This window comes from Acidimicrobiia bacterium, assembly GCA_040878325.1.
Lineage (GTDB): Bacteria > Actinomycetota > Acidimicrobiia > Spongiisociales > UBA11373 > JAUYIV01.
The window spans coordinates 1-54,761 of record JBBDMM010000012.1; the positions used below are offsets into that span (position 1 = coordinate 1).

Here is a 54,761-nt window from a genome sequence, read left to right on the forward strand (position 1 = left end):
AGCAGGTCCCAAGGGTCGGGCTGTTCGCCCGTTAAAGCGGCACGCGAGCTGGGTTTAGAACGTAGATCACACTGCGTCCCCTGAGAGCAATCTCAGGGTGTTTATCGGCTCATATCGGGGAAATCCTGTCACTGGCACGAACTACGGTGTCAGGACAATCCCGAGGGAAGTTCAGAGCCATGGAGTCATTCCTTCCATACCTTGCAGGATTCTTCGACGGAGACGGAAGCTTATGCTTTCAGATCGTTCGTCAACGCGAGTACCGGTTCGGGTTCTACATCCGAGCCTCCTTCTCGCTCCATCAGGCCACCACGGCCGAGGATGGGCTCGCGCTCATCCGGAGGGAGCTGGGAGGACCGGGCTACATGCGCCGCCGGCAAGGCGGTATGTCAGACCTGGTCATCACGCAACGACCAACGATCTCCGAGATCCTTGACCAGGTCCGACCGTACGTCGTGTTCAAGCGACGTCAGGTCGAAGCTGGTCTGGCTCTTCTCGAGAGGCTGCCGCCTCCTCGAGACCCCGTCGGATTCCTGGAGCTATGTGAATCGGTTGATGACTTCGCATCCCTAAACGCTTCGAAGTCGAGAACGGTCACGTCCGTGATCGTCCGAGACGAATTCGAGCGCACGGGTGCTCTGAACCCCGTAACGACTGATCCTTGATGGAGAGACGGAGTACTCACCGGTGGTCATCCACCAAATATATGAGTTCCGTAATACGCCGACCCCCCGAAAGGGGGTGGAGGGATAGTCTGCACCCTCAGTAATGAGGGATCAATGTGCGTGAGACAGTTCGGTCCCTATCCGTCGCAGGCGCAGGAGGTTTGAGGGGAGCTATCCCTAGTACGAGAGGACCGGGATGGACGTACCTCTGGTGTGCCAGTTGTCTTGCCAAGGGCACGGCTGGTTAGCTACGTACGGCACGGATAAGCGCTGAAGGCATCTAAGTGCGAAGCCGGCCCCAAGATGAGACCTCCCACCGTTCGCGGTTAAGACCCCTGACAGAACATCAGGTTGATAGGCCGGAGGTGTAAGCGCAGCAATGCGTTCAGCCGACCGGTACTAATCGGTCGAGGGCTTGAGTCGAATACAAGATGTGCGTGCTCGCTATGGAGTGCTCAGGGTGCTGAGCATTCGAAGGTTTCCGGTGGCGATAGCGGCGGGGAACCACCCGTTCCCATTCCGAACACGGAAGTTAAGCCCGCCAGCGCTGATGGTACTTGGGGCGTAGGCCCCCGGGAGAGTAAGTCGCCGCCGGATTATTCAAAGAGAAGGCCGTCCCCTCGGGGGCGGCCTTCTCTCGTCTGGGGACCTCCGGGCAGGTCGTTACGATGAACCAATGAGTTCTTCGAGCGATCGCGGCGGCGGAGAGGGCGGCCGGCGTCACTCAGGAAAGCCGTCAGGATCGGATCCCCGCCGCAGCGGATCTGACCCCTCGCGGAGCAGCCGCACCGGTTCTGGTGCGGGTACGGGCCGATCGGGTACCGGCCGGGGCGGTTCCAGCGATCGTCGTACTGGCTCGGCCGCCGGTTCTGGGTCGGGCCGGTCGGGGAGCGGCCGAGGGGACGCCGCAGCAGGCGGGGCGAGGTCGAGTTCCGATCGCCGGACCGGGTCGGGGACCGGCCGGGACTCAGGAAACGGTCGCACCCGGTCGTCGAGCCGGGATGACTCGCCCAAGTCGACCCTTCCCAAGCGGCGACCATGGTCGCCCGAGGGCGAGTTGCCCAAGTGGATATCCGAGGAGCTGGCGCGGGTCACGCCGAAGAAGAACCTCCTGACGGCCACCGAACTTCTTCAATCGTCGGCGAGAGCCTTCGCGAGCAGCAAGTACGGGCGGGCGCTTTCTGCGGCCGAGGAGGCCAAGGAGCTGTCGCCGCGCGACCCGACGATTCGTGAGCTGATCGGGCTCTCGGCCTACCGCATGGGTCGATGGGAACAGGCGCTTCGCGAGCTGCGGACTTTCCGGCGACTCACCGGGGACCCGACCCATCTGCCGGTGGAGATGGACGTGCTGCGTGCCCTGGAGCGCCCTGAGGATGTCGAGAGCGCGTGGAAGATGATGCGCGAAATGCGATCGGATCGGGAGACCCAGGATGAGGCGCGGGTCGTCTACGGATCCTTCCTGCTCGATCGGGGCGAGGACCACAAGGCATGGCAGATCACGAGTCCCCGCAGCCTTTCGGCCGAGCCCCGTGAGAGCGAACTCCGGGTGTGGTACGTGGCCGCCCGCGCCTCGGCGCGCCTCGGCGACCTACCCACTGCACATCAGCTCCTCGACGCGATCCGGGGCACCGACCCGGGTTTCCCGGGACTCGACGAGTTGGAGCGCGCGGTCGAGGGCTGAACCCGGTCCGAATCAATCCCGGAGTTCGAGCCAGCGCCTGATCCCGGCGGCCTGCATCGGCCAGAAGGTGTTCTTGTCGTATCGGGCGATCGTCGCCTCGTCATGGCCCTCGCCGCGGTAGCCGTCGAGCACCCACTGGCGCATCCGCTGGCTGAGATCGTCGTCGTCGCCGGCCGACTCCACCCACCGAACCCAGTCCCAGAGTCGCTCGATCGCCTGGTCGAGGGACGCCTGGGGGTCGCGGTCCGGCCCGAAGTGGGCGAAGCCGAGGAATGAGGGGCCACGCGCGGCGAGGCGGCGGAGGTGGGTTTCGACCAGGTGCGGGTCGAAGTCGGGTGGGGGGGTGACCGGCTGCACCATGTGCCCATGGGGGAATGCCAACCCGACGGCATCACCGACGAACGCACCCCCGGTCTCGTCTTCGACGAACACCAACTCGTGTTTGGCATGCCCGGGGGTGTACATGACCTCGATCGCCCTCGGGCCACCGAGGGGGATACGGCTGCCCTCATCGAGAACCAGGAGGCGAGCCGGGTCGATCGGCTCCATCGGGCCCCATAGGGCATCCATCCCCTCCTCCCCGTATATCCGGGTGGCGGAGGCGATCAGGCGTTCTGGTGACTCGAGGTGCCTCGCTCCGGCGGTGTGCACGCCGATCGCCGCGTTGGGGAAACGGGTGGCGAAATGACCGGCGCCGCCGGCATGGTCGAGGTGGATGTGGGTGACGACCATCGCCGCCACATCGTCCACCCCGATCGACTCGAGCGCGTCGTAGAGGTGGTGGATCGACCGGGAGGGGCCACACTCGATCAGGACCCGATTGGGCGTGTCGAACAGGTAACACGCCAATCGCTCGGTGTCGTCGTGCATGAGCGCATCGATGAGGTAGAGATCGTGCCCCAGGGGCGTCACCGTCGGCGTCAGCATCGGCCGCAACCTAGTGCCTGTCACATGCGGTCGATACGTTGCCTGCCCGCACTTCCCCGGTAAGGAAGCCCCATGGACCTCAATCTCGTGGTCGTCTCCGGACGCCTGGCGGCGCCCCCCGAGGTGCGTCAGTTCGAGAGCGGTGCTCGACTCGCCCGCTACCTCGTCACCGTCCGTTCGGAGGAACCGACCCGCCGTGTCGACGTGCTGCCGGTGACGATGTGGGATCCCTCGGACGCGCTCTTGGACGCCCAGCCGGCGCCGGGGGTGCGGGTCTGGGTGGTCGGCTCGGTACAGCGCCGTTTCTGGAGCGGCGAGGAGGGCCGGCGCAGCCGGCTCGAGCTGATCGCAGACCAGGTCTGCATTCGCGACCCGAACGAGGAAGGCTGATCGTCGGGAGAAATGGGGGCGAAATCGGTGAGATCGATGCCCGCGGTACCCTTGTGATCGTGCTCGATACCCCTGATTTCCTGCGCCTGGTGGTCGATCGGGTCCGCCTGGCCATCCTCGGTCATGCGGCCATCGGCCCCATCGACGTCGCCGGGCTGGCCAAGGCGCTCGGGGTCGACCAGCGTCGGGTACTGAAAGAGCTGGCCAGCCTCGAGGCCGCCGGGTTGATGGTCGACGGTGTCTTGATCGAAGAGGCACTGTGGGAGATCGCCGCGGCCGCCCCCAGGCTCGCCGAGGCCTCGCCTGAGGTGGTGGAGGGCTCCTGGTCCGCCGACGAAGTCAAGACTCTGCAGACCTTCTTCTCGGGTAGTCGTCTGTCGCGAATTCCGGAGAAGCGAGCAAAGCGGCTGGTCGTACTGGAGCGGCTCTCCCAGGAGTTCGAACCCGGGGCCAAGTACCCCGAGCGCCAGGTCAGCTTCATGTTGCAGCTCTTCCATCCGACTTTGCGGCACTGCGGCGCTATCTAGTGGATGAGGGGTTCCTGACCAGAGAAGACGGGGTCTACTGGCGATCGGGTGGCCGAACATGATGGGGTCCAGGGCTTGGCAGGGGACCGAGATAGGGAGGGGACATGTGTAGGAGCATCGTGCAACTGCGAAAGCCGGAGGGAGTGACCGAGGACGAGCTCACGGCCGCGGCCCGGCAATTCGTGAGGAAGATCAGCGGCTTTCGCACGCCCTCGAAGGACAACGAAGAGGTCTTTGAGCGAGCGATCGGCGAGATCGCCGGCTCTAGCCGTCATCTCCTCGAGCATCTGATCGTCAGGGCTCCAGTTCGAGTCGAGGGCGGGGGTCAAGCCGAGATAGAGAGTTCGGAGGAGGCCTCGAGACTGGGTGAAGGGTGACCTTCGAGGGTGACTCGGCCCTCATCGTGCCGATCCCTGCAGCAGATCCAGTTATCCACAGGTGGCGGGTGCTCCACGACTCGGCAGCAGCCGCCGGCGTGCTGGCCCACGTCACGGTGCTGTTTCCATTCGTTCCCCGGGCGGAGATCGATGGGGAGGTGGAGGCGACCGTCACGAGGGTGCTGGCGCCGTTCCCCGCTTTCGTTTGCCGACTTGCCGAGGTCAGGTGGTTTGGGGACGAGGTGGCCTATCTGGCCCCCGAGCCCGATGTGACCTTTCGCCGCGTCCTCACGGCGATGTGGGCCGCCTTTCCGGATCATCCTCCCTACGAAGGAGTCCACGCGGCTCCCACGCCTCATGTCACCATCGGCCACCAGGGACCAGGGCTCGACGAGGCGGTTCGGGCGGTGGAGGAAACAACTGCCGATCGAATCGGTGGCCGATCGGGTGGAGTTGATCACCCTGACGGAGGGATGGTGGTCCACCACCGCAACCTTCCTGCTGCCGGGCGGGTCAGCCGGGTAGCGCTTCGAGCAGTCGCCTGGCTTCATCCGCCGAAGGGAAGGAGGTCTGAGTGCCGGGCCGGGTGACGCTGGCGGCGGCACTCCGGTTGGCGAGCAATGCGGCGGCATGGTCGTCCAGCCCAATACCGAGCCCGAAGGCGAACGTGCCGACAAAGGCGTCACCGGCTCCGGTCGTGTCGATTGCGACGACCTCTGGCGCCGCGATCCGATAGACCCGTCCGTCTTCGACCAGGGCGCATCCGGCTGCTCCCAGGGTCACGACGAGGCGACATCCGAGGGTGGTGGCCACCTCGAGGAGGCTCTGATCGCTCTCGGCACGATCGAACATCAGCGCGAACTCGACCTCGTTCGGCGCCACCCAGTCACACGCCTCGAGAAGTGCCGGGTCGATCGGCGCGGCCGGGGCCGGGTTGAGAATCGTGGTCGCCCCGCCGGCTCGTGCCGCGGCGAATGCGGCCGCAGTGACTTCCTGGGGAATCTCGAACTGGCCGATAACCACGTTCGGTCGGATCGCCTCGACCGCTTCCACCGCCTGCTCCGCGGTGAGGGCATGATTTGCTCCAGGCACGATGATGATGCGATTGGTGCCGTCCGGTTCCACCCAGATGGGGGCGACGCCACTCGAGCCCGGCACCTGATGGACAAACGTGGTGTCGACGCCGCGCTTCGCCAAGTTGTCGCGCGCCATGGTTCCGTAGGCGTCGTCGCCGACGCAGTTCACCATCCACACTTCGGCGCCGAAGTTGCGGGCCATCACGGCCTGATTTGCCCCTTTGCCCCCGAATCCCATCTGGAAGCGATCACCGACGATGGTTTCACCAGGGCCCGGTATGCGAGGCGCGTAGGCGACCAGGTCGATCATGGTCGACCCGACGACTGCGATGCGTATTGGGGAATCGGTCATCTCGCGGCTGGATAGTCTGGCATGCGCTCGCCGACGGAGGTTTGTCGATGATTCCCCGAACACTGCCTGCATGGGAGCGCCCGGTGCTCGCGTCGGTCGCCGAGGTAGTGGGAGAGACGGAACATGTCCGCACCTCTTCGGCTGCCATCGAGACGGTCGCCGACTGGATGGCTTTCGAAACAACATTCGAGCCGCCGAGCGGCGGACCCGCCGGCCCCTTCGATTGGGGCGACGACACCAACGACTTGATCGACGCCACGATGCTGAAGGCGTCGCTGGACTTCGCCTTCACTGACTTCGACACGAGCACCAAGTACGAGGTCGACTACCAGGGCCGCCACTGGTCGGACAGCGAGGCGATGTTCGCCAGCATCCATCAGGCCCTGGCCGCCGGGGTGCCGATGTTGGAGGGGGACTACCAGGCGAGCGTGCGCCGCGCTGACCTAGCCCAGATCTTCCGGGGAAACATCGAAATGCCGATGCTCGAAGAACGGGTCGAGATCCTCAACGAGGTGGGGGCGAGGCTCGTGGCCAATCACGGGGGCCGGTTCCACCGGTTCATCCAGTCGTGCCCGCAGGTCATGTATGCCGAAGGTGATGGGGTGCTGGAGCGCCTGATTGCGGAGTTCCCCCGCTTCGACGACGTAAGCGCCTACAAGGGCCGCGAAGTGGTGATATACAAACTGGCCCAACTCGCTCTCTGGTCCCTGCATCTCGCCGTCGGGCCCGGCAAAGGCTTCAGTCTGGGGGATCTCGACAACATGACGGCCTTCGCCGATTACATCGTTCCGGTGGGGCTGCGGGTGATGGGCATTCTCGAGTACTCCGAGGATCTCGAGCGCCGCATTCTGGAGGGCGACCTGATCCCGCGCGACTCCGACGAGGAGATCGAGATTCGCGCTCACACGGTCTACGCCACCGCCCTGCTCACCGAAGCGATCAACCAGCGTCGCGGGGAGGGCCGGCGCCTGGTGATCCCCCAGATCGACTACCGACTGTGGAGTGCCTATCACGCCACCACCTGGCCGCACCATCTGACGCGTACGGTGATGTACTGACGGGCCTCGCTTCGCTTCGGCGGCTCCGGCTCCGGCTCCGGCCACAGCCCCAGCCAGAGAAGACCGACGTCTGGCCGGGGCTGGGGCTGTAGCGGGGGCTCATTCCTGCGGCGGTCTGTCCCAGTCCTGAACGTCCGTGCCCGCCTCGCGCGCGAGGATGTCGAGGGCGGCGGCTGCCCCGGCGCCGGCGGAGATGATGGCCTGGCTGCGGGTGGGCCTCGTGGCGCGGCCCACCGCGTAGACCCGGTCGAGCGACGTTCGTTGGTCCCGGTCGATCACGATCGCGGCCCCGTCGAACTCGAGGCCCAGCGCCTTGGCGAGCTCAGGGTTCTTCCCTTCGCTGAGGATCAGGTACGAGGAGCGATGGGTCTCCCCGTCGTCGGTGGTGAGGGTGATCCCGTCGGGTGCCGCGGCTACGGACGCCACCCGGCGCGCATCCATGGTCGCCCCGTAGGCTTCTGCCTGCCCGCGGGCGATCCGCTGCAGGTCGGTGCCTGAGATTTCGGGAATACCGAGGTAGTTGTGGAGGTATGCGTATTGCATGGCGGAGGAATCGTCACCGAACACGGTCACCTGTTGACCGTTCTTGGCGAGGAAGAGGGCGGCACTGAGGCCGCCGGGTCCATCTCCGACTATCGAAACGGCAACCATTGGATCCCCTTCGCGTGACTACCGAGAGGAACACAGAAGCCATGAAAGACCTTCCCACCACCGACGACCAGTGGCGCATGCGCCTCGCGCCGGAGCAGTTCCACATCTTGCGAGAAGCCGGCACTGAGCCGCCCTTCAGTGGGGCGTATTGGGACAGCCATGACCCGGGCACCTACAAGTGCGCCGGGTGCGGATCGGTGCTGTTCCGCTCCGATGCCAAGTTCGATAGCGGGAGCGGGTGGCCGTCGTTCGTCGATCCGGCCGAATCTGATGCAGTCACGACCCACGAGGACCGCGCTCACGGAATGGTTCGCACGGAGGTGCGCTGTGCCCGGTGCGGCGGCCACCTCGGTCATGTGTTCCCCGACGGTCCTGGACCCGGTGGGCTGCGGTACTGCATCAACTCGGCCGCACTCGATCTCGAGGCCGATTGAGCGACGTCGTCGTGGCCGCCGACGGCCGCCCCAAATGTCGGTGGCCGCTCGGTGACGAGCTGTACGAGCAGTACCACGATATGGAGTGGGGGAGGGGATGGGAGGACGATGTCGTCCTCTACGAGAAGATCGTTCTCGAGGGATTCCAGGCCGGCCTCTCCTGGATCACCGTTCTGCGCAAGCGAGAGGCCTTCCGAGAGGCGTTCGACCGGTTCGATCCCGTCGTCGTGGCGGCGTTCGGTGCTGCCGAGGTCGAACGACTCGTGGGGAATGCGGCGATCATCCGGCATCGGGGGAAAATCGCGTCGGCCATCAACAATGCGGCACGTGCGATCGAGACGATCGAGGAGTATGGCTCCCTGGCGACCTACCTCTGGGGATTCACCCCTAAGGCGCCGCCGAAGTCACCGCGGAGCTTCGAAGATCTCGCCGCGGTGACACCGGCGTCGACGGCGCTTAGCAAGGACCTGAAGCGACGGGGTTGGTCATTCGTCGGGCCGACGACGATGCACGCGTTCATGCAGGCCGCCGGGATGGTCAACGATCACCTGGAGGGTTGCTGGGCCCGGAATGAATGTGAGGCACGGCGATCCGAGCTGGTGGCCCGGCTCGGCCGATGATCAACCGGTCTCGGACTGGTCCTCGTGGCCGGCGTGCTGCTCGGCGATCTGGCGATGGACGTCGACCATGTCGACCTCGCGCACATTGGTGATGAGATCCTCGAGGACATGCTCGGGCAGGGCGCCTGCCTGGCTGTGGAGGACGACGTTCTCGCGGAACACCATCAGCGTCGGGATCGAGCGGATGTTGAAGAACTCGGCGAGCTCGGCCTGGGCCTCGGTGTCGACCTTGCCGAAGACGATGTCGGAGTGCTCGGTCGACGCCTTCTCGAAGGTGGGGGCGAATTGCCGGCACGGGCCGCACCACGCGGCCCAGAAGTCGACGATCACGGTGTCGGTGCCGGCAATCGTCGACTCGAAGTTGTCCTTGGTCAGTTCAATCGTCGCCATCGAGCACGCCTTTCTCGGATCCCGAGAGCCAACCGTAGACGAAGGCCCGGCATTCCCTGACTCCGGGGGGACTGGGGGCGTATAATACGTCACTGTGACGAATATCACTCACTGTTCGTGGTGCGGGCGGGGGATGGCCCAGGGGGAGCAGGGGCGACCGCGCAAGTACTGCCGGCGCAGCCATCGTCAGCGGGCCTACGAAGCCCGCCTGCTCGCCGAGCGGATGGGGCTCGACCGGGGGGAGGCCCTGGTCTCCGCCGACGCCCTGCGGGCGCTCAACGATCGGATCTACATCCTCGAGTCGGCGCTGACCGACGTCGAGCGTGACCTCCGGGTGGAGGGCGATCACCGAGCGGCGTTCACCCACCTCTACGCCGCCGCGGCGACATTACGGGGGGCGACTCTCGAACCGTCTGCCCTGTTGGATCCATCCGCCCTCTTGGAGGGGTAGGTTTCCGGGTACGGGCATGCGCCTATTGCGTCACAGTGACGTAATTGGATTGTCGGAGACGCGCCGAGGGTATGGAGCCGTTGGATGACACGGAACCGCCACCACATCTACGAGGCGATCGTTCTCCGCCTGCGCAACGTCGACCCGAGGGTGTCGACTACCACCACCGAAGGTCTGCCCGGGCTCGCCGTTCAGGGGGCGTTCTTCGCCGGGTTCGATCCGGAGGATGGCTCGCTGGTCGTCAAGCTGCCAGAGCAGCGGGTGGCGTCACTGGTCGTCGCCGGCGTGGGGCACGAGGTCGCCCCTGGTGGCCGGATACACGGGGACTGGGTGGGTATCGACGATCCGGTTCGCTGGGACGGGTTCGCCGATGAGGCCCTGTCATTCGTGGCCAACACCGCCGCCTGATGCAGTCACCGGTCTCCAGTCACCAGCAGGACAATCAACCCACGCCCATAATCCACGTTATGTAAAGTTGGGCTGAATACTCGGATTGAGTCCCACAACGGGTCGGCCTGCCCCTATCCCCCGGGAGAGAGGAACTCGAGGCGGTTCCCGAAGGGGTCGTATGCATAGAAGCGGTCGAATCCCGGAAGCGGCTGGTCCTCCACCGTGTCGACGCCATTATCGGCGAGATGCCTGCGTACCCGGGCTAGGTCGCTTACCACGAAGGCAGGGTGGGCCTTCTTGGCTGGCCTGAAGTCCGGTTCCACTCCGAGGTGAATCCTCACCGTGGCCGTCTCGAACCAGCACCCGCCCCGCCCTGCCAGGTTCGCCGGCTTCGGCACCTGCGGGATCCCCAGAACCCCTTCATAGAACGCAACGGCCTCAGCCTCCCCACCGGCCGGCATCGCCAACTGAACATGGTGGAGACCCTCGATCATCTCCGAAGTATCACGGAGGCCAAGTCGTCGTGCGCCACGGCCGCCTCAGTTGCCCGGCTCGAAGAGCTCGATCACGTTCCCGGCCGGGTCCTCCACCAGGATCTGGCGACCACCGCCCCCCACCACGAGGTCCCCGCGAAATGTCACGCCCTGGTCGCGCAACATGGACACCAGGCCGTCGAGATCGGCCGTCTGGATCTGGAAGCGGTTCCAGCCGCCCGGAGCGGGTTTGCCGCCAGCTGTGCCGGCTCCGCCGGCTCCGGGGGCGTTGAGAAGCAGGACCAAGTCGTCACGACGGAGGGCTGCGAACCCGGGGGCGGGATGCATGGTCACTGCGAAGCCGAGTCGATCCCGGTAGAACTCGATCGCCTCGTCGACGTCATCGACGATGTAGCGGATGCTTGTACTCATCATGTCCCCCCTCATGGGTGCTGGGTAGTCCAGGATTCTGGCCCCAGACGCTGATGTTCGCACTCGGCCACGCCCGAAGCGGAGGGCGAGCGGTCGGGAGGTCGGGAGGTCGGGAGGCGGGAGGCCTTCCTGCTGGAGGCTGGTGACTGGGGACTGGTCCCGCCTACTCCCCCATCGCATCGGTAGGCGACCGCTCCTCCGGCGAGTCCTTGAGTAGCGATCCCCGGGTGACCGCCGGCCGGCCGAAGCGCTCCCGGGCGCGGTCGATCGCCGCGTCGAGGTCCCGGGCGCGGAGGTGGGCAGTGGATCCCGAGGTGGTGACTTGCTCCTCTCCCAGCGGAAGCACGAGCTGGAGGTGGGGCGCCTCCTCGAGGTGCGAGACGGAGAGTCCCACCAGGGTGATCCGACGTGACGGGGCCCGCTCGGCGATCAGCGTGTCGACCAGTTCCACCGCACAGTGGAATATGGCGGAGGTCTCGGCGATCGGACCGGGGAGGACCCTCGCCCGGGTGAGAGCGGTCATGTCGTCGAGGCGCACCCGCACCGTCACCCGCCTCCCGGCCGTTTGCTTGCGGCGCAGGCGGGCGCCGACCCGGTCGGCGAGCGCCAGCAGGGTGGTGTGCCGCCGGTCGGGCTCGGTGGAGTCCCCGGCGCTCTGTGCCCCCACCGACCCGGCCTGGCGGTCGGTCTCGACCCGACGGCCGTCGTCGTTGCGGGAGCGGCGCCACAGGTCGTCGCCCCACGCCTCCCCGAACCACTCGATCACGGAGCCTCGCGGCATGGCCCGCAGCTCTCCGATGGTGCGGACCCCGTAGCGGGCGAGACGCTCCTCCCCCACCGGGCCGACCCCCCAGATCATCGCGACCGGCAGCGGGTCGAGGAATCGCTCCTCATCGCCGGCGGGCACCACCACCAAGCCGTCGGGCTTGGCCACCCGGCTGGCGATCTTGGCCAGGTGCTTGGTGGTGGCCACTCCCACCGATATGGGCAGGCTGACTTCGGCACGCACCCGGGCGCGGAGTTGGCGTCCGATCTCGTCGGGCGGGCCGAACAGGTGGACGCTGCCGGCGACGTCGAGGAACGCCTCGTCGATCGAGATCGGCTCGACCAGCGGGGTGAACGCGTCGAAGATCTCCCGCACTGCCTTGCTTGCCTCGACGTAGGCCTCGAAGCGGGGCGGGACCACGATCAGGCCGGGGCACCGCCGTTTCGCCTCGACTCCGCCGATCGGGGTGGAAACCCCCTGCCGCTTCGCCTCGTAGGTGGCGGCGAGGATCACTCCCCCGCCTACCGCCACCGGCTTCCCCTTCAGTGTCGGGTCGTCCCGCACCTCGACCGAGGCGTAGAAGGAGTCGAGGTCGGCATGAAGGATGGTGGCCACGCTGCGCACTCTTCCATTGTGTCAACCATCAGCGACACAAATGGCGCTAAAGGGTCAGACCTTTTTCATCTTCCCGGCGGCGCGACCCCACTCCCACCCGGACATCTCGGGCGGCTCGATGCCCAGGGTGGTGAGGATCGTGGCCACCTGGCTGCGGTGCTCGGTGCCGTGGTTGAACATCTGGGCGAGGATGACCACCGGCTCGACGTCGTACTGCTGCTGGGTGCCCACCCGGATGGGGTCGTCGCTGACCGACCCGGCGACCCCGACGAAGGTGGCGCCGGTCGCCTGTGCCAGTTCGGCGAGGCGGTCGAATCCCGGCCATGGGTCGTCCCATTTGAGCTTGTCGACCGAATCCGGCGCCAGCCGGTTGGCGTAGCTGGTCTCTGACGAGACGATGTGCTGCAGCGTCGACCGGATCGAGCCGTAGACCCCCTCGACGGTGGCATCGAGGTGCTCGTCCGGGAGTCCGCGACATGCGTCGATGAGCGTCGTGTTGGCCCACTGGTTCTGGCGGAAGAATTCTGCGATGGGTTCAGGCATGGGATGAGGATACGGGTTTGGCTCTGATTCGGCGTCTGCGTTTGTCAGGGGTCGGCTAGGGAACCAGAAGGGATCAGTCCGATTCGCCTAATCGAGCCCGATCTCGAGGGTCATGGGAACGGCTCGCTGCACGGCGTCCGATACGGGGCAGTGGAGAAACGCCCACTTGACGATCCCGTCGAGTTCCTCCGGCGAGGTGCCCACGGACGAGATCCGCACATGGACGCGAACGCTCAACGGGCCCGCCGGCACGGCGTCCTCGAGTCCGAGAATGCCGCGATCGTCCGACTCCGAGTCCACGGTCACTTCCAACGTCGAGAGGTCGATCTCCTTCACCGCTGCCCGCATCGCGATGAGAGTTGCCACACAACTAGAGATCGCGGCCCTGAGCATCCACCCCGGAGATGGGGCGGCGTCTCCACCTCCAACGCTTCGGGGCATGTCGGTGACCAATGTTTCCCCAGCGGCACCAGTCACGGTGGTACGGAGGCCGTCGGCGACTGCCCTCGCAACACTGTCCGTGTACCGGGCCTCATCGGGATGGGCAGATAGGTACTCGCTTGCAGCGGCTATCGAATCCCGAATGCTCTCGTCCACCAGCCTCACTCCCCTTCCCGAAGATCAGGAGGTTGGACCCTAGGCGCGAAACTGTTGAGTGTCCGACTCTGTGTACCGAGGTCGAGGAGCGCTCCGCGTTGGGACGTCTACCGGTGTTCGCCAACGAGGCGATCGATCTCGTACCGCATCGCGGTGACGGTCCTCCTGGCTGCCTGACGGTCATCCCAGCTACCTAACCCGCCCCCGACGTACAGGTCACGGGCCCGGGCGAGTGGCTCGCTCACCTCGGGCGCAAGTCGGCCGATCGCCCATTCAGCCGCGTCGGTCTTCGACATGATGCGACCAGTCACCGTCGTTACCCAGACGCGCGCAAACGTGAGAGTGACGTTCCTGGTGTCCTGCTCCAGGTCGTCGAGGAGTGCAGGCAACTCATCGGTCATAGCCCTGATGAGATCGCCACTGGGCACCGGATCGAGGAGTTCTCGGGGAGGCGGACCCTCGATTGCCCTCCCCGATTCACGCACCATGGTCACCACGACCGCGAGGTCGGGAGATGCCGACGGAGCGAGACTCACATCGTCCGCAAGGAATCGTTCGCGCAACCATTCACCGTATTGAAGATCCATGAGTGGTGGGTACTTCCACGGCCGGATATCGCTTTGCGCTACGACCGTCACCTCGAGTGGCCGCCAATCGGGCGAACGTGTTGCGCGCCCCGATATCGGCATCAGGCGATCGATCAAGCCGCGCTTCTCGTCCCGAGTGAGCCGTCGGCTTGTCACGACCAGTAGGTCGAGGTCGCTGTCGGGCTTCAGACCGCCGGCCACCGCCGAGCCGTAGAGGTAGATCCCGAGATTGTCGGCAACCGGGATGGACGCGCGCACCGCTTCGACAGCCGCAGCGATCTGGTCGTCGACGGGATCGTTCATCCCGGCGATCCTAGGAAACTCCAGTTCGGAGCCCCCGCCGGGCGCTACCGATTCGCCGATGTGCCGACGTGTGAATTGGTCAGGGGTCGCAGAGCGAACTGAAAGGGGTCAGTTGGATCGCGTCCTCGACGCCGGTGAGGGCACCCTGTTCGATGGACAGGCGGAGGGAGGTCGGGCCATCGATCGGGCCATCACATCTCCGGATGGCCTCCAGGATCTCTTGGAACGCCTCGGGCCAGTGGAGTTCGTACCTCGCCTTCTCTTCACCCCCCGTCTCGATCCCGATCTCGAGCCCTGGACTCGATGCGGGGACCCGCATCGGCACCGATATGAGTTCGCCCTCCACGGCTGCGCTCCCGCTGATTCCGAGATCCCCCAGTCCGGCGTCGACGATCACGGTGACGTCGTCGCGACGTAGGCCCGCGTCCATCTCAACCCGTAGCGTGACTTGATACTCGGCCTCGGGCGTCCCCCATGGCGCTTCGGCCTCGCACAGCCGGTAGATAGCCCCCGAAGGCTCGTCGAGCGGCGCCTGACCGTATCGAAGCCCGCCACTGGTGAACACGTGCGGCACCGCCACCTCGTTGGGGAGCGCCGCGCTAAGGATGAAGCCCGACGGATCGACGGGAACAAACCTCGCCGAAACGGCTGTGGAGTCCTCCCCCTGCTCCTCGATCGTCCCGACGCACACATGACGAATCGCCGGTTCGCGAACCTGGCCGAACAAGACCCTCGTAAGCCTCAAATCGCATCCCGGGTTCTGCTCAGTCGGGGGCCGAGCCAGCCACCCGCACTCGGTCGTCGCAGCCAGGACCCTCTCCCCGTCGAAGCAACTCCGCTCGACCGTGCTTTGGAGGCCAGCCTGGTGGATGGCGACCGCCAGACAGCCACCTCCTTCGTCGTGCAGTTCAAACGTTGTCTCGCCAACATCCATTGCCAGTACGACGGGATCAGTGGTGGGCTCAGCAGGTTCCGGCCGCCCCATGAGCTGGTCCGCATGCCCGCGGCCGCACGCCACGAGCAGCAGTCCGGCGGCGAGGATCAAGACAATGGGAGTTCGGACACTCATCAGTCAGGAGTTTGCCATCGGAACGCCCGTGGCGAGGGTCGTGCCATCCCTTGGGCCCGACGACGGCCCTGGGTCGCCGTCGCCATGACAACCGACGGGTCCTCGGCCGTCTTGGGCAGGGCGTTGCCTACCCTATCTATCAGTGGAAGCGCCGCGTATCCTCTCGGATCGTTACGCCCTCATCTCTCATCTCGCTCGTGGCGGGATGGCCGACGTGTGGATTGCCGAGGACCGCGTCCTGGAACGCCGGGTCGCGGTCAAGATCCTGCATCGGCAGTTCGCCGAGGATCCGGGGTTTGTGGAACGTTTTCGGCGCGAGGCGCAAGCCGCTGCTGCCCTGTCCCACCCCAACATCGTCGCTGTCCACGACTGGGGTCAGGACGGTGACACCTACTTCATGGTCATGGAATTCGTCGAGGGCCGGGACTTGCGCACCGTCATTGGTAGCGAAGGCGCCCTCGCGTCGCAACGCGTGGCCGAGATCGGATCTGCCGTCGGCATGGCGTTGTCGGTGGCCCACAACCAGGGGCTGGTGCACCGTGACATCAAGCCGGCCAATGTGCTGCTCACCCCCGAGGGTGCGGTCAAGGTGGCCGATTTCGGCATCGCCCGGGCCCTGGATGACTCCGACCAGCTGACCCAGGCCGGAGCGGTCATCGGCACCGCCGCCTACTTCTCTCCCGAGCAGGCCCAGGGACATCCGGCAGATCTTCGCAGCGACGTCTACTCACTGGGCGTCGTCCTGTACGAGCTGGTCACCGGTTCACCCCCTTTCTCCGGCGAGACCCCCCTCGCCACCGCCATCCAGCACATACAGCGGCTCCCCGAACGACCCTCGCGGCTCAAGCCGGACGTCCCGCCGGGGCTCGAGGCCATCGTCCTCAAGGCGATGGCTAAGGCCCCCGCCGACCGCTACCAGAGCGCCGCCGAGATGGTGGAGGACCTCGACCGGCTGCGAGCCGGCGAGACACCCCAGGCTGCTCTCCTCAACGAGGCACCCACTGAGGCGATGTCGCCGGTGCTCGGCCTCCCCTCCATGCCGACCGAGGCTCAGGAATCGCACGATCCTCCGCCGCCAGCCCACCGAGCGGTGGTGGGTGCTGCGCCGCGTACCTTCAAGCGCACCAACGCCCGCACCGTCGGGATGATCGCCGCCGCGGCGCTAGTGCTCATCGGGATCTTCCTCGCGGTGCGCGCTGACAAACCCGGGGGCGAAGGGGCACTGGTCCCGGAACAGGGTGCGGTGGCGACCACCGGCGCCCCCGATCCGGGGGTCTCGACCGTGCCGAACGTGGCGGACACGACCATCGCCTCCTCGGGTCGGATGACCCTGTACCTGCATCACGACCCGACGCCGCCCATCGGGAGTACCGACGCTGAGCAGCGGCTGCCCATGGACAGCACGTCGCCCACTGCCACCACCCTGCACAACTACGACGCCGACCGGGACGACTTACCCGGGCTATTGATCAAGAAGGGCGGGAGCGAAGACCGCTACAGCTTCCCCGGCGGGAACTTCCAGAACTGGCGGTATACGGTTCCGCCGGGAGGGCTGGTGCTGGCGGGCAACGTCGAGGTGACGCTCTTCTCGGCCATGAAGGACTTCACGACTGACAAGCGCGGGCACATCCAGGTATTCCTGCGGGACTGCACGGGCAACTCCTGCACGACCATCGTCTCGGGTTCCCTGGACCGGGGCCAGTGGAACGACGCTTCAGGGTGGAGCGAGGACACGATCGTCCTGTCGGACGTGAACTACACAGTCGCCGCCGGACGACAACTGGAGTTGAAGATCTTTGTGGACGACGACTCCGACGACGACATGTGGTTCGCCTACGACACCACCACCCACCAGGCCCGGCTGGCCTGGACTGACTGACAGCGCGCCTTCAGGAGATAGACCGCTGGCGAGGTAAGAGGCACTTCGGCACCCCTGACTTCGCCGCTACTCCACCAGGTCGATCGTGCCGTCTCGGCGGCCGGATTCGGCGAAGGTCTTGAATGCCACCAGGGCGGCCAGGAACCATCCTGCGCCGATCGCCAACTCGAGGCCGAACTGGCGCATTGCCTCCACTGACGGGCCGCTCTCGAGCACAGAGCGCACCCCGAGCAGGCCGTGGTGGAGGGGAAGGAAGTCGGCCAGGGTCTGCACCCACTGCGGGAACACCTCGCTGGGCACGTTGACACCGCCGATGGCGACGATTCCCCAGAAGACGATGTTGAACAGGATGTTGCCGATGCGGGGGCGACGGATGGCACACGCCGCCAGGAAGAGGCCGAGCCCGTACGAGCCCAGGGAGACCACCAGCAACGCGGGTGGCAGCCACCACCACTGGCCGTCGAATCCGAGGAACGGTGCGAGCAGGGCGAAGATCAGCGTCCCCTCCCCCACTCCCTGGGCGATGTAGAACGACGACCTTCCGGCGAACACCGGCAGCATCGACCGGGGCGCCGCCACCAGCAACGGGAGGGTCCCCAGGCCGCGTTCCCAGGCGGTGTCGGGGCCGACCGCCATCCCGTGGAGCGCCGGCATCGCCGCCACGTTGCCGATGAAGGCGAACATGATCAGCGCGGGGCTGTCGAGCAGCAGGCCCATCGCTGCGAAGAAGAGCACCTGGGCGGTGGCCCGCACCATCCAGCCGAACATCCACGACGCCCAGGTGTACTGGGCTTTGGTGTCCTCGAACCCCACCAGGGCGGCATGAGCGGTGACGCGGAGTGCGCTCATTGGACCGAGATCTCCCCGGTGATCCGCACCCGGCGCATCACCACCCGGATCAGCCGATTCGCCACCACGAAGCCGGCGAGTCCCAGTCCGGCGAGGATCACCAGCCGGCCGGGGACTCCCTCGATCGTCGGTTGGGTGATCCCGTCGCGGACCAGGTCGCTCCCCCACGACAGGAACACCGCCCGGCCCAGCGGTTGCACCCACACCGGGAGCAGCGCCAGTGGCACGAAGACCCCGCCCAGCAGCAGGAACGGATATGACGCCGAGCTCTGCAGGGTGTTGGCCGCCCGGCTGAGGATCGTCATAGAGGTGATGATCGCCGCGGTGCCGGTGGTGCCGACCACGATGAGGACCATCGTCACCGCCAGCAGCCACGGGTGCTGCACATCGATCTGAATCCCGTAGGTGAGCCAGGCGGTGGCCAGAGCGATCGGGATCACGCTCAGGGCCAGAGTCATCACCGCCGCCACCCGGGCGGGCACCACGATCCCGTATGGGGTGGGGGCGGCGGCGTGGAGCTCGAGGCGCCCTTGCCACCGATCGTCGCGCACCACCGAGCCGCCGGTCCACACCCCGGTGTTCCACATGGTGATGAGCGTCGGGGCGATGATGGCGTAGGCGACCAGGTCGGGGCGGTCGAAGGCGTTCACCACCGAGAGGAAGAGGATGGTCTGGGCCGGGGTGGTCAGCTGGGCCATCCAGAAGTTAGGGGTGCGGAACGCCAGGCCCAACTGCATCCGAAAGGCGGCGATCGCCGCTCTCACAGCTCCATCCCTCTTCCCCCCATCACATGGAGGTAGACCTCCTCGAGCGAGGGCGAACCGGTGCGCACCGAGGTGATTCCGGCGCCCACCACCACCTCCAGGACGGCGTGGGCGACGCCGTCGGCTTCGGGTTGAATCCGGGTCCAGCCGTCCGCCCGGGTCTCCACCGAGGCGACCCCGTTCGTGGTCCGGAACCGGTCGACGAGTCCGGCGGGCAGCTCATGGACCTCAACCCATTCGAACCGGTTGAGCCAGCGGCCGAGCACGGCGGGCCGTTCGGTGGTGAGGAGCTTCCCCCGGTCGATCAGTGACACCCGGTCGCACACCGCCTCCGCTTCGGCCATGTCGTGGGTGGTGAGAAACACCGTCTTGCCCTCCGCCCGGATCTCCCCCACCAGCTCCCGAAACCGCAGCGAGGCCATCGGGTCGAGGCCCACCGTGGGCTCGTCGAGGAAGAGCACCTCCGGGTCGCCCACCAGCCCGCGCGCCAGGTGGAGGCGCTGCCGCATCCCCCGGGAGAACTCCTCCACCCGATCGTCAGCGCGCTCGGCGAGCCCGACCCGCTCCAGCAACGAGCCGATCCGGGTGCGAGCGGTGGTCGTCGGCACGTCGTAGAGGGCGGCCCAGTAGTCGAGGTTCTGACGGGCGGTGAGCCGGGTGTAGAGGCCCCGGTCGCCGCCGAACACCAGGCCGATCCGCCGGCGCACCTGCTCCACCTGATCGACGACGTCGAAGCCGAGGACCGTGGCGGTGCCATCGGTCGGGATCAGGATGGTGGTGAGGATCTTCACCAGAGTGGTCTTGCCGGCGCCATTCGGTCCGAGCAGGCCGTGGATCTCGCCCTTCTCCACCTTCAGGTCGATTCCGTCGAGCGCCATCACCGGGCCCGACTTGGATCGGCGGGCGCGGAACTCCCGCCGCAGTGCTTTGGTCACGACAACGGCGCTCATGATCGGGGATTCTTGCTCAATCGGCGGGCGACGGCATGCCAGACGAGCCCGATCACGATCACCGCCAGCCCCGCCATCCAGGCGACGGTGTCGACCCAGAAGGCGAGGCCAAGGCACCCGCCCAGGCCCAGCCAGGGCACCGCCACCGGGTAGCGGCGGGACTCTGCGGGCAGGCGGATGGCGGCCAGGTTGGTGATCGCGTAGTAGACGAGCACCGTGAACGCGCTGAAGGCCCAGGTGCTTCGGACCGTACCGAACCCGGCAAGCAGGGCGATGATCACCCCCACCAGGGGCACCGCCACTATCGGGGTCCTTCCGGTGGAATCGATGCGGGCCACGGCCCCGGGGAGGTCACGGCGCCGGCCCATCGCCAGGGCCACCCGGGACAGGCCCAGAACCAGGTTGAGGAGCACCGCGAGCATGGCGGTGATCGCCGCCACCCCGACTATCCGGGCGCTTCCGGGGGCACCAAAGCCCCGGGCGACCACCTCGAGCGGGGCGGCGGTTCCTCCGGTGGCATCGGCCAGGCTGTCTGCGCCGGCCGCACCGACCCCGACGGTGGTGACCGCCCCGTAGAGGAGCACGGTGGCGATCAGCGCAATGATGATCGCCCGCGGAATGGTCCGGGAAGGATCACGCACCTCCTCACCGAGGGTGGCGATGCGGCCGTACCCGGTGTACGCCACGAACATCAGCGCGGTGGCCTCCAGAACGCCGGCCGCTCCCCCACTCATGAAGGGCGAGAAGTTGTCCAAGTCGAACTCCATGGCCCCGGCGATGGTGAACCAACCCAATCCGAAGAGGGTCACCGCCACGATCACCGCATTCGCCAACGCCGACCGGCGCACTCCGAGAGTGACCAAGCCGGTTACGACCAGCACGGTCGTCACCGCCACCACCGGCCCCCCGTCGCCGATGCCGGTCAGCCGGTTCAGGTATCCGGCGAATCCCAGGGCCGCTGCTGCGGCCGATGCCGACTTGGCGGCGAGGAACATCCAGCCGGCGGTGAAGCCCAGGGCCGGCGAGAGATAGCGGTAGCCGTACTCGTAGGTGCCGCCACTGGTCGGGTGTGAGGCCGCCAACTGGGCGCTGCTCAGGCCGTTGAACGTCGCCAGCAGGCCGGCGAGGGCAATTGCCACGACCACCGCCGGACCTGCAGCCTCGGCGGCGAGCCCGGTGCCCACGAACACCCCGGTACCGACGATGGACCCGAGTCCGAGGAGCACGGCCGCACCCACTCCGAGTTCACGATTGAGGGTGTCGGTGGGCACCCGGCGAGGGTAGCGAGGAGGGCTCCACGGCATCGTGGCGACGAGCAGGGCCCTTTTCCTGTGACCCGGTGCCACCGGGAGGCGATACCGTGACACCGACTCAGGAGGTCAATCGATGTTCCGGCGTCTCGTCCTCCCCTTCGTGCTTCTGCTGGTGGTGGCTGCGTGCGGTGACGATGAGGCCGTGATCTCGACCACCACTTCGCCGCCTGGGGCGACCACTACCCATCCGCCCCCCACCACGACCGCTCCTGCCACCACGACGGTTCCGCCCCAGACCACCACCGCAGTTCCGGTGACCACGACCGCACCGTTCACGGAGGGTCCGTACGTGCTCGAGGACGCCGGCCTCTTCCCGCCGCCGGTGCTCGCCCAGAGTGAGGGTCCCAGCGGTTCGGGGTGCGTCCCGGGCAGCAACACCGTGATCCCCGACGGCATCTGGTACGGGTATGTGCTCGCCACCACCGGAAGCGTGATCACCTTCGACATGGCCTGCTGGTTCTGGGGCGAAATCGCCTACACCGAGGGCGCTAAGGATGGCGAGGAAGTCAACAACGACTACTACGTCCGGAACCAGAACCCTTTGACCTTCCAGGTCCCGATCGGGCCGAGCGCAACCATGTACTGGCTGGACAGCAGTTCGGGGAACTTCGTGCCCGAGCCGATGCCGATGGCCGATTGGCCGGGACCGGACGAGGACTGGCCATGCCCCGGCGAGGACTGCGGGGTCTGGCTCTACATCAACGACGGCGTCATCACCGAGGCGATCGAGCAGTATCGGCCTTGATTCAGGCGATCAGCGAGGGACGGGTTATCCGGTGCACCGCCGCGGCGTACTCCAGCACCTGATCTGCCCACTGCGGGTCGCCGACCAGGGGGGCGGTCGGTAGTTCGGTGCCTTGCCACCCATCGGTGTGCCACCGGGCGTGACCCGGCAAGGGAGTGTCGGTGAGGTGGTCGGTGAACGGCCAGGGGTTCGAGTAGAAGTAGGGCTGGTCGGCCGGGTCGTAGCCCAGATTCAGCTGGGCGGGAGCGAGCTCGCCGTCCTCGCCCTCGACCATCCTCGACCCGAACCACTCGAAAGACATGTCGAGGTGGTGAGACCAGAGCAGGATCGGGCCGGGTTGTCCCTCCAGCGTCGCCCTATGCCGTTCGAACACCGGATGAATCGCCTGGAGAGTGTCCAGCAGCCATCCGGCAGCCGCAGGGTCGTATTCGATGGATTCGTCGGACGCAAACTTCTCGCGGTCGAAGTTGTCGGCGAGCCCGAGCCCGACCATCTCGGCGAGGAGCCGGTCACCGAACTCGGTGGCGGTTCCGGAGCCGATGGGGAGCCCGCCGCGGGTACCTCCGATGGTCTCCCACCAGACCGTGTGTTGCGCCAGATCCGCTCCCAGCGTGAGCATCTCGCCCGAGGGCAGAGCCACCGGCGCAGTGGTCAGCCCGGTGGGCACCATACGGAGCCCGATGTGCCACCAGTGTGGCTGCGGCTCGGCATGCGCCCGGGGCACGGAGGCGATCGCCAGGAGGCGCCCATGCAGGGCACTCCGGGTCGAGGGCCAGGATTCGGGGGCTTCGGCGAGAGCCTGATGGCGCTCCCGGTCGGCGGCGTCCTGCATCCGGCGACTGTACCCATGGCGTCCGAGGGGGTCGCTCCCCTATCGTCCCGTCAGGCGAAGGGAGGTCTGGATGTCACCGGAGGTGTTCAACACCGCGATGGCCGTGCTGCGCGGTGTCGTGGGAGTCGTGTTCCTGGCTCACGGAGCCAAACACTTCAAGAGCCGCGAAAAGACGATGCGCTGGGTGGAGTCGATCGGGCTGAAGAGCCCGGGGATCCAGTGGGCGTTCATGACCTTCGCCGAGATCGGGATCGGCCTGGGCTTCCTCGCCGGGTTCCTCACCTCATTTGCCGCCGCCGGCCTGGTGGCGATGATGTTCGTGGCCTACTGGACCGTGCACCGGTTCGCAGGTTTCTGGGTCACCGCCCGACCTGACGAGGGCTGGGAGTACGTGTTCGTCCTGGTTGGAGCGGCGATCGCGGTCGCCCTGCTCGGCCCCGGCGAATGGTCGCTGGACCATGCCATCGAAATCGCCGACGACTTCGACGGGGTCACCGGAGCCGTGATCGTGACCGGGGGCTTCCTCGCCGCCATCGGCCAGCTGGCGATGTTCTACCGGAGGAAGAGGTAGCCGGCCGACCGAAGGTCGGCCCAAGGCGGCCGGAGGCCGCCCAAGAGCCAAGTAGCAAGACCCGAGGCTCAGTTGAGGGCGGGGTCCTCTGGGTATTGGAGGTAGGCGGGGAAGAGGCCTCCCTTGCGGTGGAGGGCGCTAGCGCGGATCTGGCTGGGGTCGGCGGCGAAGGCGTCGTCGGGATGAGCCGGGACGACGATCCAGTCGAGGGATGCGATCTCACTCTCGAGCTGACCTGCGGCCCACCCCGAGTAGCCGGCGAAGACCCGCACCCGACCGATGGAGTCGGGATCTGACCCTTCCAGGTCGATAAGCCCGGCGGTCCCCACCACCGGCGTCCAGCCGCTGACCGTCGTATCCCCTTCCGCGACCACGATTGCCACCTCCACCTGCACCGGTCCCCCGAGGAAGACCATCGCGGGGTCGGCGGCGTTGCCCGACCAGTCGGGCAGATGATCTTCGACGGCGATCCCCGTGGGTCGATCCAGCACCACGCCGACCGCACCAGCTTCGTCGTGGGCGCATACGAGCACCACGGTGTCGACGAAGTTGGGGTCTCCCATGACCGGCGTGGCGATCAGCAGGTTCCCGACGAGGGACATCCCCTGATCATTGCAGCCAGCGCTATCGGCCGTTGGACGGCGACTGAATGCCGTCGACCGGCACCACTTCGGATCGACGATGGGCCGAAGGGTCGGGGCATCGCAGCGACTCGAGGGTGGCCAGCTCGGATTCGAGTGTCTCGAGTCGGCGCGCCAGGTTGCCTCCGGCGGGGGTTCGGTCGACTCCCAGCACCTGCAGGCGGGTGAGCTCGTCTTCGGCTTCGGCGAGCTCCTCGGTCAATGCCTCGATTCGGGCGGCGCTGTCGGAGGCGCCTGCGGGTGTAGCCGTTGGCTGCTCCATCGAGGCCTGGTAGGCCATCTCAGCCTCGACCAGGCGATCCATCGCGTTGAAGAGGTCATGGTCACGCGCGGCCAGCCGGAGCTTCCAGTCCGACGCATTTTCCGGGCCGGGCCGCCGCCGCCGACGCCCCAGCAGGAATCCGCCGGCAAGGCCAAGAACGCCGGCACCCGCGCCGATCCCGATCTGAATGATGAGTGCCTCTTCCACCGGTCACAGCCTCCAATTGGGATGTCACAGGTACCGGGTCGATGACGAGCCGCTCGCCTTATCCGGCGAGCTCTCGCGCCTGCTCGATCCAGCGGTCGTCGAGGATGCGCCTGCCGTATACGGGAAGAACAGCACCCACCAGCTCCACATCTTGGTCGGTGAACTGCGCTATTCGGCGGAATTCGGTGATTCCCATCCCGTGGAGGATGTCCCGGATCTTCGGGCCGATTCCCCGGATGAGGGTCAGGTCGTCCGGGCCGGTCCTCTCCGGAGGACTCGTAATCCGGGCGATCAGAAGTTCCTTCTCCTCGACCACCACTCGCAGCCGGCCGATCCGCTCGAGTAGCGGTGCCGTCGCAGAATCCACCGCCCTCGCCACTCGCTCGCGCAGCAGCCGATCCCATTCTGCGTAGGTGCGGGTTGTCGCCTCGATCTTGGGCTGCTCGGAGGCTTCGAGGGAGATCCGGCGCTGCATCCGGGCCGACCGCTCCCGTTCGGTGGCCAGAGTCCCCTTCACTCGCTCGAGCTCTCCCCGCAGCGCGGCCGCCTCGTCATGTCGCTCCAGTTCGACGATCCTCGTGCGGGCCTCGGTGAGGTCGGACTGGAGCCCCCCTAGATGCTCGAGGACGGCGAGGGCCTCGCCGTGCGCACCCTGAACCCCTATCAGATCTCGCTCGGCGCGGGCGAGCGCGAAAGCGGCATCGTCCCTGGCCTCGGCAACCGCCTTCACCTCTTCCTCCAGCTGCACGATCCGCCGCTCTCGAGCTTCGACCTCGACATAGAGGCGCTCCATCGAGCCGATCTTGTCATTGAGTCGGCGGAGCTCGGAGTCGCGGGCCGCCGACAGCGCGGCCAGTCGAGCCTCGAGGTCGGCGATCTGCGCGTCGCGAACCACCAGGCGGGCGGCACCCCGATCGGTTTCACGGGCCGCCCGTTCGAACTCGGATGCCCGACCCGTCTGGCGAGCCACTTCCGCGGCGGCGGCGGCGACGCGGCGATCGGCCTCCTCCCGGATCTCCTCGATGGACAGCCGCATCCGATCGGCTTCGCTGCGGGCCGTCGCCAACTCCGCGCGGAGGCTCGCCTGCGAACGCTCGTCGACGCCGAGGCGAAGGGTGAGCTCGGCGATCTGATGGCGCAAGTGCGCTGCCTCCACATCCGGCTCGGGTACGGGGATGGCGGCAAGGGCGGTCTCGAGCTCGGTGATGCGAGCCGTGGCCGTCGCCAACTCGTCCTCGAGGAGAAGGTGATCGGAGCGAGAGCCGAGGCTTTGGGCCACTTCGAGACGGTGGCGAAGATCCCGCTCGGCGGCAGCGTGAGTGGCGACCGCATTGCGCATATCGGCCAGTTCGGCGTCGAGGTGCCCGATGCGGTCATCATCGAGCGGTGGCGGCGGAGTCGCCCTGGCCGACGCGGCGCGTTCGGTCTCGAGGTGGGCGAGCTGTTGCTCTGCGGCCTCGAGCAGGGAGCGGACGGCGGAGATCTCCGCGTCGGCGCTGGCGAGGGCGTCGCGGACGTCGTCGGCGCCGGCTTCGAGGAGCAGTGCTTCTCGTTCAGAAGCATCGAGGCGGCGCCTCAGCGCGTCGGCGTCAGCCCTCACCTGGGCGAGGAGCGCAGCCGCAGCCCCCGCCGACCAGGCAGCCTCGCGCTCGCCTGCGGACACGATTTGAATTGGTGGAGGCACTCGAGGCTCGCCGGGCGGGATCGGCGGCGGGCCGGCGCCATCCCTTTTCCGGCGCGACCGCAGGTAGAGGATCGAGAACCCGCCGAGGAGCACGACTACGGCGACTGCAACGGCGATCGAAACGTCCACGGGCACGGGCCGAGTGTACGGAACCCGCCCGCCGCCGGGGTGGGCGGAGTAGCTTCGGACGGATGCGGGTGCGCCTGGCGACGCGGTCTGACCTTCTGGCGATAGGGAGGGTCGCCGATGCGGCGGCGTGGGAGACCTACTCCGGCCTGCTCAAGCCCGATACGATCGCCCGCCTGCTGTCTCTCCAGTATTCGCCCGCCGCGGTGCGGCGTCGTCTTCTCCGAGGCGGGATACGAGTGGCAGATGCGGGCCGAGCGGGAGTACTTGGCTTCGCCGACGCCGATGTCGACTCAGGGCAGATTCGCCTCGGCGCGATGTCCACCGAGCCCGCCTACCGGCGGAGCGGGGTCGCCAAAGCGTTGCTGGCGTCGGTACGGGCGTCCCACCCGTGGCATCCGGTTTGCGCCGACGTCCTGCTCGGGAATCTCGATGGCGAGCGCTTCTACGAGTCGCAGGGCTTCGCGCCCGGCGAGGTGATCGAGGGGCGTCTGTTCGACGAGGAGGTCGTCGAGAGACGATGGTGGCTTGCTCCCCCGATCAGGGGAGCCTCGATTTGATGGTCCCAATACCTGGCTAGATTCCCGCCCGATGTCAGATCTACGCAAGTGGCCCAAGGTCGTGCTCCACGACCATCTCGATGGCGGGGTCAGGCCGCAGACCATGATCGACCTGGCGCCCACCGTCGGCTACCGCGACCTCCCGTCCACCGATCCGGATCTCCTGAAGCAGGCTCTGTATCAGGGCGACGCCACGTCGCTCGAGGAGTACCTCGCCGCCTTCCGGTTCACCTTTGGGGTCATGCAGACCCCCGAGGCGATGCGCCGCGTGGCATTCGAGTCGGTCGAAGACCTGGCAGCAGAAGGAGTGGTCTACGCCGAGATCAGGTTTGCACCCAGCCTCCATCTGCGGGGGGGCATGACGCGGGGCGAAGCGATTGCCGCAGTGCTGGAGGGTTTCGCCGACGCCGAAGAGGCGTTCGGCGTGCCGGCGCGGGCGATCATCGACGTGATGAGACAGGATTCCGACTCGATGGACGTGGCGGCGGCGGCAGTGGAGTTCGTTGGACGCGGTGTCGTTGCGATCGACCTGGCCGGGCCCGAGGAAGGGAATCCGGCGGCTGCCCATGCGAGGGCGATCGAATTGGGGCGATCCGCCGGGCTGCACGTCACGATCCATGCCGGGGAAGGGGCCGGGGTCGATTCGATCGCCGGAGCGCTGGCCGTCGGCGCCGAGCGGATCGGCCACGGAGCTCGGATCATCGAAGACACCGAGTGCGTCTCCGGAGAGATCGTCGCCATGGGAGACGTGGCGATAGAGGTGCACGATCGTCGCATCCCCCTGGAGCTGTGCCCGACATCCAACCTTCACACCAAGATGTACCCGACGGCAGCCGATCATCCATTCGGGGCGCTATATCGCGCCGGATTCGTGACGACCCTCAACACCGACAATCGGTTGATGAGCGGGATCGACATGACCCACGAGTTCGAGGTGATCGAACAGGACCATGGGTTCGTGGAGGAGGACTTTCGCAGGGTGACCCTGGCCGCCGTCGACGCAGCGTTCTGCGATGAAGCGACCCGGGAGCGGGCACGGGCTCGGGTCGAATCCGGCTACCAGTAACCCATCGACCTACTGGGCCTCGATCCAGGCGGCCACGGTGTCGATGGCGGTCACGCCGCCCTCCTCGTTGAAGCTCTCATGTCGGAAGGATGGGAAGAGCACCCTGTTCACTCCCGGCAGAGCGACGAGAGGGGCGCTGATCGGTGGAGGGATGATGGAATCGGCGCCGCCGTGGATCACCAGCGTCGGGATCCTCAACTCGGCCACCTGACTTCGTACCCGGCCGGCAGCCAGGAGTGCTTCCCGCCCCAGCCCGAGGGTGGTGCTGTGGTGGTTGAGCGGGTCGGCGAAGTACCGCTCCCCCACGGTCGCATCTCGGGACAGGCGAGAACCATCGAGGCCGTTCGGAATCTCCTTGTGGGGAACCAGTTGGCCGAGAATCCGCGCCGCGACCTTCTTGTAGAGCGGCATGGCCGAATCGATGGCCGGCGCCGAGAGCACCAGCAGGTCGGGCTGAGGCCGTTCCGAGAGCGCATACGAGGCGGCGATCAGACCACCGAGTGAGTGACCCATCAGCACCACTGGAACGCCCAGGAGCCGAGCGGCATCGAGGTCGCCGACCAGGTCGTCGAGGTAGTCGTCCCATCGATCGAGGGCGGCGCGCCGCCCGCCGGACCGGCCGAAGCCTCGCAGATCGGTCGCCCGCACATCGTGCCCCCGGGCCGCCAAACCTGCGCCCACGTGCTCGTAGCGACCTGAATGCTCGGCGAGTCCGTGGACGAGCACAACGGCGGATCGAGGCTCGGGAACGGCCGCCCAATGCCTGGTGAACAGCTCGAGGCCGTCGTGCCCGGCTCGCGAACCGGTCGTCATGATTCGCGCTCCATGTCCCAGGTGAGAACCGGCTTGCGGGCTGCGAGCGCGTCGTCGGGTCGTGACACCGGCGTCTGGTGCGGGGCATGGTGGAGGGATTCCGCATCGGTGACGGCGAGGCGGACGATCGCGAGCAACGCCTCGCCAATGGCCTCGACCGTCTCCGGGGACTCGGTCTCGGTCGGTTCGATCATCAACGCTTCCTCGACGATCAGGGGGAAGTAGACCGTCGGGGCATGGATCCCGTAGTCGAGGAGGGCCTTGGCGACGTCCATCGCCCGCACCCCGGTGCGTCTCTTGAGATCGGCCGCCGAGGCGACGAACTCATGCATGCAGGGTGCCGGATAGGGAATCTCGTACGGCCCGGACACGAGACTGGCGAGATACCGGGCATTGAGCACCGATCGCTCGGCGACCCGCCGCAGACCCGGCCCACCCAGTGCTCGCATGTAGGTCAGCGCCCGCAGCACGACGAGGAAGTTGCCGTGGTGGCCATGAACCCGTCCGATCGAGGCTGCCGGCATCTCCCATTCCAGCCGGTCGGCGCCTCGCCGGGGCAGCGGCCCGGGGAGGAACTGAACCAACCGATCGACCACGGCCACCGGCCCTGCCCCGGGCCCGCCTCCGCCGTGCGGAGTGGCGAACGTCTTGTGGAGATTGGAGTGGACGATGTCGAAGCCCATGTCCCCGGGTCGGGCCACCCCGAGAATGGCGTTGAGGTTGGCGCCGTCGTAGTAGACCAGCCCGTCGACTTCGTGGATGAGGCGGGCCATCTCGACGATGTCCTCCTCGAAGAGGCCCAAAGTGTTGGGGTTGGTGAGCATCAGGCCGGCGACGTCATCGGTCACCGCGGCTCGAAAGGCCTCCAGGTCGACCATGCCCCGCTCGTCACTGGGAAGGTGGGTCACCTGGTACCCGGCCAGGGTCACCGACGCCGGGTTGGTGCCGTGAGCCGAATCCGGGATGAGGATGGCTCCTGGTCGCCGACCCTGGGCGCGGTGGTAGGCGCGCATGATCAGCAGGCCGGTCAACTCGCCGGCGGCGCCGGCCGGGGGCTGGAAGGTGGCCCGGGACATCCCGGTGAGCCGGCACAGGATCTCCTCGGCCTCGAGCAGCACCGCCAGGGCACCCTGTGCCGTGTGGGCCGGCTGCGACGGATGGAGGTTGCGAAAGGCGGGATGCTCCGCCGCCCAGTCGCACACCTTCGGGTTGTATTTCATGGTGCACGAGCCAAGCGGGTACGCCCCGAGATCCACCGCAAAGTTGCGGTGCGCCAGCCGCGTGAAATGCGCCACCAGGTCCCGCTCCGCCACCTCGGGCAGCGGCGGGGGCGCCGACGCCATTTCGGGGTGATCGATGATCGAGTCGGGCACATCGAGTGCCGGCAGCGACCACGCTCGCCGGCCCGGGGAGGACAGGTCCCGCAGGGTCGGCTCGGCGCCGCCGCCCATCAGCGGAATCGACGTGGCCCGACCGCCGGCTTCAGCCATCGGCGATCACCTCCCCCAGTGCCTCGGCATACCCGTCGAGTTCGGCGCGGGTGCGCTTCTCGGTGACGGCGACCAGCAGCCCTCCCGGGAACTCGGGATAGTGGTCGGACAGGGGGATTCCGGCGAGGAAGCCCCGCTCCGCCATCGCGGCGATGGCGTCTTGCGGATCGATGGGCAGCAGCACAGGGAACTCTCGGCCGAAGGGAGCGTCGACCGCAAGGTGAATCCCGCGGATGTCGGCCAGACGGTCCGCCAGGTATCGCGCTTTCAGCATCGACTGTCGGCCGACCTCGGCGAGCCCGTGCGGCCCGAGCCAGGCGAGGTGGATCGCGGCGGCGATCGCGTTGAGGGTTTGGTTCGTGCAGATGTTCGACGACGCCTTCTCGCGGCGAATGTCCTGCTCGCGGGTCCGGAGCGTCAGTGTGTAGGCGTGCCGCCCCTCCTGGTCGACGGTGGCGCCGACCAGGCGCCCGGGGATGCGGCGGATCAGGTCCATCGTGGTGGCGAAGATGCCGACGACGGGACCCCCAAAGGACATCGGATTGCCGAGCGGTTGCCCCTCGGCAAAGGCGATGTCACAGCCGGCCGCGCCCGGGGTTCGGAGCACACCGAGCAGCATGGGATCGACCTCGGCGATGGCGAGGGCACCGGTGGCCCCGGCGACCTTCACCGCCGCGTCGTAGTCCTCGATCACTCCGAGACTGTTTGGCTGCGAGAACACCACCGCCGCAGGCTCCGGAGCGGCATCCGACGCCCACGCGGTGCGGCCACCGACCATCGGATGTTCCACGACTTCCAACTCTCGTGCCCGGGCGAACGTCGCGATCATCTCGCGGGTCTGCGGATGTACTCCTCGCGAAACCCACACACCCTTACGCCCGGTGTGACCCACCGCCAGGTTCACCGCCTCGAGGCCCGCGGATGCGCCGTCGTAGAGGGATGCGTTGGCGGCGGGCAGGCCGGTGAGGTTGGCGATCATCGACTGATACTCGAACAGCGCCTGGAGGACACCCTGGGCCACCTCGGGCTGATAGGGGGTGTAGGAGGTGACGAACTCAGGGCGCATGGTGAGCGCCCTGACCACCGGGGGGAGGTGATGGTCGTAGATTCCCCCGCCGGCGAAGCAGATCAGCCCCGGCGTGTTCATGGCACCGAGGGCGTCGACGTGGCGCATCACCTCCAACTCGGAGAGAGGCTCGGGAAGCCCCAGGTCGCCGTCGACAAGGACATCACCCGGCAGGTGGGCGAACAGGTCGGAAGGTTGGTCGAACCCGAGCGCGGACAGCATCCGGGAGACATCGGCCTCGGTATGCGGCGTGAAGTCCATCAGGTCACCAGGAACGGAGGATCGACCCTCGACGCCTCGACCCATTCGCCCCGGATCTCGACCTCGACCGGTGCATCTCCGTCACCCGGGTCGGGGCTGAGGAACCCCATCCCGATGCCGACCTCGAGGGTGGGGCTGAAGTTGCCGCTGCTGACCGTGCCTGCGGACCCACCCGACCGCAGGAGGTACCCATGGCGCGGCACCCGCCGATCGCCGAGGGCGAATCCCACCAGCCGCTTGGGCAGGCCCTCCTCTCGTTGGCGGAGGAGGGCGTCTCTCCCGATGAAGTCGTGGTCCCAACCGACGACCCACTCGAGGTCTGCCTCGAGTGGAGTGGTTTCCCGGTCCAGGTCCTGACCCCAGAGCGGGTACCCCATTTCGAGGCGCAGCGTGTCCCGAGCCCCCAGGCCGCACGGCTCGGCTCCGGCGGCGATGAGCCGTTCGAGCACTCCGGTGGCTTCCGAGGCCGCGACGAGGATCTCGGCCCCCTTCTCTCCTGTGTATCCGGTGCCTGCAGCGATGATGGCCCCCGGCTGGATCACCCGGAAGCGCACGGGATGCGCGCCGATCGCCTGGTCGAGGACGCCGGCGCTGAGGGGGCCCTGCACGGCAAGCAGGGCGGTGCCCTCCCTGATGTCCTCCACGGTGGTGGCATTGTCGGTTTCGGCGACGAATCGGGCGATCACCTCGTCGGCGTTGCCGGCGTTGGGCAGCACGATGAAGTCGTCCGGAGCCAGCCACCACACGATGATGTCGTCCACCACTCCCCCGGCCTTCTCGAGGAGCATCGTGTATTGGGCTCGCCCGGGCTCGACCCGGTCGATGTCGTTGCAGAGCAGCGCGGAGACCAGGTCCCGCGCCCGAGGGCCTTGCAACCGGAATCGGCCGAGGTGGGACACATCGAACACCCCACAGCTGCTGCGCACCGCCCGATGCTCGGCGAGGGTTCCCTGGTACTGCAGCGGCATCAACCATCCGCCAAAGTCGGTGAAACGGGCTCCGAGGCGCTCGTGAGCCTGGTGCAGCGATGATCGGGCGGGCACGAAACGCAGGTTAGAGCCAAGAGTCAAGACTCTTGAATCTTCCTATCCCGCTTCGCTGGCTCCCAGTTTCACCACGTCGACAGGGCCGGGAATCCTGGTGGGGGCCGGAGCCTCCTCGAGGGCGTCTGGTGGCTCGAGGTCGTACTTGATGAGAAGGTGGAGGAAGTCACGCTGGTAGAAGATCTTGCAGTTGACATGCGGGTGGTTCTCGCGCAGAAGGCGAACCTTGCGGTTCTTCTTGGTGACGAGCTTCTGATTCATCGTCGTGATCTCGATGAAAAGGTCCTCGTCGGGCAGGTAGAAGTCGGGGGTGAACCATCCGACCGCATCACCCTGGACTTCGAACTCGATCGGGAAGGACTTCGGCTCGTATTCCCAGGCGATCCCGTAGAAGTCGAGGAGTCGGGCGAACTGTCGCTCGCTGTCGTGGGCGAACTCGACCAGGTCGGCCGGGGTCTGGAAGTCGACGGTCAGGTCAGGCCTCCAGGCTGGCGGGTAGCGAGGCGGCTGGTTCGACTGTCTCCGGGAACAGCCTGAGGATGTCGCCTTCGAGCTCCTGCTGGACGGGGCCAACGGCGATGCCGAACACACCCTGGCCACGGCGGAAGACGTCGACCAGCTCGTCGGCGCTGTGGGCGGCGTAGATCGTGGTGCCGTCCGACAGCAGCGTGACCCCTTCCAGCGGAGTCTGGCTTTGGAGCTGGTCGCGCAGCAGGTCCATGGCCTGGCGGATCTTCTTGAGGCTCATCCCTGCATCGAGGAGTCGCTTCACCACCCGGAGCTGAACGATGTCTCCGAAGGCGTAGAGGCGCTGGGATCCCGATCCGCTGGCGGTCTGCAGAGAGGGCTTGAGTAGGTCGGTGCGGGCCCAATAGTCGAGTTGCCGATAGGTGATCCCGACGATCTTGCAGACCTGCGGGGCGCGGTACCCCTGTTGTACGTCAACCACGACGCCTCCTGACCTTCCCAGAGCTTACACCACCGTAATTCCCGATCGGGAACTACCGGCATGAAGTTAGGAAGCGCGGGGGTGGTTGTCAACAACCCCTGTGGATAAGGAGAGCCTCGCTGGGCTCGGCCGCCACGGCTACAGCCCCAGCCACAGCCAGACCGATCGAGGCTGTCCGAGTGTCCGGAGCAATTCTGGCTGGAGCCGGAGCCGGAGCCGGAGCCGTACTTCCGAACTACCCGAAATCCTCCGGCGTGACGTCCTGGAGGAACGAGCGGAAGCGGGCGACCTCGTTCTCCTCGTCCTCGTCACGAATCTCCACGCCGGCCTCGTCCAAGACCGCCGGCAGAACCGAGATCGTGGCTCCGGTGCGAGCGGCGAGGGCGATCGAGTCCGAGGGTCGGGCGGACACGACGATCTCATCGCCGTCCCGGACCAGCACGAGGTCGGCGTAATAGATGCCGTCGCGCAGTTCGGTGACCACCACCCGGTCGACCCTGGCACCGAGCGCCGCGGTGATCTCTGCGAGCAGATCGTGAGTCATCGGGCGCTGGGGCTCCACACCCTCGATCGCGAGGGCAATTGCCGTCGCCTCGTTGGTTCCGATCCAGATGGGGAGGAACCGGGTACCGCCAATCTCCCGCAGCAGGGCGATCGGAGTGTTGGTCGGCAGCTCGATCCGCACTCCCACCAGTTCGACGGGGATGCTCTCGTTACTCACCCGATCAGACTATCACTGGCCCCTCGAAGACCGCGCGGGCCAGGACCCCCGGATCGTCTCGAAACTCGGCGAGATCCAGCACCGCCCATAGGGACGGCACATTGCGGTAGCGGCCGTCCCAGTCGAGCCCGTATCCGAGCAGGAACTCGTCTCCCACCTCGAAGCCGCGATAGGCCAGGTCCACGTCCACGATGCGCCGGGTGGTCTTGTCGAGCAGTGTGGCGGTCGCCAGCGATGCCGGGCCCCGCGTCTCGAGCAGCCCGAGCAGGTAGCTCAGGGTGAGGCCGGTGTCGACCACGTCCTCGACGATGATCACATCGCGTCCGGCGATCGAGGTCGCAGAATCCATGGCGATGCCCACCCTCCCCTCCTCGCCGAAGCGGGTGAGGCTCAGGAAGTCGATCTCGATCTCCGGAGGCAGATGGCGCGAGAGGTCGGCGAGGAAGGGAACTGCGCCGTTGAGTATGCCGAGCAACACCGGCTCCCGGCCCCGGTAGTCGGCGCCGATCTCCTTCCCCAGCTCGGCAACGCGATCCATCAGCGCCTGCTGGGTCACCACCTCGGTGAGAACGGTCACGCGCCACCTCCCAGGACCACCGGAAGCAAGAGCCTGAAGGCGTCGTCGAGGGAATCCGTCAAAGGGGTGCTGGTCGGTGCTCCCGGGTTTCCGCCGTCGAGCGGCCCGGCCGCGGCGACTCGAGGGAGGTACCACTCGGGGAAGTCGATGGTGAGATCGGTGCCGGACGCCGCGGCGAAGAAGCGGTCACGAGGCCCCAGAGCAGTCTGTCCCCATGCGATCAACTCGCGGGTCATCTGCCGCCGATTGCGCGAGCCGAGAACCACGACGAGGTAGCCGTCGTCCTGGCCCTCGGTGTACGACAGGAAGGTCTGTCCGGCCGCAAGGGTGTCCCCGGTCTTCAGGCCATAGAGCCCGGGGAACACACCGAGGTCGCGGTTGGTGGCGGTCAGCTCCATTGGTCGCCCGCCGGGATCGAAAGAGATCGCCTTGATCCTCGAAAGCCGCAGTATCTCCGGATAGGCCAGCCCGGCGCGGCCGAGAAAGATGAGGTCGCGCGCGGTCGACAGGTGGCCGGCGGTGTCGAGGCCATGGGGGTTGACAAACACTGTCCGGGTCATTCCCAGGGCCTCTGCCCTGTCGTTCATCAGCGCGACGAAGGCGGGGAGGTTGCCGGAGACATGCTCGGCGAGGGCCACCGCCGCGTCGTTGCCGGACTGCACCAGAATGTTCACCATCAGGTCGCGGACGGTCCACACCTCGCCCTGTCTGACGTCGGGTTGACCGACGTAGCCGATGGGGGTGGCGTCAGCGGCGGCGCTGATCACGACCGTGTTGGTGAGGGCCGCCCGTTCGGCCACCAGGATCGCCGTCATCAGTTTGGTGATCGAGGCCGGCGCCCGTTGGGTGTCCGGGTTGAAGGAGCCGAGCTCGGCATCCTCTCCCACCGACCACACCATCCACGAGGTTGCATCCACCGTGGGCGGCGCCTCGATCGGAAAGCAAACCATCGGAGGGGTCGGCACCTGAATGGGCCGCAGGCCGTTCGATGGGCCGAGCACCGTTGCGAGGGCGATCGCGGCAAGGAACGACATCAGCGGCCCAGTGTCTCGCGCAGCTCCGACCTCACCAGGGCCTCCTGCATCTCGCGGGCCGCCTGGGCGACGTCGGCGAGGACCTCAGCCGCCTGGCGGCGGCTGGCGGGGCTGGCATGGCGCAGCAAAGGGCCTACCAGCTGCCGGAAGAGATCCACTTCCCGGTTGGCGGCGAGCCGGATGCCGCGCAAGTGCCGCGCCTCGAGCCCATGGGTGATCAGGCGATGGGCCGCCTGCACCACCGCCAGATCCTCGTCGGTGAACTCGGCCGAACCAACTGACGGGACCTCGAGTACCCCGTGCTCGATCAACTCGTCGACCAGTCCAATCGGCACCCCGGCCGACCGAGCCAGTTCGTCCCGGTCGAGCTTGATCTCGGACGCGGCGAAGTAGGTTTCCGGTGGCGGACCGGCGGGAGGTGCCATCGTCGGCTCTTCGCCCCGCTCCCAGGCGCTGAGTTTCCCCTTGATCACCCTTAGGGGGAGGAAGTGGTCCCGTTGCTGGCGGAGGATGTAGCGGACTCGCTCGACGTCGACCTCGCGGTAGGAGCGATATCCCGACGCGGTTCGCGGAGGATGAATGAGACCTTCGCTCTCGAGGAAACGGAGCTTCGAGATCGTCACCGAGGGGAACTCGCCTCGAAGGAGATCGGCGACGTCCCCGATGGTCAACTGCTTCTGTTTGGTCATGCGCCGCGAGCCACCACCAGGTGGAAGCGACCGATGATCACTTCGTCCCCCGGTTCGAGGGCGGCCCCCTCGGTACGCCGGGCATTCACGTATGTTCCGTTCGTCGATCCGCGGTCGCGCACCCACAGGTGGCCGCCTTCGACGACGAACTCGGCGTGCTGGCGCGACACGGTGACATCGTCGAGAAAGATCGGTGCCTGCGGATCGCGTCCCGCCGCGGTCATCCCCTCGGGGAGGCTCCAATGGAGGCCACGCTGGGGGCCTGAGGCCACGATCAACGCGTAACCGGCCAGGCCGGGAATTCCGGCAGCTGCCTCGCGGTCTCGGAGCGAGTGGATCTCGGCAAAAGGATCGATCTGCTCGGTGCGATCGCGGTCGTCCTCGGGGTGCGAAGAGGGGGTTTCGGGCACGGCGCAATGGTACTGCTGTACTCTCGATTACCGGTTGAGGGTGCGAGGAGTCGTCGAGGCGATCGCCCTCTTGCTGTCGGCTGTGGGCTGTCGGCTGTGGGCTCTCTCAGGCGATCAGCGCCCGGTAGCCGTCATGGTCGAGGAGGCCCTCGAAGGCAGAGGCGTCGTCGGGCTGGAGCACGATGAACCATCCGCCGCCGTAGGGGTCCTGGTTGATGACCTCGGGCGACGACGTGAGGGCGCTGTTGACCCGCACGATGGTGCCGGCCATCGGGGCGTAGATCTCCGCCAGGGACTTGGTCGATTCGACCTCCGCGAACCGTTCCCCGGAGCCGATCCGGTTGCCGACCGCGGGCAGGTCGACGAACACCACGTCACCAAGCGCATCCTGGGCGTAGTCGGTGATACCGACCCGCACGTTCCCCCCTTCGAGCAGCGCCCATTCGTGCTGGTCCGTATAGCGACGGTCTTCGGGAACGTTCACCCACTTCTCCTGGCTCGATTTCCGTGTCGCAGGATACCGACCGGTACGCGGCCGCCGGGCCGCTCACCCCTATCGGCCCCTGGCCCGCAGAGCCCGTCGGACGTCGCCGGCGTACTGCACGGCAACCACGTAATAGAGCACGAGCGAGGGGATCACCACGACCCATGCAAACCAGGCCCACGGGTCGGCGCCGGTGCCCGCGTACATGTAGAAGGCCGGTATCGCAAAGTAGAGGCCGAAAGTAGCCACCTTGCCGAGCCGGCGGACGTCGATGCGGCCGCGACCAGCGATGGCAACCAGCAACGCCCCGATGGCCACTACGGCCTCGCGTGCAATGAGCAGTGCGGCGATGAGCCATGGGAGTGCCCCCGAGATCCAACCGACGATCACCGCCGCGGCCACGGCCATTCGGTCGGCGAGCGGATCGAGCACCTTGCCCACCGCAGATACCTGATCGAGGCGGCGAGCCAGGTACCCGTCGACCCAATCGGTGGCACCGATGAAGCCGAGCAGGAGCGCGGCGCCTGTGTATTCGTCTCTGCCAAGCACCAACCACACGAAAACGGGAACCAGAAGCACCCGAACGAAGCTCACTGCGTTGGGGAGCGTGAAGATCACTGCGCCGGGCGCACCCGGAACGGGATGCGAGCCAACTCGGCGCCTTCCTGCTCCACCACGAAGACGTAGCCGCCCTCTCGCGGGAATCGCACGTTGCCGAAAGCGCCGACCAGCGGGACGACGGTAGACGCTCCTGCCGGAAGCGACGATGGTGCTCCGACCCGCAGGTTGCCCTGCGACTCGACCCCCAATTCCGCCCCGTCCTCGTCGAGCAGGACGATCCGCAGGGGTAGGTCCCGGTTGCGATCCCCGGGGCCGACCTCTGCCACGAGCACCACTGCCAGGCTCCGGTACACGACGGGGAACGAGCGCGCGGTGATCGTGTCGAATGCTCCACCGAGGACATACAGCTTGCCCGCAGTGACCTGGGCGGCATCGGCCAGCATCGCCGACGTGAGCCTCATCGGGAGAACCCCTCGTAGATGCGCCCGACCCCGAAAGCGACGCGGTCATTCCAGTCGAGCGCCTCGGCGCAATGGTGGTCGGTCCCCCGCAGCATGGCCGGACTGTAGTTAACCCGACCGCGCCGCTATCCCTCGGCGGCCTCCCAGGTCGCCGACGACTTGATCGCACTCTGTGCGTGGAGGAACAATCCGGCATGCTCCTGCCGGGCGTCGAGCAGACCGGCCAGATCGAGTGATGCCCAGTCGATCGCCTCAGCGGCCGCCCGGTCGAGATCGAGCACGGTGAGACCCGGAGGCGGAGTATCGCCCTCGAACTCGAATGGCTCCTGGCACACGTCGAACGACTCGAGTCCGGGCCAGGTCTCGAACACTGCGGGGAGAAACACCCGGGCGACGGGCACGATTTCGGCCGCGTACTCGTCTGGCGACTTGGCGGCGAGTGGCGTGAGGTAGACGGCGAGGTGGGTGGCCTCGGGCGACTCCTCATACGTCTCTAGGTCGATGAGGGCGGCTCGTCCGAGCCGATAGCCGAGAGGCTCGAGGAGGGGATCGAAGATCGCGGCGAGAGTGTCGAAATCCGTCGTCGGCAGGTCAGTGCCACCGGAGGGAAGTGTCAGGGTGACGGTGGTGGCGGTGGTGGTAACAACAGTTGATGACGTCGACGCGGGAAGCCCGGTGGTCGTCGGGGAGGCGTCGGTGGTCGATGACGGTGAGGCCGCGTCGTCTCCGCAACCGGCGAGGACAAGGAGCAGGAAAACCGCGGCAAGAATGCGCATCGTCGGGGATCATAACCCGGCGGTGCAATACACTCGTTGGGCCCAGGAAGTGAGCAATCCTATGCGGCTGGTGAGAATTGCGATGCTGCTGACCCTCGTCGCGGCTGCGTGCGGCGACGACTCGCCGAGCCGTGACGAGTTCGGGAGAGTGGATCGCCCCCAGGAGCTCGCGGTCCCGCAGCTGCAAACCGGCGACTGCTTCAACGATCCGGAGGCCGATCAGCTGGGGGCGATGGAAGTGGTCGAGGTGGTGCCCTGCGAGCACCCCCACGACACCGAGATCTTCTACTCCTTCACGCTCACGGCAGGTCAAATGCCGGACGTCGACACGATTAGGGAACTTGCTGCCGGTCAGTGCTTCCCGGCCTTCGATGCGTTCGTCGGCATCCAATTCGAGCTGTCCGCCCTCGATGTGTTTCCTCTCACGCCCACCGCGCAGCAGTGGGACGACGGGCACCGCACTGTGCACTGCGTGCTATTCAATTACGACCTGAGCGAGCTGGTCGGCTCCGCCCGCGGCACCGCACGATGACCCGGTGCCGGTTCGCCCGGTGGGCCTCAGGAAACGACCCCAAGGGATCGTCCGACTAGCCCGAAAGCCTCGACGCACCGGTCTAGATCTTCATCGGTGTGTCCTGCCGACACCATCGCCCTGATCCTCGCGGTCCCCCGCGGCACCGTCGGGTAGGCGATCGCCTGGGCGAACACCGACCGCTCCTCGAACAGCTGGCGGGAGAACCCCTGAGCCACCGCCTCGTCCCCAAGGATCACCGGGGTGATCGGCGTCTGGGTATGGCCCGTATCGAACCCGAGCGATTGCAAAGCGCTGCGGAACCGTTCGGCATTGGCCCACAGTCGGTCGACCCGCTCGGTTGATCCCTCCATCACATCGACGGCCGCGATGCACGCAGCCGCGTCGGGGGGCGTGACCGCCGAGGAGAAGAGAAATGGTCGCGCTCTCTGGCGGAGCCAGTCGACCAGCACCTGGGGACCGGCGACGTACCCCCCCATCACCCCGAACGCCTTGGACATCGTGCCCACTTCCACTTCGACCCGGCCGTGGAGGCCGAAGTGGTCGACGATGCCGCGGCCACCATTGCCGAGCACCCCCTCGCCATGGGCATCGTCGACCATCACCATGGCCTCGTGCCGATCGGCCGCAGCGACGATGTCGTCGAGCGGGGCGATGTCCCCGTCCATCGAGAACACGCCGTCGGTGATGACGAGTATCCGGTTGGCTCCAGCCTGCCGCGCCTCGGTGAGCACCCGGTCGAGATCGTGCATGTCAGTGTGCTGGTACACGAACCGCGCTGCCTTGCAGAGCCGAACTCCGTCGACGATCGAGGCGTGGTTGAGTGCGTCCGACACCACGGCATCCCCCTCGCCCACCAGAGCCGCGACCGTGCCGAGGTTCGCCACGAAGCCCGACTGCAGCGATATGGCCGCCTCGACCCCCTTGAAGCGAGCGAGCCGGTCTTCGAGCTCGGTGTGGATCGCCATCGTTCCGGCGATGCTCCTGACGGCGCCGGGGCCGATGCCGTGACGGTCGAGCGCGGCCTTCGCCGCCGCCACCAGCCGCGGGTCGTTGGCCAGGCCCAGGTAGTTGTTGGAGCAGAAGTTGAGAACGCTGCGCCCGTCGATGTCGAGCCAGGAGCCCTGGGCGCCGTCGATCTGGCGGATGGTGTTGTAGAGGCCCTGCTGCTTCAGCGAGGCGATCTCGTCGCGCAAGAACCCGATCTTGTCGGTCACGGTGTCTCCAGCGGGCCGTCGGCATCGGCCGGGTCGACGAACATGACGACCTTGCCACACTCGCCAGAGCCCATCAGGTCGAAGGCAGCGTCGAAGTCCTCGAGCCGGAATCGGTGGGTGACCAACGGCGTGAGGTCGACTCCCCCACTGCGCAGGAGGGCGTTGCCCTCGTACCAGGTGTCCCACAGGCGTCGCCCGACGATGCCATGGACGGTCGCACCCTTGAAGACGATGGCGTCATCGAGGTCGAACTGGAACGGTTTCGAGGAGAGTCCGAGCAGGGCGGCGTGGCCCCCGGGTTTGAGCACCTCGAACCCTTCGAGGATGGCGCTCTCTGCCCCGCTCATCTCGAGGAGGACGTCGACGCCCTCGCCGTCGGTGGCGCTGAGGATTCCGGCCACGATCTGGTCGCGCCGGGGATTGAGCGTCAGGGTCGCCCCCATCTTCGCGGCGAGCGTCAGTCGGTAATCGCTCACGTCGGTCGAGATGACGCTGCGCGCCCCGAGCGCTCGTGCCACCGCCACCGCCATGATCCCCACCGGTCCCGCTCCAGTCACCAGGACCTTGCGGCCGGCGACCGGTGGTGTCGAGGCGGCGTGGACGGCGTTCCCGAAGTTCTCGAGCAGGGTGGCGATCGAATATGGCGTGCCCGGGGGGTTCGGCCAAGCGTTCACCGCGGGGATGGTCACATATTCGGCAAAGGCACCGTCCCGGTGCACTCCGAGGATCCTGGTCTGGGGGCACAGATGGCCCCGCCCGGTGCGGCACCAGGCGCAGTCGCCGTCGACCACGTGGGATTCGAGGGAGACGAGGGTGCCGATCGCCGGAGCCGTCACGCCGGGCCCGTGGGCCTCGACGATTCCGCAGATCTCATGGCCGACGACGAGTGGTGGGAGGACGTGCTGTGCCGCCCAGGAATCCCAGGCGCGGATGTGGAGGTCGGTGCCACAGATAGAAGTTGCCTTGACCCTGACGAGCACCTCGCCCGCCGCCGGCACCGGGGTAGGTCGGTCGACCATTTCGAGGCCGGGGCCCGGACCTGCTTTGACGACGGCTCGCATCAACCGTGAGGGTATCGGACGGCGAAGCGGGCCGTGGCTCGAGGCCCCGCGATCAGCGGGCGGCGCCGCGCATCGAGCCCGAGAGCTTGGAGAGATCGACCGCGTAGATGGCGCACAGTGCACCGCGGTCCCCCCCCGCCGCCCAGGATTCCGCGGTGGGCACGATCGAAAAGACGTCGAGGTCGATGGTAGCGAGAAGGTCCCTGCTCCCGAGTATGTGGCAGGCCGAGTGCCCCACTGAGGGCTGTTCACAGGACACGAGAGAACATATGCTCTGCGAGTGAGGCGCGCCACTCTTCTCGTGGTCATCTTCGTGGTCTTGGCGGGGTGCGGCGACGACTTGGCGCCGACGGGAGGTGGCGGGGTCACGACCACCCTGGAGTCACACGACAACACGATGATGCCGGCAACGACTTCCACGTTTCCCACAGTCGGCACGACCACGACCGGCGGATACACCTTGGACGAGGGGGGCAACCGGATAGTCGAGGCGAAGTCGGGTCCCGTCGGGTTCACCTGTTCGAATGCAGTCTTTCCCGGCGGCGCGGCCCCGCAACCGGTGGCGTCGGCGATCGATGTGGCTTCCTTGGTCGCCAATGCCGGCCCTCCCGGAGTCGATCAAGACGACTTCTTCGACCTCTATGCCTGGTCGATCTACTTCGAGGCCGCTGACTGGGTGTCGCTCCTCGGTGTTCCGCTGTTCCGCGACGAACACCCCGATTGGTACGTAGGCGCATACGGCAATGCCGAGTTTGTCGGTGGGCACGGGCATTGGGCACAGCTCGCTAGCGGCTGGTGCGATGTGAAGCCGCATCCCGGCACGTTGCCCGTCGGTGTCAGGTCTCTGGTCGAGTTGTGGTCTGAGGACTACCGAGAGTTCACGGTGCAGAGGACGGTCGAGGGGCCGTCGGACGGCGACTGGGAGGTGATCGAGGAGATGATGCGATCGGCGTGGGTCCATCTGGTGTACCCGCCGCTGCCGTCGGACTGGAGGCTCGCCGGCTCCCCCGATCCAGGATCGCATCGGGTATCGATCGAGGTCCAGGAGAGGAACTGCGCCAGCGGTCAACCGCCGGTGGACCGCGGCATCGAAGTGTTGTCGGTGCCCTACGGGGATGGTCTGGCGCTCGTCGTGATCATCGAGCCCGTCGAGGGTGGGGCACTATGCCCCGGGAACCCCTGGTATCCGATCGCTGTCGATCTGGGCGAGCCACTCGGCACTCGGGCTCTCTACGAGGCCAGGACGTGGCCACCCACGATGATGTGGTCTCAGCCCTAGGACGCCACCCATAGGCATGCGGCATGAAGGGGACTCCCAAGCGGCTCAGCTGGATCCGTGGCTTGGAGTTCCCTAGGGACCTCCAAGCCACCCGATAGGCGGCCGCCGTTCCTGTGTGTCACGGCCGCCATGGGGTTGGGGCCCCATCTGGTGGAGGAGGGCCGACCGGCGTCTGTTCGGCGGTTCGGCGGCGTAGCCGCCGAAGTCGGCCCGGGCAGAGATATGGTCGGGCTGGCCGGATTTGAACCGGCGACCTCTTGGCCCCCAGCCAAGCGCGCTGCCAAGCTGCGCCACAGCCCGTGTGGACGAGCATGGTACCGCCCGCCAGAGTGATCAGAGTGCCCGGTCGATGACCCAGGCGGCGATCTGGACTAGGCGCACCACCAGGTAGAGGGCGGCGGCGCCGACCAGGATCTTGAATCCCAGCGGAGTCCGTTCGGTCCCCGTCGTCATACCGGCGGCACCCCATGGCGCCGCTCCGAGAAGGAACGATCCTTGTTCGAGGCGTAGGCAAGCCGGGTGATCAACTCGTTGCGAAGATCCTGCGGTTCGACGATCGCATCCAGGACGAGATCGGACGCCAGGCGGAGCAAGTCGACGTCCGCCTCGTACTCTGCCCGCTTCTCGGCCACGAAGAGCTCGCGCTCCGCAGGATCGGCGATCGCCTGGATGGCGTTGTAGTAGACCGCGTTGATCGCCGCCTCAGGGCCCATCACCGCGATCTCGGCACCAGGCAGGGCGATGGTGGCATCCGGGTGAAAGCCCGGCCCGGCGAAGGCGTAGAGGCCGGCCCCGTAGGCCTTGCGTACCACCACGGAGATCTTCGGCACGGTTGCCTCGGCGATCGCGGTCAGCATCTTGGCGCCGGCGCGAATGATCCCCTGCCGCTCCACTTCTGTGCCGATCATGAAACCCGGAACGTCGGCGAGGAACACCAGCGGGATGTTGAACGCGTCGCACAGCCAAATGAACCGGGCTGCCTTGTCGGCGGAGTCGACGAAGAGCACTCCTCCCAGGTGGTTCGGTTGAGAGGCCACCACCCCGACCGGGCGGCCTCCCAGCCGGGCGAGCACGGTGATGACCTCAGGGGCGAACAGCTCCTTCACCTCGAGCAGGCTGTCGTCGTCGAAGATGCCGGCGAGAAGCCGCTTCATGTCGTATCCCTGGCGGGAGTCCTCTGGAAGCACCGATGCCGGGTCGACATCCCCGGGTTCATCGAAGTCGTAGAGCGGTGGGTCGGCCTTGAAGTCTGCCGGGAAGTACGAGAAGTAGGTACGGGCCCAAGAAATCGCCTCCTCGTCGCTGGACACGAGGGCGTCGCCACAACCGCTGACGGTGCAATGCATGCGGGCACCGCCGAGTGCCTCGAGGTCGGTGATCTCGCCGATCACCATCTCCGCCATTCGGGGCGAGCCGAGGTACATCGACGCGCGCCCTTCGACCATGATCACGACGTCGCAGAAGGAGGGGATATACGCCCCGCCGGCGGCCGACGGGCCGAACAGGCAGCAGATTTGGGGCACCCGTCCGCTGAGCCGCACCTGATTCCAGAAGATCTTGCCGGCGCCGCGCCGACCGGGGAACAGGTCGACCTGGTCGGTGATCCTCGCCCCGGCCGAATCGACCAGATAGAACACCGGGAGCCGCTCGTCATAGGCGGACTCGAGCGCTCGAATCATCTTCTCGACCGTCCTCGCCCCCCAGGAGCCGGCCTTGACGGTGGGGTCGTTGGCGATGACCATCACGGGCCGCCCGTCCACGGTTCCCCGTCCGGTGACCACCGCATCGGCGGCTAGATCGTCGGCCAACGCGTTGGCGAGCAGGCCGTCTTCGACGAATGAGTCGGGGTCGCACAGCAGCGACACCCGATCTCGTACGAACAGCTTGCCCTGCTCGGCAATCTTCTCGTGGTACTTCTCGGGGCCCCCGCCCAGAGCCTGCTCTGCGGCCTTCTGGAGCCGTTCCTTCTCGGTCATGCGGGGTCTCTCCGGGCTCGCCTACGAGGTATCAAGCGTATCGGCGTACCCAGAAAGTCGTAGGTGTCTCGCAGCCGACCCTCGATGAAGCGCAGGTAGTCGGGCCCGATCTCTCCGCCGCGGACAAACAGCACGATCGTGGGAGGTTCGGTGCCGGCCTGGACCGCATACATGATCCTGGCGCGTCTCCCCTTCCTGGTGGGCGGCGGGTGCGCCTCCTGCCATTCGAGGAGGAGCCGGTTGAGGTCGGGGGTCGGAATCCTCTGCGCCCTCGCCTCGAGTACTGCGGCGACGGCTTCGCCGAGGCGGTGGAGTCGGGCGCCGGTCAGGGCCGACAGTCGCAGGACCGGTGCCCAGGAAATGAACGCAAGGCGGTCGCCCACCCCGTCCTCGGTGATGGCCTTCTGCTCGGTGTCGGTGACGTCCCATTTGTTGAGGATCACCACGATGCCGGCGCCACTGGCTTCGATCTCCTCGGCGAGGCGCTGCTCCTGATGGGTCACTCCGGCCGTCCCGTCGATCACCAGGAGAGCCACGTCAGCCTGTGCCAGGGCCTCCTTGGCCCGGATCACCGAATAGAACTCGACCGACTCATCGACCCGTGCCTGACGGCGAATCCCCGCGGTGTCGACGATCTTGTAGCGGGTGCCGTCGATTTCGGTGACCGCATCGATCGGATCGCGGGTCGTGCCGGGAACTGCACTGACCACCACCCGTTGCTCTCCCAGCAACCTGTTGAGGAGCGTGGACTTGCCGACGTTGGGACGACCGAGGATCGCAATCGTCGGCATCCGTTCGGCCGCCGGTACTTCGACCTCCGGGAGGCGTTCGACCACCGCATCGAGCAGGTCACCGAAGTTTCTGCCATGCAGCGCACTCACCGGGTGCGGGTCGCCCAGGCCGAGGGCCCACAGGTGGTCAAGGTCGAGCTCGCCCTTCGGGCCGTCCACTTTGTTCGCGACGAGAAGCACGGGAGTAGCCGACTTCTGCACCACCCGGGCAATTGCCAGGTCGTCATCGCCGAGGGGATTGGTGGCGTCGGCGACGAAGAGCACCAGGTCGGCGCTGCCAACCGCCGCCTCCGCCTGGGCGCGAATGTCCGCGGTCAGTTCGCCCGTGCCGGTCTCCCACCCTCCGGTGTCGATGACCAGGAACGGCACGCCATTCCAGTCGGCGGTGAATTCCCGGCGATCACGAGTCACCCCGGGAAGTTCTTGGACGACGGCGGCCCGACGGTTGAGGACGCGGTTCACCAAGGTCGACTTCCCCACATTGGGACGACCAACCACGGCGACCACAGGCAGACGGGACATGGGAGCAGGATAAGGGGCCTCGCTTCGTTCGGCCCGCAATGCTCAATGCGCAATGCGCGACGGTACGGCGTGGAGGAGGTCCCTAGCCATTCTTCTCTTGCGGGAGGCGGATGGCGGATGGCCCCCCCGGCGACTGGAGACTGGTGACTCCGGAGGCGCCTTACCATCCGCCTGTGGTCGAAACAGTTCTTCTTGCCGAGCCACGCGGATTCTGCGCCGGGGTGGAGATGGCCATCAAGGCCCTCACCTGGATGGTGCGCGTGTTCGATCCCCCGGTGTACTGCTATCACGAGATCGTCCACAACGCCTCGGTTGTCGAGATGTTCACCGCCGCCGGGGTGAGGTTCGTCGACTCGATCGACGAGGTCCCGTTGGGCGCTCCGATCATGCTGTCTGCCCACGGTTCGTCCCCCGAAGTCGTGGCTGCGGCAACCGGCCGCAGTGCGGTCATGGTCGATGCGGTATGCCCGCTGGTGACCAAGGTCCACCACGAGATTCGAACCAGGGCAGAGGCCGGATACGACATCATCTATGTCGGTCACGCCGGGCACGATGAGGCGACCGGGGCGGTCGCCGAGGCCCCCCATGCTGCCACCCTCGTCGACCCCGAACAGGGCCTCGGCTCATTCGAGCCGTCCGATCCGACCAGGGTCGCCCTGGTCGCGCAGACGACCTTGGGGCTCTTCGAATGGGAGTCGGTGCTCGACGATGCCTCGGCGCGGTTCCCCGACCTGTGGACCGCCCGGCGCAGCGACCTCTGTTACGCCACTACCAACCGACAGGCCGCCGTCAAGGAGCTGGCCCGACGCTGCGATGTCGTGCTCGTGGTCGGATCCGACAACTCTTCGAACACCCGTGCTCTGGTGAGGGTGGCTCGCTCCGAAGGGGCCTCCGCCCACCGGGTGGATGGTCCCGAATCGGTCGACCCGAGCTGGCTCGAGGGGGCGTCTGTGGTCGGAGTCACGGCCGGGGCGTCGGCGCCGGACAAGAGCGTTCGAGACGTGATCGCGGTGATCGCGCCCTCAAAGGGTGTCCAGACGCTTCGGGTCACCGAAGAGGGCGAGTACTTCCCTCCGCCTCCCCAGCTGCGGGCGTTCCTCAAAGGGCTGCAGGGTGCGGTCGAGGCCGGCGTGACCGCCCGCTTCCCGGGGCTTCCCGGGCCGTTGGACGACGACCGGTCATGGGGCGCCACTGAGGCGTTGGAGATGCTCCGGGCCTGAATCGCGTCAGACCCGACCGACCAGATCGAGCACTTGTCCCACCACCTGGGCGATGGTGAGGTAGGTCGTGTCGATCGTCACCGCATCATCGGCGGGCTTGAGCGGTGAAGTCACCCGGGAAGAGTCGGCTTCGTCGCGTCGCTCGATCTGTTCGAGGATCCCTTCGAAGGTGTGGCCTGCCGCCTCCGGATCGGCGGCACGCCGCCGTGCCCGGATCCCGGGATCGGCCGTCAGGAACACCTTCACCGGGGCGTCGGGAAAGACCACGGTGCCGATGTCCCGACCCTCCACCACGGCATCTCCACCGTGGCGGGCCACCCAGGCGCGCTGAAGGTCGACCACCGCCACCCTGATCGCCGGATGTGCCGCGACCACGCTGACGACGGCGGTGATCTCGGCGCCCCGCAGGTCGGCCGACACATCGTGCCCGTCGAGAAGGAGGCGGCCGTCGGCGAAGTCGACCTCTACCGCTCGCAGCGACTCGAGGACCGCGTCGGGATCGGCGGGGTCCTTACCCGAGCGCAGCGTGACCAGCGTTGCCATCCGGTAGTAGGCGCCGGTATCGAGGTATGGAACGCCGAGGGCGGCTGCCACCGCCCGGGACACCGTGCTCTTGCCGACGCCGCTCGGCCCATCTATCGCGACGACCACATGGCCTCCAGCGCGTGTTCGACTCCCGGCCACGATACGCCCGCAACTCCGAATCCATCGACCTCGACCTCGACGCCGCTGCCCGCGGCAACCGCCGCCGCCATCGCGATCCGGTGATCTCCCCGCGAATCGACGGTCCCACCGGTGAGGGGGACCGGCTCTATCTCGAAACCGTCCGAGGTGACCCGGGCGCGACCGCCGAGTCCGCGGATCATGGCCACGATGGCAGCGATCCGATCGGTCTCCTTTGCCCGGAGCTCGGCGGCATCGGCAACCACCGTGGGCCCAGCTGCGTAGGCGGCGGCCACTGCGAGTGCCGGAAGCTCGTCGATCGCCTGAACCGTCTCGACACCTCGCACCTCGACCCCGGCCAACCCCGATCCGGTCACCTCGACGTCACCGACCGGGTCGCCCAGAACCCGTTCGGTCTCGAAGGCCGTCACCTCCGCCCCCATCCGCTTCAGGATCGCGAGGAGGCCGATCCGGCCGGGGTTCAAAGTCACTCTCTCCGTCAGCACGGTGGATCCCCGGTTGACCGCGGCCGACACCCACAGGAATGCTGCCGACGATGAATCGCCGGGCAGATCGATCTCGAGCGGGGGCACCGCTCCGGGGTTGACGACGAAGGGAGCGTCACCGGAACCGAGGCCGAGCGCCGCCAGCCACCGTTCGGTGTGATCGCGGTATCCGGGCGGCGATGAGATCGAGGTGGCTCCCGAGGCCTGCAGCGCCGCAAGCGCCGCCGCGGTTCGCAGCTGGGCGCTTGGAATGGCGATTTCTACGTGGGCCCCGTGGAGCATCGCTCCAATGACCGTGACCGGCGGCCGGCCATCGGCGCCCACCGATACCCCGGCGCCGAGCGAGCGCAGCGCGGTGGCCAACCGCTCCATCGGCCGACTCATGAGCGACCGATCGCCCTCAAAGGTGGTGGCGAACGGTCGACCGGCGACGGCGCCGGCGAGCAGCCTCATCGTGGTGCCCGAGTTCCCGGCGTCGACAGCCCCAGCGGGCTGAGTCCAGCCATCGATACCAGAGGATGCCACCTCATCCGGTCCTACGGTCACCCCGAAGAGCCGCAATGCGGCTCGGGTGGATTCCACATCCGCTCCCCCTCCCAGGTGGAGGATCCGTGATTTGCCCCTGGCCATCGCCGCCAGGATGAGCGACCGATGAGACATCGACTTGTCGCCCGGCACCATCACCGTGGCGTGAAACGGCGCGGAGGGGCCCGAGAACCTCACGGCTCTCTCTCGGCCGTTCGGTAGAGGGATCGCACTTCTTCGATGGAGAGCACTCGCCACTTCCCCGGGGGCAGCACGGGGTCGCGGATGGGTCCGATGGCGATGCGGACGAGCCCGATGACCTGATGGCCGACCGCATCCAGCATCCGCCTGATCTCGCGCTTACGGCCCTCACCCATCACCATCTCGATGAGGGTCTCGCCCCCGTGACGATCGATGACGCGGGCCTCGATCGCGGCGGCAGGACCGTCGTCGAGCTCCACTCCCTCGGTGAGAGCCCGCGCCGCGCTCTTCGCCAGGTCGCCGGCGACGCGCACCAGATAGGTCTTGGTGACGCCGTTACGTGGATGGGTGACGGCGTCGGTGAGGTCGCCGTCATTGGTGACGATGATGAGTCCCTCACTGTCGGAATCGAGCCTTCCCACCGGATAGACCCTGGTTGCGTCAGGAACCAGATCCACGACGGTCGGTCGTCCCTGAGGGTCGGTGGTGGTGCTCACCACCCCGGTTGGCTTGTACACCAGGTAGTGGACCAAGCCCGGGCGAATCGGCAGGGGAACGCCATCGACCAGGACCCGAGCCGAGTCGGGATCGACCTTCTGGCCGAGGTGGGCAGGTTCACCATCGACCATGACCCTGCCTTGGCGGACCAGGTCCTCAGCCGCGCGGCGGGACGCGATCCCCGAGTGGGCGATCAGCTTCTGGAGTCGCTCGATGGATCCTCCGGTCGGAAGGGCCGTTCCAACGCCTCGACCACCTCGGCTGGGGGTACGTGGTCGGCGAGGGGCGGGAGGTCGGAGACCGAGTTGAGTCCCAACTTCTCGAGAAAGAGGTCGGTGGTCGCGTAGAGAAAGGCTTGCCCTGAGCCGGGGGCGGTGCCGACGATCTCGACCAATCCGCGTTGCTCCAGGGTGCGGAGCGCCTGTTCGGAGTCGACGCCTCTGATCTCGCCGACCTGTCCTCGTGACACCGGCTGGCGATACGCGACGACCGCCAGAGACTCGAGTGCTGCACGCGAGATACGGGTGGCGGTGGGTGACGCCGCAAAGCGTTCCAGGTACGGACGCAGGTCCGGTCGGGTGTAGAGGCGCCACCCACCGGCCGCCTCCTTGAGCACCAGTCCGCTGCCGGATGCCGACAGTCGATCGCCAAGAGCCTTGAGGGCCTCCCGGACATCGGCTGGAGGCAGTTCGAGCACTTCGGAGAGCTCAGGCTCCGGAATCGGACTCTCCGCCACGAACAGAATCGACTCCAGGGCGGCCACCGCATCCATCACGGCGCCTCCATCGGTCGATCCCATTCCGACACAAGATCCCCGTGGCCCGACTGCGTGCGGCGAAGGGTGATCGGAGCGGATAGGTCAGACTGCCTGGCTTCGACCAGTCCCCACCGGGCGAGTTCGAGGACCGCCAGAAAGTACGCAACGACCTCGACCGCCCGGTGAAGGTGGCTGGTGACCCTTTCGAAGTCGGTCTCCAGTTCCGCGTCGAGCCGCCGGCGGAGGTCGGCCATCGCCTCGGTGACCGAGGGCAGGTCCAGGTCGAGGTGATCCAGATCTGGCTGGGCATGAGGGCGGGCGAGGACGCGCTCGGCGAGATCGGCAAAATCCCGCGGGCTGAGCCCGATCCGCACCTGCGCCGGCGGAGGCGTGATCGCCTCGTCGAGGCCGGCGATCCGGGGAACCAGAAGCTCGGTTGCCTCGAAGCGATGAGCGAGCACCGCCGCCACGTCCTTGAAGGTGAGGTTGGCCAGGAGTCGGGACAGCAGGCGGTCGCGCTCCTCGGCCAGGAGCAGTTCCTCGTCGAGATCCACCTCGAGATCGCCGGGGAGAAGGCTGCGGGCCTTCAACTGCACCAGCGTCGCGGCAATCACCAGGAACTCGGAGGTGACTTCGAGGTCGAAAGTGCGCATCAGGTCGATGTACGCGAGGTAGTCGGCGACCAGGTCGCGGAGGCTCAAGTCGGTTACTTCCAGCCGATGGGAAGTGATCAGCTGGAGAAGGAGGTCGAGGGGCCCCTCGTAGATCGGCGTCCGCACTTCGAAGCTCATGGGGATGGCATGGTATTCGGGGTCAGCGATCGATTCGCTGACCTCCTTAGCCCGCGCTTCGACAGCCGCGTCATTCGTTGTCCGCTGCCACCAGCAGCTCCCAGTCGGTGGCACCGAGGCCCGGCGGCCGGTCTCCGTGATGGCTGCGGGCGAACTCGACGACATGGGGAGCGCTGCCTGCTCGGGAGAGGTCGCGCGCGCCGGCCTCGGCGTGGTCGAGATACCGCGCATATCGGCCGCGCACCGGGAGCCTCATGAGAGACAACGCCGAGGCGATCGAACGGCCCGCCACGCCCAGCGAAGCATGCCGTTTGCCCACATCGTGCAGGAGGGCGGCCGCCGCCAGGTCGGGTCGTCCGTGGTCGAGTACGACCCGTGCCGTGTCCAGCGCATGAGCCTGATCGATGACCGGCTGAGCCCAGAACAGCCGGGCTTCGCCATTCCCCAGGATCCCGGCGATCAGTGCCTGGTCTTCAGGGGACGGACGGCGTGCGCCGAGGCTGCTGATGAATCGCTTCACCAGGTGCAGGGGGTGGCCCGGCCTCATATGACCAGCCGGATGATCCACTGAATGGCGGAGCCCACGAACGACAGGGAGTCCTCGAACACGAAGAGCAGCAAGATGAGGACGAGAAACCCGTATTGCGAGACCCGGTTGTACACCTCCCGGCCTCTGTGTCCGAGCACCAGGGGGAGCAGCCGGCTGCCGTCGAGAGGCGGGATCGGGAGCATGTTGAAGACGGCCAGGGCGGCGTTCACGACCAGCACGCCGATGAGAACGTCTGTCATCAATCCCTCGGTGGTGCGGAACACCCGGCCGTCGACTTCGATGAACGGCCCGAGCCGCCCGACGGCGAAGGCGATGAGCAGGTTGGTCGCCGGGCCCGCCAGCGCAGTGATCGCCATCCCCCCCCACCGGGTGCTGGAAGCGACCCGGGTTGACGGGCACTGGCTTCGCCCAGCCAAAGACGTTCTGGCGGGCGAAGGCGAGGAGGGCGGGCAGCAGGAGCGACCCGAACGGGTCGATGTGCTTCACCGGGTTGAGGGTCAGGCGTCCGGCATCCCGAGCGGTGGGGTCGCCGAGCCGATACGCCACAAAGCCATGGGCGACCTCGTGAAGGATCACCGACGGGATGAGGATCGCGATGAAGAGCGCCGCATCGAGAAAGGCGTTCTCGTGGATCATCGGCGTCCCCGGGGCGTTTCGGCGTCGTCACCGCTGACTGCGACGACCGCCCGGGTCCTACCGCTCCCCGCGCCGGGCGGGCCAACGGCGAGCACCAGTTGTTCAGACCGCCTTGAGGGCGGCACAGTCGACGCAGTAGATCGATGAGGGCCTGAAGTCGAGGCGGGCGGCCCCGATCTCCTTGCCGCAGTTGGCACAGGTGCCATACGTACCCTCGGCAAGGCTGGCGAGAGCCTGGTCGATCTCGTCGACTGACCGCTTGAGGCTCTCGACCAGGCCGAGGACCTCGGTGCGCTCTGCGGTGGCGGCTCCGGCGTCGGCGAAACCTTCGCCGAAGTCCATGTCGCGGCTGAGGTCGCCGGACTCGGACGCACCGAGTTCCGAGAGCTGATGCACGATCTGCTCTCGTTCGGCTCGTAGCCGAGCCTCGATTTCGTCGTTGGAGCCCATTGCCGCCCTCTCAGCCGCGTGGATGGGTCGTCGCATAAACCTCCAGGAGGTGGCGCGGCGACACCCGTGTGTAGATCTGAGTTGTCGAAATGCTAGCGTGCCCCAGGATCTCCTGGACGGTGCGCAGATCCGCCCCTCCCTCCACCATGTGCGTCGCCGCGCTGTGGCGCAGCACGTGGGGCGAGACGGATTCGGGCCGTAATCCGGCCCGAATCGCGTGGGTTCTGACGACATTCCACACCGCCTGCCTGCTGAGGCGATGTCCTCGCAGGCTCAGGAAGACCGCACTTCCTGCAGGCCCGGGGCGGCGCAGCCGGGCCCGATCCGGCAGCCACTCCCGGATCGCTCGCCGGGCGGCGGTGCCAACGGGCACCATCCGTTGCTTCGAGCCCTTGCCGGTGACAACGGCCGTCCCCTCCTCCAGGTCGAGGTCGAGCTCATCGATGGCGACCGCTTCGGCGACCCGGGCTCCGGTGGCGTAGAGGAACTCGAGGAGGGCTCTGTCGCGCCTTCCCGCGGGGGTCGACTCGTCCGGGGACGTGAGCAGCCGTTCCACCTCATCGACCGTCAACGCCTTGGGCAGTGATCGCGGCCGTCGGGGAGACTCCACCAAGACCGTCGGATCCGTGTCGGCCGCCCCTTCCGCCACCAGAAACCGATGGAGTCCCCTCATGGCGGCGATTCGCCGGGCGATGGTGGTGGGCGCCAGGCCGGCTTCAGTGAGATGCTGCACGAATCCCGCGGCCAGCTCTGGGCTGGGGTCACGCCCCTTCAGAAACGCCGAGTAACGGTCGAGGTCGCGTCGATATGCGGTGATAGTTGCCGAAGCCAGCCCCCGGTCGGAGGTGAGCGACGCCAGAAAGTCTTCGATGTCGCTGGCGAGTGCCCTGTCGGGCGGCATCAGCCAGTCTCCGCGACCGACTCCTTGCGCGCCGCCGCAGCTGCCGACAGCTCCCGATGCCGCGACGCCGCCGCCTCCATGAGACCCGCAAAGAGTGGATGGGGGTCGTCGGGGCGGGACTTGAACTCGGGATGGAACTGGGATGCGATGAAGTACGGATGGTCCGGGAGCTCGATGATCTCGACCAGTTGATCGTCGGGAGACACGCCGGAGAGGGTCAGGCCGGCATCCTCGAGGTCCTGCCGGTAGCGATTGTTGACCTCGTAGCGGTGGCGGTGTCGTTCGTAGATCAACTCCTCGCCGTACACCCGTCGTGCGGTCGAGCCCTCGGCCAAGCGAGCCGCGTAGAGGCCGAGCCGCATCGTTCCGCCGAACTCCTCTACTTCCGCCTGGCTCTCGAGGAGGGCAATGACTGGGTGGGGAGTCAGCGGATCGAACTCGGTCGAGTTCGCCCCTGCCAGCCCCAAGCGGTTGCGGGAGAACTCGATGACCGCGCATTGGAGGCCGAGGCACAGTCCGAGGAACGG

The 54,761-nt window shown here is 67.0% G+C and carries 65 protein-coding genes, 1 tRNA gene, 2 rRNA genes and 1 pseudogene (1 of these 69 running past the window's edge); 20 read left to right on the forward strand and 49 right to left on the reverse strand.

Annotated elements, in window-relative coordinates:
- From WD184_06730 to WD184_06740, 3 genes are all read left to right on the forward strand, one after another.
- A 23S ribosomal RNA gene (locus tag WD184_06730) occupies positions 1-1,088 on the forward strand; the annotation flags it as partial.
- Between the two features lie 57 nt (positions 1,089-1,145).
- Positions 1,146-1,262 (forward strand): 5S ribosomal RNA (gene rrf, locus WD184_06735).
- 460 nt (positions 1,263-1,722) lie between these two features.
- The gene (locus WD184_06740; GenBank protein ID MEX0826426.1) at positions 1,723-2,346 is read left to right on the forward strand and encodes a hypothetical protein; all 624 of its coding nucleotides are present in this window, start codon (positions 1,723-1,725) and stop codon (positions 2,344-2,346) included.
- A 12-nt stretch (positions 2,347-2,358) separates the two neighbouring features.
- Here the strand turns inward: WD184_06740 and WD184_06745 are convergent, their stop codons facing one another.
- Positions 2,359-3,273, reverse strand: coding sequence for an MBL fold metallo-hydrolase (locus WD184_06745; protein MEX0826427.1), 915 nt, complete (start codon positions 3,271-3,273; stop codon positions 2,359-2,361).
- Positions 3,274-3,345: 72 nt separating this feature from the next.
- Here WD184_06745 and WD184_06750 point away from each other — a divergent pair, with 72 nt between their 5' ends.
- The 4 genes and pseudogenes from WD184_06750 to WD184_06765 all read left to right on the forward strand — a co-directional run bounded on the left by WD184_06750 (position 3,346) and on the right by WD184_06765 (position 5,157).
- The gene (locus WD184_06750; protein ID MEX0826428.1) at positions 3,346-3,663 is read left to right on the forward strand and encodes a single-stranded DNA-binding protein; all 318 of its coding nucleotides are present in this window, start codon (positions 3,346-3,348) and stop codon (positions 3,661-3,663) included.
- 227 nt (positions 3,664-3,890) lie between these two features.
- A pseudogene (locus WD184_06755) lies at positions 3,891-4,252 on the forward strand (DUF2087 domain-containing protein).
- 42 nt (positions 4,253-4,294) lie between these two features.
- Positions 4,295-4,567 carry a DUF2277 domain-containing protein gene (locus WD184_06760; protein MEX0826429.1) on the forward strand — a complete coding sequence of 91 codons (273 nt, stop codon included), beginning with the start codon at positions 4,295-4,297 and terminating at the stop codon, positions 4,565-4,567.
- Positions 4,564-5,157 carry a 2'-5' RNA ligase family protein gene (locus tag WD184_06765; protein MEX0826430.1) on the forward strand — a complete coding sequence of 198 codons (594 nt, stop codon included), beginning with the start codon at positions 4,564-4,566 and terminating at the stop codon, positions 5,155-5,157. Before WD184_06760 ends, WD184_06765 begins: the two co-directional genes overlap by 4 nt.
- On the opposite strand, the gene WD184_06770 is transcribed toward WD184_06765, so the two are convergent.
- Positions 5,081-5,995 (reverse strand): ribokinase, encoded by a 915-nt coding sequence (locus WD184_06770; GenBank protein ID MEX0826431.1) that lies wholly within the window; start codon positions 5,993-5,995, stop codon positions 5,081-5,083. The genes WD184_06765 and WD184_06770 overlap by 77 nt on opposite strands.
- Positions 5,996-6,042: 47 nt before the next feature.
- Here WD184_06770 and WD184_06775 point away from each other — a divergent pair, with 47 nt between their 5' ends.
- Positions 6,043-7,053 carry a queuosine salvage family protein gene (locus tag WD184_06775; GenBank protein MEX0826432.1) on the forward strand — a complete coding sequence of 337 codons (1,011 nt, stop codon included), beginning with the start codon at positions 6,043-6,045 and terminating at the stop codon, positions 7,051-7,053.
- 99 nt (positions 7,054-7,152) lie between these two features.
- On the opposite strand, the gene WD184_06780 is transcribed toward WD184_06775, so the two are convergent.
- A complete protein-coding gene (locus tag WD184_06780) occupies positions 7,153-7,704 on the reverse strand; it encodes an FAD-dependent oxidoreductase (protein MEX0826433.1) in 552 nt (183 codons plus the stop codon).
- Positions 7,705-7,745: 41 nt separating this feature from the next.
- Between WD184_06780 and msrB the strand changes: the two genes are divergently transcribed.
- Entirely contained in the window at positions 7,746-8,138 is a 393-nt protein-coding gene (gene msrB / locus WD184_06785) for a peptide-methionine (R)-S-oxide reductase MsrB (GenBank protein ID MEX0826434.1), read from the forward strand.
- Positions 8,135-8,758 carry a DNA-3-methyladenine glycosylase I gene (locus WD184_06790; GenBank protein ID MEX0826435.1) on the forward strand — a complete coding sequence of 208 codons (624 nt, stop codon included), beginning with the start codon at positions 8,135-8,137 and terminating at the stop codon, positions 8,756-8,758. Before msrB ends, WD184_06790 begins: the two co-directional genes overlap by 4 nt.
- Here the strand turns inward: WD184_06790 and trxA are convergent, their stop codons facing one another.
- Complete coding sequence (gene trxA, locus WD184_06795; protein MEX0826436.1) at positions 8,759-9,148, reverse strand: thioredoxin; 390 nt, start codon at positions 9,146-9,148, stop codon at positions 8,759-8,761.
- A 94-nt stretch (positions 9,149-9,242) separates the two neighbouring features.
- Here trxA and WD184_06800 point away from each other — a divergent pair, with 94 nt between their 5' ends.
- Together WD184_06800 and WD184_06805 are read left to right on the forward strand one after the other, a co-directional pair.
- Positions 9,243-9,599 carry a hypothetical protein gene (locus WD184_06800; GenBank protein ID MEX0826437.1) on the forward strand — a complete coding sequence of 119 codons (357 nt, stop codon included), beginning with the start codon at positions 9,243-9,245 and terminating at the stop codon, positions 9,597-9,599.
- An 84-nt stretch (positions 9,600-9,683) separates the two neighbouring features.
- On the forward strand, positions 9,684-10,007 hold the full coding sequence (locus WD184_06805) for a hypothetical protein (GenBank protein MEX0826438.1): 324 nt from the start codon (positions 9,684-9,686) through the stop codon (positions 10,005-10,007).
- Positions 10,008-10,120: 113 nt separating this feature from the next.
- Here the strand turns inward: WD184_06805 and WD184_06810 are convergent, their stop codons facing one another.
- The 7 genes from WD184_06810 to WD184_06840 form a co-directional block, all read right to left on the reverse strand.
- Positions 10,121-10,483 carry a VOC family protein gene (locus WD184_06810; GenBank protein ID MEX0826439.1) on the reverse strand — a complete coding sequence of 121 codons (363 nt, stop codon included), beginning with the start codon at positions 10,481-10,483 and terminating at the stop codon, positions 10,121-10,123.
- Positions 10,484-10,528: 45 nt separating this feature from the next.
- Positions 10,529-10,897, reverse strand: coding sequence for a VOC family protein (locus WD184_06815; GenBank protein MEX0826440.1), 369 nt, complete (start codon positions 10,895-10,897; stop codon positions 10,529-10,531).
- Between the two features lie 160 nt (positions 10,898-11,057).
- Positions 11,058-12,284, reverse strand: a complete 1,227-nt coding sequence (gene dinB / locus WD184_06820) for a DNA polymerase IV (protein MEX0826441.1) — start codon at positions 12,282-12,284, stop codon at positions 11,058-11,060.
- Positions 12,285-12,329: 45 nt separating this feature from the next.
- Positions 12,330-12,818 (reverse strand): DinB family protein, encoded by a 489-nt coding sequence (locus tag WD184_06825; protein ID MEX0826442.1) that lies wholly within the window; start codon positions 12,816-12,818, stop codon positions 12,330-12,332.
- Between the two features lie 87 nt (positions 12,819-12,905).
- Positions 12,906-13,415 carry an OsmC family protein gene (locus tag WD184_06830; protein MEX0826443.1) on the reverse strand — a complete coding sequence of 170 codons (510 nt, stop codon included), beginning with the start codon at positions 13,413-13,415 and terminating at the stop codon, positions 12,906-12,908.
- Positions 13,416-13,522: 107 nt separating this feature from the next.
- Entirely contained in the window at positions 13,523-14,305 is a 783-nt protein-coding gene (locus tag WD184_06835; GenBank protein MEX0826444.1) for an aminoglycoside adenylyltransferase family protein, read from the reverse strand.
- A gap of 79 nt (positions 14,306-14,384) precedes the next feature.
- Positions 14,385-15,374 (reverse strand): hypothetical protein, encoded by a 990-nt coding sequence (locus WD184_06840; protein ID MEX0826445.1) that lies wholly within the window; start codon positions 15,372-15,374, stop codon positions 14,385-14,387.
- A 142-nt stretch (positions 15,375-15,516) separates the two neighbouring features.
- Between WD184_06840 and WD184_06845 the strand changes: the two genes are divergently transcribed.
- Complete coding sequence (locus WD184_06845) at positions 15,517-17,253, forward strand: protein kinase (protein MEX0826446.1); 1,737 nt, start codon at positions 15,517-15,519, stop codon at positions 17,251-17,253.
- A gap of 66 nt (positions 17,254-17,319) precedes the next feature.
- On the opposite strand, the gene WD184_06850 is transcribed toward WD184_06845, so the two are convergent.
- Genes WD184_06850 through WD184_06865 form a run of 4 tightly spaced genes read right to left on the reverse strand, consistent with a single transcriptional unit; the run spans position 17,320 to position 21,087 of the window.
- Positions 17,320-18,102 (reverse strand): ABC transporter permease, encoded by a 783-nt coding sequence (locus WD184_06850; protein ID MEX0826447.1) that lies wholly within the window; start codon positions 18,100-18,102, stop codon positions 17,320-17,322.
- Positions 18,099-18,866, reverse strand: coding sequence for an ABC transporter permease (locus WD184_06855; protein ID MEX0826448.1), 768 nt, complete (start codon positions 18,864-18,866; stop codon positions 18,099-18,101). Before WD184_06855 ends, WD184_06850 begins: the two co-directional genes overlap by 4 nt.
- Positions 18,863-19,816, reverse strand: coding sequence for an ABC transporter ATP-binding protein (locus WD184_06860; protein ID MEX0826449.1), 954 nt, complete (start codon positions 19,814-19,816; stop codon positions 18,863-18,865). The genes WD184_06855 and WD184_06860 overlap by 4 nt, the downstream gene beginning before the upstream one ends.
- Entirely contained in the window at positions 19,813-21,087 is a 1,275-nt protein-coding gene (locus WD184_06865) for an APC family permease (protein ID MEX0826450.1), read from the reverse strand. Before WD184_06865 ends, WD184_06860 begins: the two co-directional genes overlap by 4 nt.
- Before the next feature lie 115 nt (positions 21,088-21,202).
- Between WD184_06865 and WD184_06870 the strand changes: the two genes are divergently transcribed.
- A complete protein-coding gene (locus WD184_06870) occupies positions 21,203-21,874 on the forward strand; it encodes a hypothetical protein (protein MEX0826451.1) in 672 nt (223 codons plus the stop codon).
- A gap of 1 nt (position 21,875) precedes the next feature.
- Here the strand turns inward: WD184_06870 and WD184_06875 are convergent, their stop codons facing one another.
- On the reverse strand, positions 21,876-22,706 hold the full coding sequence (locus WD184_06875; GenBank protein MEX0826452.1) for a DUF5996 family protein: 831 nt from the start codon (positions 22,704-22,706) through the stop codon (positions 21,876-21,878).
- A gap of 70 nt (positions 22,707-22,776) precedes the next feature.
- On the opposite strand from WD184_06875, the gene WD184_06880 reads away from it, so the two are divergent.
- Positions 22,777-23,277 carry a DoxX family protein gene (locus tag WD184_06880; GenBank protein MEX0826453.1) on the forward strand — a complete coding sequence of 167 codons (501 nt, stop codon included), beginning with the start codon at positions 22,777-22,779 and terminating at the stop codon, positions 23,275-23,277.
- Positions 23,278-23,345: 68 nt separating this feature from the next.
- Here the strand turns inward: WD184_06880 and WD184_06885 are convergent, their stop codons facing one another.
- The 3 genes from WD184_06885 to WD184_06895 are packed head-to-tail and all read right to left on the reverse strand — an operon-like array spanning position 23,346 to position 26,206.
- Positions 23,346-23,879, reverse strand: a complete 534-nt coding sequence (locus WD184_06885) for a YqgE/AlgH family protein (GenBank protein MEX0826454.1) — start codon at positions 23,877-23,879, stop codon at positions 23,346-23,348.
- A gap of 22 nt (positions 23,880-23,901) precedes the next feature.
- Positions 23,902-24,387 carry a hypothetical protein gene (locus WD184_06890; protein ID MEX0826455.1) on the reverse strand — a complete coding sequence of 162 codons (486 nt, stop codon included), beginning with the start codon at positions 24,385-24,387 and terminating at the stop codon, positions 23,902-23,904.
- Between the two features lie 58 nt (positions 24,388-24,445).
- On the reverse strand, positions 24,446-26,206 hold the full coding sequence (locus tag WD184_06895) for a hypothetical protein (GenBank protein ID MEX0826456.1): 1,761 nt from the start codon (positions 26,204-26,206) through the stop codon (positions 24,446-24,448).
- Between the two features lie 56 nt (positions 26,207-26,262).
- On the opposite strand from WD184_06895, the gene WD184_06900 reads away from it, so the two are divergent.
- Both WD184_06900 and add read left to right on the forward strand, forming a co-directional pair.
- A complete protein-coding gene (locus WD184_06900) occupies positions 26,263-26,757 on the forward strand; it encodes a GNAT family N-acetyltransferase (protein MEX0826457.1) in 495 nt (164 codons plus the stop codon).
- Positions 26,758-26,788: 31 nt separating this feature from the next.
- A complete protein-coding gene (gene add, locus WD184_06905; GenBank protein MEX0826458.1) occupies positions 26,789-27,823 on the forward strand; it encodes an adenosine deaminase in 1,035 nt (344 codons plus the stop codon).
- A 9-nt stretch (positions 27,824-27,832) separates the two neighbouring features.
- Here the strand turns inward: add and WD184_06910 are convergent, their stop codons facing one another.
- From WD184_06910 to WD184_06980, 15 genes are all read right to left on the reverse strand, one after another.
- The gene (locus tag WD184_06910; GenBank protein ID MEX0826459.1) at positions 27,833-28,636 is read right to left on the reverse strand and encodes a lysophospholipase; all 804 of its coding nucleotides are present in this window, start codon (positions 28,634-28,636) and stop codon (positions 27,833-27,835) included.
- Positions 28,633-30,126, reverse strand: coding sequence for an aminomethyl-transferring glycine dehydrogenase subunit GcvPB (gene gcvPB, locus WD184_06915; protein ID MEX0826460.1), 1,494 nt, complete (start codon positions 30,124-30,126; stop codon positions 28,633-28,635). Before gcvPB ends, WD184_06910 begins: the two co-directional genes overlap by 4 nt.
- Positions 30,119-31,453: an aminomethyl-transferring glycine dehydrogenase subunit GcvPA gene (gene gcvPA / locus WD184_06920; protein ID MEX0826461.1), complete on the reverse strand. Its 1,335-nt coding sequence runs from the start codon at positions 31,451-31,453 to the stop codon at positions 30,119-30,121. Before gcvPA ends, gcvPB begins: the two co-directional genes overlap by 8 nt.
- Positions 31,453-32,496, reverse strand: coding sequence for a glycine cleavage system aminomethyltransferase GcvT (gene gcvT, locus WD184_06925; GenBank protein ID MEX0826462.1), 1,044 nt, complete (start codon positions 32,494-32,496; stop codon positions 31,453-31,455). The genes gcvPA and gcvT overlap by 1 nt, the downstream gene beginning before the upstream one ends.
- Positions 32,497-32,538: 42 nt before the next feature.
- Positions 32,539-33,069 (reverse strand): hypothetical protein, encoded by a 531-nt coding sequence (locus tag WD184_06930; protein ID MEX0826463.1) that lies wholly within the window; start codon positions 33,067-33,069, stop codon positions 32,539-32,541.
- Positions 32,972-33,445: a MerR family transcriptional regulator gene (locus WD184_06935; GenBank protein MEX0826464.1), complete on the reverse strand. Its 474-nt coding sequence runs from the start codon at positions 33,443-33,445 to the stop codon at positions 32,972-32,974. Before WD184_06935 ends, WD184_06930 begins: the two co-directional genes overlap by 98 nt.
- A gap of 235 nt (positions 33,446-33,680) precedes the next feature.
- Positions 33,681-34,166: a bifunctional nuclease family protein gene (locus WD184_06940; protein ID MEX0826465.1), complete on the reverse strand. Its 486-nt coding sequence runs from the start codon at positions 34,164-34,166 to the stop codon at positions 33,681-33,683.
- Between the two features lie 4 nt (positions 34,167-34,170).
- Positions 34,171-34,743: a hypoxanthine phosphoribosyltransferase gene (gene hpt, locus WD184_06945; protein ID MEX0826466.1), complete on the reverse strand. Its 573-nt coding sequence runs from the start codon at positions 34,741-34,743 to the stop codon at positions 34,171-34,173.
- The gene (locus tag WD184_06950) at positions 34,740-35,777 is read right to left on the reverse strand and encodes a serine hydrolase (GenBank protein ID MEX0826467.1); all 1,038 of its coding nucleotides are present in this window, start codon (positions 35,775-35,777) and stop codon (positions 34,740-34,742) included. The genes hpt and WD184_06950 overlap by 4 nt, the downstream gene beginning before the upstream one ends.
- A complete protein-coding gene (locus WD184_06955; GenBank protein MEX0826468.1) occupies positions 35,777-36,466 on the reverse strand; it encodes a MerR family transcriptional regulator in 690 nt (229 codons plus the stop codon). The genes WD184_06950 and WD184_06955 overlap by 1 nt, the downstream gene beginning before the upstream one ends.
- Positions 36,463-36,876, reverse strand: coding sequence for an FHA domain-containing protein (locus tag WD184_06960; GenBank protein MEX0826469.1), 414 nt, complete (start codon positions 36,874-36,876; stop codon positions 36,463-36,465). Before WD184_06960 ends, WD184_06955 begins: the two co-directional genes overlap by 4 nt.
- 106 nt (positions 36,877-36,982) lie before the next feature.
- Positions 36,983-37,360, reverse strand: a complete 378-nt coding sequence (gcvH, locus tag WD184_06965; protein ID MEX0826470.1) for a glycine cleavage system protein GcvH — start codon at positions 37,358-37,360, stop codon at positions 36,983-36,985.
- A 69-nt stretch (positions 37,361-37,429) separates the two neighbouring features.
- Positions 37,430-37,978, reverse strand: coding sequence for a CDP-alcohol phosphatidyltransferase family protein (locus WD184_06970; protein ID MEX0826471.1), 549 nt, complete (start codon positions 37,976-37,978; stop codon positions 37,430-37,432).
- Positions 37,975-38,382, reverse strand: coding sequence for a hypothetical protein (locus WD184_06975; GenBank protein ID MEX0826472.1), 408 nt, complete (start codon positions 38,380-38,382; stop codon positions 37,975-37,977). The genes WD184_06970 and WD184_06975 overlap by 4 nt, the downstream gene beginning before the upstream one ends.
- A gap of 125 nt (positions 38,383-38,507) precedes the next feature.
- Entirely contained in the window at positions 38,508-39,158 is a 651-nt protein-coding gene (locus tag WD184_06980; protein MEX0826473.1) for a hypothetical protein, read from the reverse strand.
- Here WD184_06980 and WD184_06985 point away from each other — a divergent pair.
- Positions 39,151-39,690 (forward strand): septum formation family protein, encoded by a 540-nt coding sequence (locus tag WD184_06985; protein MEX0826474.1) that lies wholly within the window; start codon positions 39,151-39,153, stop codon positions 39,688-39,690. The genes WD184_06980 and WD184_06985 overlap by 8 nt on opposite strands.
- Before the next feature lie 26 nt (positions 39,691-39,716).
- Here WD184_06985 and WD184_06990 read toward each other — a convergent pair whose 3' ends face one another.
- Positions 39,717-40,907, reverse strand: coding sequence for a glycine C-acetyltransferase (locus WD184_06990; protein MEX0826475.1), 1,191 nt, complete (start codon positions 40,905-40,907; stop codon positions 39,717-39,719).
- A complete protein-coding gene (gene tdh / locus WD184_06995) occupies positions 40,904-41,968 on the reverse strand; it encodes an L-threonine 3-dehydrogenase (GenBank protein MEX0826476.1) in 1,065 nt (354 codons plus the stop codon). The genes WD184_06990 and tdh overlap by 4 nt, the downstream gene beginning before the upstream one ends.
- A gap of 280 nt (positions 41,969-42,248) precedes the next feature.
- On the opposite strand from tdh, the gene WD184_07000 reads away from it, so the two are divergent.
- A complete protein-coding gene (locus WD184_07000; GenBank protein MEX0826477.1) occupies positions 42,249-43,247 on the forward strand; it encodes a hypothetical protein in 999 nt (332 codons plus the stop codon).
- Between the two features lie 223 nt (positions 43,248-43,470).
- On the opposite strand, the gene WD184_07005 is transcribed toward WD184_07000, so the two are convergent.
- From WD184_07005 to der, 3 genes are all read right to left on the reverse strand, one after another.
- Positions 43,471-43,547 (reverse strand) — tRNA-Pro (locus WD184_07005).
- 149 nt (positions 43,548-43,696) lie between these two features.
- Positions 43,697-45,223, reverse strand: a complete 1,527-nt coding sequence (locus tag WD184_07010) for an acyl-CoA carboxylase subunit beta (GenBank protein ID MEX0826478.1) — start codon at positions 45,221-45,223, stop codon at positions 43,697-43,699.
- Positions 45,220-46,536, reverse strand: a complete 1,317-nt coding sequence (gene der, locus WD184_07015) for a ribosome biogenesis GTPase Der (GenBank protein ID MEX0826479.1) — start codon at positions 46,534-46,536, stop codon at positions 45,220-45,222. The genes WD184_07010 and der overlap by 4 nt, the downstream gene beginning before the upstream one ends.
- 173 nt (positions 46,537-46,709) lie before the next feature.
- On the opposite strand from der, the gene ispH reads away from it, so the two are divergent.
- Positions 46,710-47,756 carry a 4-hydroxy-3-methylbut-2-enyl diphosphate reductase gene (gene ispH / locus WD184_07020; GenBank protein ID MEX0826480.1) on the forward strand — a complete coding sequence of 349 codons (1,047 nt, stop codon included), beginning with the start codon at positions 46,710-46,712 and terminating at the stop codon, positions 47,754-47,756.
- A 6-nt stretch (positions 47,757-47,762) separates the two neighbouring features.
- Here ispH and cmk read toward each other — a convergent pair whose 3' ends face one another.
- The 10 genes from cmk to WD184_07070 all read right to left on the reverse strand — a co-directional run.
- Positions 47,763-48,407 carry a (d)CMP kinase gene (gene cmk / locus WD184_07025; protein MEX0826481.1) on the reverse strand — a complete coding sequence of 215 codons (645 nt, stop codon included), beginning with the start codon at positions 48,405-48,407 and terminating at the stop codon, positions 47,763-47,765.
- A complete protein-coding gene (gene aroA / locus WD184_07030) occupies positions 48,392-49,648 on the reverse strand; it encodes a 3-phosphoshikimate 1-carboxyvinyltransferase (GenBank protein MEX0826482.1) in 1,257 nt (418 codons plus the stop codon). Before aroA ends, cmk begins: the two co-directional genes overlap by 16 nt.
- Positions 49,645-50,364, reverse strand: coding sequence for a pseudouridine synthase (locus WD184_07035; protein ID MEX0826483.1), 720 nt, complete (start codon positions 50,362-50,364; stop codon positions 49,645-49,647). The genes aroA and WD184_07035 overlap by 4 nt, the downstream gene beginning before the upstream one ends.
- Positions 50,343-50,948, reverse strand: a complete 606-nt coding sequence (scpB, locus tag WD184_07040) for an SMC-Scp complex subunit ScpB (protein MEX0826484.1) — start codon at positions 50,946-50,948, stop codon at positions 50,343-50,345. Before scpB ends, WD184_07035 begins: the two co-directional genes overlap by 22 nt.
- Positions 50,921-51,697 carry a ScpA family protein gene (locus WD184_07045; protein MEX0826485.1) on the reverse strand — a complete coding sequence of 259 codons (777 nt, stop codon included), beginning with the start codon at positions 51,695-51,697 and terminating at the stop codon, positions 50,921-50,923. Before WD184_07045 ends, scpB begins: the two co-directional genes overlap by 28 nt.
- Before the next feature lie 70 nt (positions 51,698-51,767).
- Entirely contained in the window at positions 51,768-52,217 is a 450-nt protein-coding gene (locus WD184_07050) for an HDIG domain-containing metalloprotein (GenBank protein ID MEX0826486.1), read from the reverse strand.
- A 23-nt stretch (positions 52,218-52,240) separates the two neighbouring features.
- Entirely contained in the window at positions 52,241-52,603 is a 363-nt protein-coding gene (locus WD184_07055) for a site-2 protease family protein (protein ID MEX0826487.1), read from the reverse strand.
- 382 nt (positions 52,604-52,985) lie between these two features.
- Positions 52,986-53,369, reverse strand: a complete 384-nt coding sequence (locus WD184_07060; protein MEX0826488.1) for a TraR/DksA C4-type zinc finger protein — start codon at positions 53,367-53,369, stop codon at positions 52,986-52,988.
- Entirely contained in the window at positions 53,344-54,234 is an 891-nt protein-coding gene (locus WD184_07065; GenBank protein ID MEX0826489.1) for a site-specific tyrosine recombinase, read from the reverse strand. Before WD184_07065 ends, WD184_07060 begins: the two co-directional genes overlap by 26 nt.
- Positions 54,234-54,761, reverse strand: partial view of a CTP synthase gene (locus WD184_07070; protein MEX0826490.1) — the 3' portion only. 1,125 nt of this gene lie beyond the right edge of the window; 528 of the gene's 1,653 nt are visible here — the last part of the coding sequence; its start codon lies off the right edge, out of view; it ends in the stop codon at positions 54,234-54,236. Before WD184_07070 ends, WD184_07065 begins: the two co-directional genes overlap by 1 nt.

What these genes read in the sequence shown, in the direction of transcription:
- WD184_06745 (MEX0826427.1), bottom strand. Translation starts at nt 3,273, where the DNA reads ATGCTGACGCCGACGGTGACGCCCCTGGGGCACGATCTCTACCTCATC.
- WD184_06750 (MEX0826428.1), top strand. Translation starts at nt 3,346, where the DNA reads ATGGACCTCAATCTCGTGGTCGTCTCCGGACGCCTGGCGGCGCCCCCC.
- WD184_06760 (MEX0826429.1), top strand. Translation starts at nt 4,295, where the DNA reads ATGTGTAGGAGCATCGTGCAACTGCGAAAGCCGGAGGGAGTGACCGAG.
- WD184_06770 (MEX0826431.1), bottom strand. Translation starts at nt 5,995, where the DNA reads ATGACCGATTCCCCAATACGCATCGCAGTCGTCGGGTCGACCATGATC.
- WD184_06775 (MEX0826432.1), top strand. Translation starts at nt 6,043, where the DNA reads ATGATTCCCCGAACACTGCCTGCATGGGAGCGCCCGGTGCTCGCGTCG.
- WD184_06780 (MEX0826433.1), bottom strand. Translation starts at nt 7,704, where the DNA reads ATGGTTGCCGTTTCGATAGTCGGAGATGGACCCGGCGGCCTCAGTGCC.
- msrB (MEX0826434.1), top strand. Translation starts at nt 7,746, where the DNA reads ATGAAAGACCTTCCCACCACCGACGACCAGTGGCGCATGCGCCTCGCG.
- trxA (MEX0826436.1), bottom strand. Translation starts at nt 9,148, where the DNA reads ATGGCGACGATTGAACTGACCAAGGACAACTTCGAGTCGACGATTGCC.
- WD184_06805 (MEX0826438.1), top strand. Translation starts at nt 9,684, where the DNA reads ATGACACGGAACCGCCACCACATCTACGAGGCGATCGTTCTCCGCCTG.
- WD184_06810 (MEX0826439.1), bottom strand. Translation starts at nt 10,483, where the DNA reads ATGATCGAGGGTCTCCACCATGTTCAGTTGGCGATGCCGGCCGGTGGG.
- WD184_06815 (MEX0826440.1), bottom strand. Translation starts at nt 10,897, where the DNA reads ATGATGAGTACAAGCATCCGCTACATCGTCGATGACGTCGACGAGGCG.
- WD184_06825 (MEX0826442.1), bottom strand. Translation starts at nt 12,818, where the DNA reads ATGCCTGAACCCATCGCAGAATTCTTCCGCCAGAACCAGTGGGCCAAC.
- WD184_06835 (MEX0826444.1), bottom strand. Translation starts at nt 14,305, where the DNA reads ATGAACGATCCCGTCGACGACCAGATCGCTGCGGCTGTCGAAGCGGTG.
- WD184_06840 (MEX0826445.1), bottom strand. Translation starts at nt 15,374, where the DNA reads ATGAGTGTCCGAACTCCCATTGTCTTGATCCTCGCCGCCGGACTGCTG.
- WD184_06850 (MEX0826447.1), bottom strand. Translation starts at nt 18,102, where the DNA reads ATGAGCGCACTCCGCGTCACCGCTCATGCCGCCCTGGTGGGGTTCGAG.
- WD184_06860 (MEX0826449.1), bottom strand. Translation starts at nt 19,816, where the DNA reads ATGAGCGCCGTTGTCGTGACCAAAGCACTGCGGCGGGAGTTCCGCGCC.
- WD184_06870 (MEX0826451.1), top strand. Translation starts at nt 21,203, where the DNA reads ATGTTCCGGCGTCTCGTCCTCCCCTTCGTGCTTCTGCTGGTGGTGGCT.
- WD184_06875 (MEX0826452.1), bottom strand. Translation starts at nt 22,706, where the DNA reads ATGCAGGACGCCGCCGACCGGGAGCGCCATCAGGCTCTCGCCGAAGCC.
- WD184_06880 (MEX0826453.1), top strand. Translation starts at nt 22,777, where the DNA reads ATGTCACCGGAGGTGTTCAACACCGCGATGGCCGTGCTGCGCGGTGTC.
- WD184_06885 (MEX0826454.1), bottom strand. Translation starts at nt 23,879, where the DNA reads ATGTCCCTCGTCGGGAACCTGCTGATCGCCACGCCGGTCATGGGAGAC.
- WD184_06900 (MEX0826457.1), top strand. Translation starts at nt 26,263, where the DNA reads ATGCGGGTGCGCCTGGCGACGCGGTCTGACCTTCTGGCGATAGGGAGG.
- add (MEX0826458.1), top strand. Translation starts at nt 26,789, where the DNA reads ATGTCAGATCTACGCAAGTGGCCCAAGGTCGTGCTCCACGACCATCTC.
- WD184_06910 (MEX0826459.1), bottom strand. Translation starts at nt 28,636, where the DNA reads ATGACGACCGGTTCGCGAGCCGGGCACGACGGCCTCGAGCTGTTCACC.
- gcvPB (MEX0826460.1), bottom strand. Translation starts at nt 30,126, where the DNA reads ATGGCTGAAGCCGGCGGTCGGGCCACGTCGATTCCGCTGATGGGCGGC.
- gcvPA (MEX0826461.1), bottom strand. Translation starts at nt 31,453, where the DNA reads ATGGACTTCACGCCGCATACCGAGGCCGATGTCTCCCGGATGCTGTCC.
- WD184_06950 (MEX0826467.1), bottom strand. Translation starts at nt 35,777, where the DNA reads ATGTCGTTCCTTGCCGCGATCGCCCTCGCAACGGTGCTCGGCCCATCG.
- WD184_06955 (MEX0826468.1), bottom strand. Translation starts at nt 36,466, where the DNA reads ATGACCAAACAGAAGCAGTTGACCATCGGGGACGTCGCCGATCTCCTT.
- WD184_06975 (MEX0826472.1), bottom strand. Translation starts at nt 38,382, where the DNA reads ATGAGGCTCACGTCGGCGATGCTGGCCGATGCCGCCCAGGTCACTGCG.
- WD184_06985 (MEX0826474.1), top strand. Translation starts at nt 39,151, where the DNA reads ATGCGCATCGTCGGGGATCATAACCCGGCGGTGCAATACACTCGTTGG.
- WD184_06980 (MEX0826473.1), bottom strand. Translation starts at nt 39,158, where the DNA reads ATGCGCATTCTTGCCGCGGTTTTCCTGCTCCTTGTCCTCGCCGGTTGC.
- tdh (MEX0826476.1), bottom strand. Translation starts at nt 41,968, where the DNA reads ATGCGAGCCGTCGTCAAAGCAGGTCCGGGCCCCGGCCTCGAAATGGTC.
- WD184_07010 (MEX0826478.1), bottom strand. Translation starts at nt 45,223, where the DNA reads ATGACCGAGAAGGAACGGCTCCAGAAGGCCGCAGAGCAGGCTCTGGGC.
- der (MEX0826479.1), bottom strand. Translation starts at nt 46,536, where the DNA reads ATGTCCCGTCTGCCTGTGGTCGCCGTGGTTGGTCGTCCCAATGTGGGG.
- scpB (MEX0826484.1), bottom strand. Translation starts at nt 50,948, where the DNA reads ATGGGATCGACCGATGGAGGCGCCGTGATGGATGCGGTGGCCGCCCTG.
- WD184_07045 (MEX0826485.1), bottom strand. Translation starts at nt 51,697, where the DNA reads ATGAGCTTCGAAGTGCGGACGCCGATCTACGAGGGGCCCCTCGACCTC.
- WD184_07055 (MEX0826487.1), bottom strand. Translation starts at nt 52,603, where the DNA reads ATGGCGATCACTGCGCTGGCGGGCCCGGCGACCAACCTGCTCATCGCC.
- WD184_07060 (MEX0826488.1), bottom strand. Translation starts at nt 53,369, where the DNA reads ATGCGACGACCCATCCACGCGGCTGAGAGGGCGGCAATGGGCTCCAAC.
- WD184_07065 (MEX0826489.1), bottom strand. Translation starts at nt 54,234, where the DNA reads ATGCCGCCCGACAGGGCACTCGCCAGCGACATCGAAGACTTTCTGGCG.